This is a genomic window from Thalassococcus halodurans (assembly GCF_900108225.1).
GTDB classification, from domain to species: domain Bacteria; phylum Pseudomonadota; class Alphaproteobacteria; order Rhodobacterales; family Rhodobacteraceae; genus Thalassococcus; species Thalassococcus halodurans.
Window position 1 is genome coordinate 745,910 of sequence record NZ_FNUZ01000002.1, and the last position, 57,250, is coordinate 803,159.

The window sequence follows — 57,250 nt, forward strand, 5'->3', positions numbered from 1 at the left end:
TGACCAGGGAATGCTTCGAAACGATCATCTGGTCCGCTAGTTTCGTTTTCATCGCTCATACCACGTTGTGCAGGTTCGAAGTTCACGCGAATGAGGTGCTTGAGCGGGTCTTCTTTCAAAGGTCGCGAAGCTTCAGATAGCGTCTGTGGCTTTGCCAACGTTGAAGTGGGTGGTTCGATTTTTGCCGGATCAAGAGGATAAGCGACGACTTTGAATTTTCTCGATAACACTCGATCAAGGTAGTCTGGCAAATCACACGGCCAGACTGGAATTCTGGGTTCCGTATAGACTGTTCCGGCTTCTTCTGCCTTGGACTTCGCCCTTTCCGAAGCCGCCAATAGCAAAGCCTTTGCCTCATTTCGTGATTTTCGAAAGTCGTAAAACATTTCCTCAAGGTTTGCAGGCTCGAGCCGCAATCGAAGACCTATCAATCCACCTGCCCAATCCAGATTTGGCATGATTGAACTAACATAGTGAAACTCGCCTTCATCTACATTCAACCAAAGATCGAGAAATGGGAGTAATGAAACCCATTCCGACATGTGGATCGGTACAGGATCACCGGATTTAGGGTCATGTTGTTCCCATTTTTTGCCTATCTCTTCCAAAGCAGAAATGTGGCTCAATGTTAGATCTTGTAGTTTGAACGAACTCGCAGACTGGCTCAAAAACCTACGAAAAGCCAACATGGCAGATGTCTTACCGCTGTTATTCGCCCCAACGAAGATCGTCTTCTTAGGAGACAGATCAATTCGGGTTGCTAAAAGTTTGCGGAAATTGCCGAGCTCAACAAAATCTATATACACAGATGCCTCAATCGAAAATAATGGAAGCTTTTTGCCCCGCCCCCACACAATCAAAAGTACACACTGGTCACACACAGCACAACCCAATAGTAACGGTGGCTTTGCAGTTTGCAGTGGGTTTATTTTGGTTCGATCAGCATGAGCCAGTCTAAAGCGATAGGGTTGTTGAGGGGTCGCTGAGTATCAGAAAACCGTCCGCGTTTGGAAAGCTAATCCGCAGCATAGATGTCCCTTTTTAATGTCAGGACATTAAACCGCTCTTCCTCAATGAAATGCATCTTACCATTTCCGCCAACTTAGCCCCATTGTTGCAGCAATAGCTTCTGGGCAACCAGCTTGCACACGGCTGCGATATGCCCTTACGGACACCCCATTTTCCAGCGCAATGGCTTCCCATTCATCATCCGGATTAGGCACCATTTCCCGCACCCCTTCAGTTGCGGCTCTTTGACCCGACCAACCTCGATTGAGCCGTTGTTTGAATGTTTGGAATGCTATCCCATTTTCTTCAGCAATCGGCCATGCTGGAAGACCGTTTTCCAAACTAGCTAAGCCATCACGCCGCCGATTTTCAAAGGCAATGCGATCATATGGGTATTTGGTGTGCTCGCATGGAACCGTCCAAACCTTAGCTCCACTCTCAGTGTCCTCTAACCTGACCTCTGAAGCATCAGTCAAAGGATGCGGCTTAAGTCCATAGCGACTACAAAGCCACCAAGCATCTTCGCGACTTGTGGCTTTTCCGATTATCTCCCCATCCCGCGGCGCAACAAAGTCGATCATCTATTATTCCACTTCAAAGCTGGTGTGTGTCGCACCCTTCGGCTGCGTTACTCGCCCGAATATAAGCATTAAGGACCGCGGAAAAACAGAAGAAGCCGCCACCTTAATTCGAGATCACAATCAGCTTCAATATCCTCGGCCCGTGAGTTCTAACAAGTCAGTGCTTCACGTCTGCGGGGAATGTCCGGAAAGCGGGACGCAACCGCAGAATTTAGGCTGAATACCGGATGTCTCCGATGGGCCGTTTGGGCCTAAGCATTGTTCCAATGCCAGCTATGACTGCTCCCACCACTTCGCCTCTATCAACATATCCGCGTAGTTTTCTGCACCGCGGTCAGCACATAGCTGAGCTTGATGCGGTCAGAATGACCCGATCAATCAACACCCCAAGAGCTTTGGACATGCGCTCTGTATGCAGCCCGTAGCTCTCCTATTCATTAAAGATGCGTGGCCTTAACTCGCGCGGCTCTAGGCAGACATGCCTACTCTCCAAGCGATGCTTTTCAACAGGTGTCACAAACAAGGAAGAATACGAACTTTTGACAGCCGGAGCAAAGTTAACAGCCCCAACTTGAGCTCAGACACTTCTTCGACTACGGTGTTGTACGCAAAGGACAGCCTGAAAAACGGACAACACCAGAGACAATTTCTTTTTGAAATCAATGCCGTAGTGAAATTGGCGTAGCATCCCTGTCTCTCCGCCAAAAGCAATTGTTTTTAATGTATTTTATATATTGGGACACCCAAAAGGCGAAGTCTTAATGAGTGCCAATAGAGCAACATTCTGGGGCGCGGTGATCGCGGCCATTATCAGCGCTTTGGCGCTGATCTTCCAGCAGGAACTGCGCGCGGCCTTCGTCGAAACCGAAGAAGAAAGGCGCGCGGAAGCGCCGGGTGACGTCTCGCCAAATTCGCCAAGTCTAAGCATTTCAAAGGTTTGGGTTCCACCAAAGGCAACAACCTTGAATTCAGCGTTGTTCGCTGAATTTTCGAACGTCTCTGGCAGTGCCGCCGAAGACGTCCGCGTTACATTGGACTTCGGCCCTTCACGTTTGGTTGGTTGTGATTTTGGCGAAGAAGTCCCCGGTGACATCGAAGCGGTCGAAGGGTCGTCCAGCGCGTCGATAACAGTAGCGAAGCTGCGGAAGGGCGAACACTTTACGGCCTACTGCTTAATGGACACCCCACGATTTCGTATCATCACGATTACGGCTGCAAACAGTGAACCCCGTCGGCTCACATTCTCTGATATTGGAACTCCTGAAGCGATGACGTGGTCCCGGCTCCTGTCGAACATAGCCATGACAGCGGTTGTGGCAGCAGCGATCGGCCTAGGCTTCCTAATCGTATTTTTAGTCATCGTTTTTGTGAACCGCCGCTTAGACCCTTGATTGCGCGCCGCGCCACTGGGTTAGAAGGCCGCGCGCTGACGGGGTTTTCCGGCACTCACCGTCTTATCCGGGTCGCTTAGCGGCAAAGCTGGTAACCGCAGGCGCGACCGACCGAACCTATTCTGCCTAGTCAACCAGCTTAAGGGCCGTCGCCGGGTCCACAGACGCTTCCTGTCTCTCCGCCACTTGCCTTTATTTCAACGCTGAAAATGGCAAGCTGCCCAGACTACAAACCAATTTACTGCATTCTTCTGCCCGCAATTTCGCGCTTGGCTTTGAGAACCGCAGAATGGTTTCGTGATACTTCGACAATCGCCCAATCCCACCGAAGGAAATCAACCCTTGGTCTGCGACTGCCTAACTTGCCCAAATGGTATTGGGTAAGACCTTGCTCGTGCGTTTACGGACCCATCGGTTGACACGATTTAAAACGCAAACTTATCAAAATCACATGCGGTTATTGATTGTGGGCACCTGCTCGTTTGACAGGTGCAGGTAACGAATATGGCGAGGCGAAACGAAAGTAGCATGACTCAGAATAAACCTATCGCTGTCCTCGTCGGGGCAACCGGAGACTTTGGCAAAGCAATTTCTGTACGGCTCGCCGCAGAGGGACTCCGCATTGTTGCGGTTGGTCGCACCCAAGAAAGCCTTGAGGCCCTTAAAAAAGACGTGCCCGGTCTGGAAACGTGCGTTGCAGATATCTCGGATGACAGCAGTATCGATGCGATCAAAGCCGCGCTGGATGGCCCTGTTCAACTCGCCGTGCACGGGCCCGGTCTGGCGGCCCCCGGTCATGTGACAGAACTCGCGCCCGACGCACTGGCCGCATCCGTCAATATCAAAGCGGGCGGCATGCTCCGCCTTACCCGCGCTGTCGATAGCCACTTGATGGAGGGTGCACGGCTTGTCGGGATCGCTGGACACTATGGATTGGAACCGACCGATTACGCCTGTGCAGCCGGTGTCGCAAACGCATCGTTGATCGCGCTTATGCGCCAGCTTTCCATGGCCTACGGCCCGCGTGGTATCAGTGCGCACACCGTCGCCCCGGGCCCTGCCGATACGCCGCGCCTACACCGCATCGCCGAAGTGCGCGCCCGCGACAATGGAACCACACCCGAAGAGGTGTTGGAGCATATGAAGGCGGACTCGTCGCTCAAAACACTTGTCACGCCGGAACAAGTGGCTTGGGCCGTTGCCAGCCTTCTTGCGCCGGAAGCAATCGCAACGACTGGGACTGTCCTGTCGCTCGATGGCGGCCGACGCCGCGGCATGCCATAAGGAGCGCTCAAGATGCCTGTTGTCTTTTTCACCATTCCAGAGGGCGGGATTGATGGACCGGCGTCCGAGCGCCTTCTTCAGCGCGCCTCTGAAACTTTTGCCGACATCCTAGAAAGCCCCGTCGATCGCATCCGCGCTTACATAAAAACAGTCCCCGCGCATCATTGCGCGAGCGGTGGGGTCGTCCCGGGGGCCTCTCCTTTCTTTGAATTCATGGTGCTCGAAGGCCGCCCGCTTGCACAGCGCCAAGAACTCATGAAACAGTTTTCAGAGATACTCGCGGAAGAAACGGGTATTCCCCTTTCGCAGGTCCGGGGAATGTGCCGCCGTGTTCTGGCAGAGGAATGGTGCATCGCAGGAAAACCGGCATCAGAGGCCCGTGCGGCCCATGTGAGTGCACTGCAGAAATTATAACTGCCAAGACCTTTCGCGTCTTAACGCCTCGATCAGTCAGATGACCGGTCGGGGTTTTCTAAATGCTTTAGGCTTTCAGCAGAACGGTAGAGCGGCACGCACACAACGGCGGCAGCTGCGATCTGGATCCCGTCGTTTTCGATGAAGTTATCCGGAGACCTTTTTCACGAACTGAGACTTCAGCCCCATCGGACCAATTCCGGGTATTTTACAGTCGATATCGTGGTCCCCATCCACAAGGCGGATGCCGCGAACTTTGGTTCCCACTTTGACGACGGAAGACGACCCTTTGACCTTCAGGTCCTTGATCACCGTGACTGTATCGCCGTCGTTCAGCACGTTGCCGACGCTGTCGCGGATCTCTGCGCCCCCCTCGGATGACGCGCTTGCTGACCATTCGTGCCCGCATTCAGGACACATAAGCAAGGCGTCCAACTGATAGGTATAGGTAGACGAACAGTCGGGGCATGGGGGCAAATTATCGGTCATGAAACCGCTCTAACCCCTTCTTGGCGGGCATACCACATGAAAAAGGCCCAGATCGCGCGGCACTTTGGTAAAGCGCCGCATGACTTTTGGAATAGATGTGGATCAGTGCGCAGGCGGAGGTGGGTGCCCGTCGTGGGTTTCCATATAGCCTTCAATGTTGGCTTCCAGATCCGCCATGGATTCACCGCCCGCCATCAGGTCGGCGATTTCTTCGCGGCTCTTTTCGCCTTTGCGGAAGTCCGCCGCGATCGCGCCACGGATCAGAACCGCGAAGTGATCGCCCACGGCCATCGCGTGCATGACCTGATGGGTGATGAAAATCACCGCCAGACCACGACGTTTGGCTTCGTTCACGATCCGCAGAACGTGGGCCGCCTGCTTGACGCCAAGGGCCGCTGTCGGTTCGTCCAAAATCAGAACGCGGGCACCGAAATACACCGCGCGGGCAATCGCCAGCGACTGACGCTCACCGCCCGACAGACCACCGACCAGACGGTCACCATCGGTGATGCGGGTGATGCCCATCTTCTGGACTTCCTCGACCGCGATCTGGTTCGCCTTCTGGCGATCAAACACCTTGAACGGGCCAAAGCCTTTGGTCGGTTCCGCACCGGCAAAGAAGTTCCGGCCCACCGACATCAGCGGATAGGTCCCGCCGAACTGGTGCACAGTCGCGATCCCCATTTCCTGCGCATCGCGCGGACGCGGGAAGCGGACCTCCTGGCCATCCATCATCATCTGGCCACGGGTCGGCTGATGCACACCCGACAGCGTTTTGATCAGCGTGGACTTACCGGCACCGTTGTCGCCCAACAGACAAAGAACTTCGCCTTCATGCACCTTGAGCGAGATTTCGTGGAGAACGTCGATCGGGCCAAAGCTTTTGTCGACGTTGCGCATTTCCAATACAGGAGCTTTATCAGACATCGTTAAGACCTCACTTCTTCTTGGATACATGGCTGAGTGCGAGCTTCCGGAACTTTTCATTCATGCCAACAGCCAGAAGAAGCATGATACCGATAATCAGGTTCGACCAATTGCGGTCGATCGCGGTGAAGTCGATGCCTTTGTTCACGATGGCAAATGTCAGCGCGCCAACAAAAATGCCCGCCACCGATCCGAAACCACCGGTCAACAATACACCGCCCACTACAACGCTGACGATGATATTGAAGATGTCGTTCATCCCACCCGACACCTGGGCCGAGTTGAACAGGATCGAGTGGCACATCCCTACAAATGACGCGGCAGTAGCCGTCATGATGTAGAGCAAGATTGTCATGCCATTGACCGGAATACCGGCATTGCGCGCGCTCTCCTTGTCGCCGCCAATGGCATAGATCCAGTTGCCGTATTTCGTGTGGTGCATAAAGAACCAGAAGATCACAGCAAGGATCACCCACCACACAATGATCACCTGATGGCTGCCGCCGAACATCAGGTTGCCAAAGATTGTCTTGGCCCAGTCAGGCGCGTTCAACGGTACAGACGCACTGCCAGTCAAAAGCCGCGAGCCTGCCAGAACGACGCCCTGCATCGCCACGAGCGTGGCCAGCGTGATGATCAGGGGCGGCACAGATGTGCGCACCGCCAGAATGCCGTTGATCGATCCGACCAAGACGCCAATCGCCAGCGCCCCCAGAATGCCGAAGACTATAGGAAGGTCGTAATGGCCCGAGATAATGGCGGTCGTCATCGCACCCGCAGGGATCATCGCACCGATAGAAATGTCGATCTCGCCCGAGATCATCAAAAGGCCGACGGGCAAGGCAACGATGCCGATCCGCGCGGCGTAGTTCACCCAGCTTGCCGCGCCGAACAGCTTGTCCAGCTCGACACCGGCAAAAACGTAGAACACCAAAACACCGATCAGACTGACGATAGATGCGGCAGCGGGGCGGCGCAGTAGCACAGCGAAATTTTCCATGTTTGCGCCCCTATTTCTTTGCCGCCGCGCTTGTTGCCATCGCGCGGAAACGGTCGTTGGACAGAACGGCAGCAAGAAGAAGCGCGCCTGTGATGATGAACTGGATGTTCGGGTCTAGTCCGGCAAAGAAGATACCTTGGTTCACGACCGCGAATGTCATGGTGCCCAAAAGGATACCGATGATTGATCCCGCGCCCCCTGTCAGGAGGACGCCGCCAATCACCACACACATGATCGAGTTAAAGATAAACGCCTGACCGCCAGCGACTTGGGCCTGCTGGTACGTCATGACCTGCAAAACACCGACCAGCGCAGCGCAGAAGCCCGACGCCATGAAAAGCGCAATCGTCATCTGGCTTGTCGGGATCCCTGCATTGCGCGCGCTTTCTTTGTCACCGCCGATGGCAAAAATCCAGTTGCCCCACGGAGAGACGTGCAGAGCATAGAAGAACACCGCAACAAGACCGAGCCACCAGAAGATCGAAACGCTGAACCCTTTCACGAATTGGCCCATCAGGCTTTTCGTCAGGGGATCAGGAACATAGGAAACGGAAGTCGAGCCTTTGACCAGCACAGCAAACCCAAGGGTCAGGCCCATGACCGCGAACATTACGCCGATGGTGACTATCAACGAAGGAATGGTCGTCCGAGTGACCAATAGCCCGTTGACCAGACCAATCGTCAATCCAACGCCAAGGCCCGCCAGAATGGCGACAATCGCAGGGGCATCATAATGCCCCCCCAACATTGCCGTCATCATGGATGCGGCAGGCACGATCGAACCGACGGAAATGTCGAACTCGCCCGCGATCATCAACAGGCCAACAGGCAGTGCGATGATGCCGACCTCGGCTGCGATGTTCAGCCAACTCGACCAGCCCGGTAAGCCCAGAAAGACCGGACCGCCAAGCACGGCGAAGAAAATGTAGACGACGATGAATCCGATCAGAGAGCCGGTTTCCGGACGTCTTGCGAGAGCCCCAAGAGAAATCCCTTTGGAGCCGTTTCCGTTTTGAGACGACATATTTGCTTTCCTTGGCCCGACGAGCCCCGAAGGTTTTATAACATAAGTCGGAGCTATGGGGGTGAGACCGCCCGTTCTGTGCAGGCGGTCTCACGTTTCAGTCGAATTCACGGCTGCCCGTGAACGACTTTCTCGATTAGCGCGCGCCCGCCTCGACGCCCGCGATCACCAGATCAACGTTGCTGGCATCAATCACGCCCGGACCTGTGAGGATTTCACGTGTCGGGATCGTGGTGCCGTACATGACGTGGTTGTTCAGGATGGAAACCGCAAAGAAGCCCTGCTGGTATCCCTGCTGGTCGATCGCGCAGGCCTGTGTACCGGCCTTGATGTTGGCGAGGATCGAGTCGTTGAAGTTCATGCCGCAAACGTGGACAGAGCCTGTTTTACCAGCCTGCTGGATGCCGCTGATGGTTGCGTTCGAGTCCTGATCGCCAATCGCGAACATCGCGGTGATGTCAGGGTTCTGCAGAAGGTGCGCGCGCACGGCCTGCGCCACAGCAGTCGAGTCGCCGAACGCTGTCGCCGGAAGCTGAAGTACGGACCCTGTGCCGCCATTTTCGGCCAGACCGTCGTTAAAGCCACTGCAGAACGCTTCGATGTTGGCCGCACCCGGCAAGGTGTTTACGCATGCACCGTTGGTGTGGCCCGCTTTCGCCAGATACTCACCACCCGCATAGCCGGACTTGTAGTCAACCGCGCCGACGTAGTTCAGAGCGCCCAGACGATCAGCAGCTTCGATACCGCCTGCGTTGTAGATGACCAGCGGGATGCCAGCCGCAACAACAGCTTCAAAGGCCGAGTCCATCGCCTCGGGGACCCAGTTCGGGCCTACGATCGCGTCTGCACCCTGGTCAATCGCCTGACGGATCAGTTCCGCCGCGTCCGGACCAAGGTTGTCGTAGTTCTGCGGACCTAGCCATGTAACCGAGCCACCTTGGGCTTCGGCAACCTTACCCGCATCTTCCGCGCCCATTTTGACACGCGACCAGAACGGATCGTCCGGTTTACCACCGACCACGAAGATATCTGCCGCCATTGCGGACGTCGCCATAAGGGCCGTCGTCGTTGCGATCATTAGGGTTTTCATCATAGTCATTCAAGGTCTCCTCCCTGAGTGTTGCTGCCGCCTAAACGGCATCTTGGAATTGGGTTTAGTCCGTTATTCCGCGGGCGTTTGACGCGCCTTCTTTGCATTCAACCGCTCTTTTTTCTTACGGAAGCGCTCTTTCATTCGCGCGTCGGCCTCTTTCGATCCGTCGTGCCAATAGCCGAACCACTTATCGAGCGGGATGATCCCGTCGGCGCCGTAGTTCACCTCGAAGTACTTGTGGTGAAGGTAATGGGCGTAGGCGTGGCTATCGATCGCGGTCTCTTCCGTGACCTCAAGCTTTTCGAAACCGATGTGGCCGTTCAGCGCCCCGTAGCCGACGGCGTGCATGTTGAACATGAACGCGACAGGGTTTGAGGGCAGAACAAGGTGCCACAGCACTTCGCCAAAGTAGAGAACATGCTCGATCGGATGCATCGACAGCGACGACCACGGGCTCGGGTTGATCGAATTGTGGTGCACCGAATGGATGTGCTTATACAGGAACGGCGTGTGGATCAGCCAATGAATGCAGAAGAAGTGCACTTCATGGATCGCCGGCACGAGGAAGATCAGGATGGCAAGCCAAAGCCAGTTGTCCTGCCAATCGACCCAGCCAAAGACGTGATAGCCGTTGCCATAGCACCAGAGCATGAAAACTTCGACAGCGGTCCAGATCGGGATACCCGTCAGGAAAGACCGCAGGAAGTTGTCCAGATTCTGGCTTTTGAACCAGAAGACGTCCGACGGGTTATCTGCCGGAAACTTGTGATTGTAGCGCCAGCGGTCGCCCTGAATCCGTTTGACGTAATAGAAGAACTCGATCGCGCCATAGAGCACGAAAATGCCGGCCATGTTGACGAACAACAACCAAAGCGCCCAGTCCCAAGAGAACGTCGCCAGTGTCTCGCGGTCCGGAATGACGAACCACAAATAAAGAAATGCCGTTCCCATGTGAAAGGCGTTCCAAGGCCAGACAAGACCCACCAGAAACTGGCCCATCTTGCCCCACTGGCCCGTCCAATAAGGCGCCACTTGCAGCGTTTCGTTTGGCGTCCAGTTGCCGCGTTTGTCGCGTGTGCCGTACTGACTGTCGTCCACTAATCGATCCTCCCCAAAATCGCACCAAGCGTGAATCGGGCCGGTGCGAAGTCAGAAAATCTTGACAGAACGCCGCACTTTCCATCAAGAAATATGGATCATGTAGGCTCATTTTGGTTCATTTTGATCCACCAAAAATCGACAGGAATGACACGAAATGACACAAGATTTTTCGGCAAAACGCCCTACTATCAAGGACCTGTCGCAAGCCGCCGGTGTTTCAGTGACCACAGTCAACCGAGTGATCAACTCGCCCAATCTCGTGCGTCGGCAAACCCGCGAATTGGTGCTGAAAGCGGCAGAAAAAATCGGCTTCTACGGTGTCGGTTCGATCCAAGATTCGTTGCGGCGCAAGGAACAGGTGTTCAAACTGGGGGTGTTGCTTCAGCAAAAGAACCGCACCTTTTACCGAGATCTCGCAAAAGCGCTTAGCAAAGCAGCCGGTGAATTCGCAGGTGGTCGGGTCGAACTGAAAATCCAGTTTATGGATGACCTTTCACCGGACAATGTCGCAACCCAACTGGTTCAGCTGGGCCGCCATGTGGACGCTGTTGGCCTGGTCGCGGCAGAACATCCCATAGTGTCAGATGCCATCGACACCCTGCATCAATCAGGTGTGCCCGTATTCGGGCTGATCGCATCCCTGACTGCCAACGCGAGCGTGGGATATGTCGGATTGGATCACTTCAAAGTCGGACGCACCGCGGCGTGGGCATTTGACAAGATGTGCCGCGGGCCGGGAAAAATCGGCATCTTGGTGGGCAATCACCGCTACCGAAATCAGGAATCCAACGAAAGCGGGTTCCGGTCGTACTTCCGCGAACACAACACCGAATTCACGCTGCTCGAAGCGCAAACGACCTATGAAACGGCAGCTGTGGCCGAGGAAATCGTTGAGAAGATGTTCCAAGACCACGCCGACCTATGCGGCCTGTTCATTTCCGGCGGCGGGATACGCGGTGCGATTAACGCGTTGCGGGCACGAAAACTACCTAAAGGGTTTGTAAGCGTCGGTTACGAACTGATCGACGAAACACGCTCGGCGCTGATCGACGGAACGCTGAGCATGGTCATTTCGCACCCGATGGAAACATTCGCACGGGCAACAATCACAGCCATGACAGATGCCGTCCTGTCAGACCCCAACAGCAGCCTCAAAATCGCGAACTTGGGCTTTGACATCTACACGCCTGAAAACATCTGAGTGCAAGCATCATAGGACCACTCCTCAAAACGAGGCCCATCAGCCCCCCCATAGCGCGCATGAAAAACCTCGCCATCAATCGAAGATAGAGCCTGAATGGCGCATGAAACCAACATGCACTGGCTTAGCCCCGTTAGCGCCCAAAGACGGATAAGTTATCATTGATTGTTGAAGCCCTCTCAAAGTAGAAGCTTCGGGCGACAAAGGGGATGCACAATGGCTGAACAACAAGGCGATCCACGCCACCTTGAGACACTGGATCGCGATCTCGATCGCTTGTCTAAACTTGAAACTGCGACAAGCTACGTCGGACGGCCTCTTGTTGGCCCCGGCATTTCGTTAATTTTCGTCGTCTTGGCCGGCCTTGCCGCCATGCTGTTCTTTGGTGATGCCAACAACTCGGTTGTAGTCATTATCGCGGCCTGTTTCGGCGCCTACATGGCCTTGAACATCGGTGCCAACGACGTTGCAAACAACATGGGTCCGGCGGTTGGCGCGAATGCACTAAGCATGGGCGGTGCCATCGCAATCGCGGCCATCTTCGAAAGCGCCGGCGCGCTTGTTGCGGGTGGCGACGTGGTTTCGACCATCGCAAAAGGCATCATCGAACCCACCAGCATGGGCACCGCCGAAGTGTTCATCTGGGCAATGTTGGCCGCACTTCTGTCTGCCGCGCTTTGGGTCAACCTTGCCACATGGGTTGGCGCACCGGTTTCAACGACGCACTCTGTCGTGGGTGGCGTTATGGGCGCAGGTATCGCCGCAGCGGGCTTTGCCGCGGTGAACTGGCCTACAATGAGCGCGATTGCCGCCAGCTGGGTCATTTCCCCCGTGCTGGGTGGTTTGATCGCGGCGCTTTTCCTGGCCTTGATCAAATCCCGCATCATTTATCAGGACGACAAAATCGCCGCTGCACGCAAGTGGGTTCCGATCCTAGTCGGCATCATGGCAGGTGCTTTTGCGACCTATCTAGCGCTGAAAGGCCTTAAGAAAATCATCAAGATCGACCTGCCGACAGCACTCATCATCGGTGCGATTGTTGGCGCAGGCATCTGGGCAATCATGATCCCGGTCATTCGCAAACAGTCACAGGGTCTGGAAAACCGGAACAAATCGCTGAAGGTTCTGTTCGGCATTCCTCTGGTGGTCTCTGCCGCCCTTCTAAGCTTTGCACATGGCGCGAACGACGTTGCGAACGCGGTCGGCCCACTGGCTGCCATTGTTCAGGCGTCTCAGTCCGGCAACTTCACCGAAGCCGTCAGCATTCCGATCTGGGTCATGGTAATCGGCGCTTTCGGTATCTCTTTTGGCCTGTTCCTGTTCGGGCCCAAACTGATCCGGATGGTCGGCAGCCAGATCACGAAACTCAACCCGATGCGCGCCTACTGCGTGGCGCTGTCTGCGGCCATCACAGTGATCATCGCAAGCTGGCTCGGCCTGCCGGTCAGTTCGACCCACATTGCTGTGGGTGCCGTGTTCGGCGTCGGGTTCTTCCGCGAATGGGATGCCGAGCGTCGCATCAAGAAAGCCCGTATTGCGATGCCATCGCGCCCTGTTTACGCGCCCGAGGAGCGGCGCCGCAGAAAGCTCGTGCGCCGCTCTCACTTCATGACAATCGTTGCGGCTTGGGTCATCACAGTGCCCGCAGCCGCCGCCCTGTCAGCTGCGATCTTCTTCCTGATTTCGTCGCTTTCGGGGTCGATCTAAACGATCCTAAGGGGTCAGCGCTCGAAGGACATGGAGCCTTAAACACCATCAGAAACAGCCCGCTTTGCGGGCTGTTTTCTTTTGCAGCCAACCCATAGGCGCGGCATATTTTGGAGACTATCTCGACGCGCGCTGTTTGCCCGACAATGCAACACCTCGCGCCCATCTCTCGGTCACATCCCCGAAGCAATCGTGGATCGAGTCATCGGCGATTGTGCTGCCGTTTGTCAGGCGTCCAATGATCGACAGGCCTACAACCTGATGACCGTTTTGATCGATAACGGCCCCGTCCGGCATGCAGTGCGCCCCTGCCCCGTCATAGATTGGCACAAGCGTGCCATCCTCGACCAAACCTTGGATAACCGGTTCCGAAACCTTGTCGATCACAGGCGGCGGTAAGACGCTGTCAATCATGACCGAAGCCGTCACCGCGCCCCGATCAGCCTCTAGCATCCAGCCATCTTCAGACGGCTCTATGTTTGGGTCCTCGGCCGCAAAGGGCGTCACCAAACCGGCGTCGATCAGGATAAGAAGCTGGCGCAGGTTGTCGACGGGCGCGCCGTAGGAGTATCGCTTCAGCCCCTCATCGAATGCGATCAGCGACTTGGCGATATCTGCGTTGGTTTCTTGCCCATCGAAAATCGCACGAAGGCTGGCCTGCCATTTGCGCCAAACCTGTCCGACCGTAAATCCAACCGACGGTGGGCAAGCGCCCTCGGCCTCTTTCAAGTTGCCTTCGATTGCCTCGACAGTGCCGCGTGTTTCCTGTTGGCCCGCTTGCTGTACTTCCATAGTCAGCCAGCTATCGATTGCGGTGTCATCTTCGGCGGCGCCTGTTTCGCTCAGGATTCGCGACACGACGGGTTTCAGAGCGTCAAAAATACCGTTCAAGCCTTCGTCGCCCTGCCCGGACAAAACTGCCCTCAAGGCAGCCTCGAACAATTTCGTCTCATCCTCCGTCGGATCAAAAAGCGCGTCGATATCACGAGAGGCCGGCTTGGGGGCTGGTGCGTGCCCATCCAGAGAAAACGGCACAATCACCGAAGGTTCGCGCCCTGACGCAACATACCGACCATCAACAAACTGCCCGCCAAGGCCAAGCGTCAGCATGCGGATCACATCCAACGACGACAGGCCAAGCCCACGGATCGCGACCGCCCTGCCCGCCCAATCGGACGCGGACTGGATCAGGGATTTGCCCGGATAGGCTGCGGTAAAGTCCAGACCTTGCGATTTTGCGTGCTCACGCCAACGATCCGCCTGATCATCCAAGTCTGTCTTGGGCTGTCCCAGTGACAGCAAAACATGGTCGTAAGGTCCGAAATAACTGCCTTCAGCCGCCAATTGCCATCGATCACCGTGTCTTACGGAGCGTTCAACCCGAAGTGGGCGAAGGGTGACTGCAAGATCATCCGGCAGATTGGCCATCAGGGCCTGAAAGCGCTCTGTGAAATAGGTGCCAAGCACCGATCTGGGCACGAAAACCTCTTCGTCCGCTTCGATCTTCTGCACCCATTGCCCGAATGGCGGAACATCTTTGTTTGGCGATTGCGGAAGGTCCACATCACGGATGGGCAGGTTGAGCAAACACACATCAGGCTCGGTCGGGGAAAAGTTCGGCCCGGCAGAGGGCGTCGAATGCGGATCGAAGATGTCCACTTCTATTGGGCTGTCACCCTGAACGACTTGAACTGAAAGTCTTTCCAAAGCGGCAAGACCCCTTGGCCCGAACCCGACGATTGCAATTTTCATGGGATCTTTCGTCAAGCTAATCCGCCTTACTTTTTTAGAGCTATACCACAGAGGCCAACAACCTTGGCTTAGGTTGGTTCCAATTAATACGGCGATTAAAGAATTATCCCACCCAAAACGCAACGAACCGGCCCCGACGCTTTGACTTGCATCAAGGCACAAGCATCGCTGGCAATGTCATGGTGTCAAAGTAACCTTTGGAATGCGCCCCATTCAGGGCCGCGACAGATGGCAAGCGGGTGGGCGTTCGGTGGCTAATCAAGAAGGACTGGGATTTGTCACGCGGGGGCTGACCAAAAGCTATGGCGAAGGTCGGTCAAAGGTGCACGCGCTGCGTGGCATCGACCTCAGCATTCCTGAAGGTGAAATCGTCGTGATGCTGGGCGCGTCCGGCAGTGGAAAATCAACCCTTCTGAACATTCTGGGTGGGCTTGATCGCCCCACAAGCGGAACAGTCCATTTTCGCGATATTGAACTGGGCGCCTTGTCGGATCGGGAACTGACCAAGTTTCGACGCGATCACGTTGGTTTTGTGTTCCAGTTTTACAATCTGATGCCCAGCCTGACCGCGCTTGAGAATGTGGAACTGGTCACCGAAATCGCCGATAATCCCATGCCGCCGGAAAAGGCGCTGGATCTTGTCGGGCTGACAAAACGGCTGGATCACTTTCCGTCGCAATTGTCCGGCGGTGAACAGCAGCGCGTAGCGATTGCGCGGGCCATTGCCAAACAGCCCGACGTGTTGTTCTGCGACGAACCGACGGGCGCATTGGACAGCACCACGGGCCGGTCGGTGCTTGAGGTGTTGAACCACGTCAACGCCGAACTGGGTTCGACCGTTCTGATGGTCACCCATGCCGCGAACATCGCGGGCATGGCACATCGGGTGATCCGCTTGGTGGACGGGCAAATCGGCGAGGTGCAGGTCAACGACGTCAGACAAACCCCAGCGGAAATCGACTGGTGAGCGCGGTTGACCGGAAGATGTTGCGTGATCTGTGGCGGATCAAAGGGCAGGCAATCGCCATTGCATTGGTCATCGCGACGGGTGTCTTGCTTCAGGTGATGATGTCGGGCCTTGTGGCGTCGCTCAGCGAAACGCGGCGCACCTACTACGAACGCAATGACCTTGCCGAGGTCTTCGCACCAGTGGTTCGCGCCCCTCAGACAGTGCTTGGCCGATTGGCAAAGATATCGGGCGTCGACCGTGTCTCGGGCCGTGTGGTTGGCCGCGCATTGATCGACATCCCAAGCGATCCGGTCCCGATACAGTCGCAGGCGGTGGGCCTGCCGGACACGGGCGAGCAAATCCACAACACCGTGTACCTGACCACCGGTCGCTTTCCGGCTGAAAACCACCGTGACGAAGCATTGCTGCTATCAGGCTTTGCAAGCGCGCACGGCTATGGCATCGGCGACCGGATTGAAGTGACGATGAACGGGTCACGCCGTTCCATCCGGATTGTCGGCCTTGCACAATCGCCCGAATTCCTGTTCGTCGCCGCCCCCGGCGAGATGGTGCCAGACCCTGCCCGCTATGGCGTGATCTGGATGCGGCGATCGGCCCTTGCCAGCGCCTACGACATGTCAGGTGCCTTCAACCAAGCGCTGTTTTCCTTGTCTCGCGGCGCATCTTCCGAAGCGGTGATTGATGCAATCGACCAAATCCTGAAGCCATATGGCGGCACGGGGGCTTACGGGCGCAGCGATCTGGTGTCAGATCGGTTTGTTAGCGAAGAGATCGACGGGCTGGCGACCATGGCGCGGGCCGTGCCGCCGCTATTCCTCGCGGTGGCGGCCTTCCTTTTGTACATTGTGGTCAACCGGATCGTGCAGGCAGAACGCGAAGAAATCGGACTTCTGAAGGCCTTTGGATACACCAATCGCGAGGTCGGCATTCACTACACCAAACTGTTGCTGATTATTGCCTTGGCGGGTGCCATCTTGGGCTGCCTGCTTGGCATCCTGTCAGGCCGGGCCATGATCCCGGTCTACACGACCTTTTATAACTTTCCTTTTCTTGTCTTCCGACCGGACCCTACGTCGTTTGTCATAGGCGCGGTCGCCAGTATTGTATCGGCATCGGCTGGTAGCATCTTTGTTTTGAAACGTATTTTCGCACTCACCCCGTCCGAGGCAATGCGCCCACCGGCACCGGCCGATTATTCCAAAACCATGACATTCAAAGGCCGCGCCGCACTTTTGTTCGACCAACCGACACGGATCGTGATGCGGGGACTTGCGCGGTCACCGTGGCGGGCCTTGGCGCTATCTGCGGGCATCGCTGGGGGCATGGCGCTGGCATCCGGAATGACCACGATCTACGGCGCATTCGACCGTATGATGAACCTTAGTTTCACCGTCATCGACCGGTCAGACGCCACCGTCTATTTCCACAGCCCACTCGGCGAAAAGGCCGCCTATGAGCTTGCTCGGATCCCCGGTGTGATCGCAGTCGAGCCGTTACGTGATGTGGCCGCGACGCTCAGGCTGGGGCGTGAACTGCACCGCGGCAGCATTTCTGGCATGGTCGCAGGCCCCGAAATCACCCGCGCCATCGATCACACGCTGGCACCGATTGACCTTCCCGCGCGCGGTCTGGTGCTGAGCAAACCATTGGCCGAAATTTTGGGCGCCGCACCGGGTGATATTTTAACCGTGGATGTCCGCGAAGGACGCCAGCCGGTTCTGGAAATCCCTGTCACACGGGTCGCCAGCAGCCTGATCGGCGCACCTGCCTATATGCAGCTGGATGCGCTGAACAAAGCGATGTCGGAACCGGCGCGGATCACAGGTGCGCATTTGCGGGTCGACGATGCCAAAGCCGATCAAATCTACCGCAAACTCAAGGATATGCCCGCCGTTGCTGGCGTAAGCGTGTCTGAAAATGCACGCGCTTCGCTGCAAAAGTTGATGGATCAGGGCGCGGGATCTGCACGCTACATCATGGGCGCTGTGGCGTTTATCATCACGTTCGGCGTCGTCTACAACGCGGCGCGCATTGCCCAGAATGAACGTGCCCGCGACCTTGCTGCGCTGCGCGTGATGGGATTTTCCAAAAGCGAAACGACATTCGTGTTGCTGGGCGAACTGGCCGTCATCGTCTTGATCGCCCTGCCCGTCGGATCGCTGGCCGGATACGGGCTGTCGTTTTTGATCGCGAACGGATTTTCATCGGAACTCTACCAGATACCCGCCTCATACGACCCGTTCAGCCACGGGTTTTCTGCGGCGTTCATACTCGCAGCGGCGGCCATTTCCGGCCTGCTTGTTATGCGTGACCTGAACCGGATGGACCTTGTCGCCGTCCTGAAATCGAGGGATTAATCATGGCCCAAAAGAAACTGTCCCGCTCTGTCCTGATCGGCTTCGCCGCTCTCTTGCTGTTAGCAGGCCTATCCTTTGCCTTCTGGCCGCGCGCCACGATGGTCGATCTGGGCAAAGTCACGCGTGGTGACATGCGGCTGACTGTAAACGAACAGGGCAAGACGCGTGTTCGGGACGCCTATGTGATATCCATGCCGATTGATGGCCGCCTGTTGCGCGTTCAGGTCTCGCCCGGTGATCCGGTGACAAAGGACGAAACCATCGTTGCGCGTCTGCGATCGGTCAATCCTGCTGCGTTGGACATCCGGACACGGGGCCAAGCCGAAGCTGCTGTCGAGGCCGCAGAGGCATCCTTGAACGTCGCGCGCGCCAATCTTGAAGCCGCCCGTGCAGAAGCCGACCTTGCCCTTTCCGATCTTGAACGGACACAAAGCCTTGCTGATCGAGGTTTTGCCAGCCCCGCCGCCTTGGATCAGGCCGAAAGCCTGTCGCGCGCGGCGCAGGCCCGTCTTGCGACAGCAACGGCAGCGATCGAGCAGCAAGAGGCACAATTGCGCGCGGCCCGCGCCCAGTTGATCGGCTTTGACGACCCCGACTTTTTCGACGTGGAAACCAATGGATCAGGTGAAGACAGGATCATCCATGCACCAACTGACGGTGTGGTTTTGCAAGTGATCCACCAAGACGAAACCACGCTTGCCGTGGGTTCGCCGATCATGGTGGTCGGCGATATCGGCGAAGGGCTTGAGGTCGTGGTCGAGCTGATTTCCGTGGACGCGATAAACGTAGGGGTCGGGGCGCCAGTCGACATCGTGAACTGGGGCGGTGCAAGGGTTTTGTCCGGGATCGTGACGCGGGTGGAACCATACGGCGAAACCAAGGTATCGGCGCTTGGTGTCGAAGAGCAACGCGTGACCGCTGTGATCGAATTGTCCAGCCCGCCGGAAGAACGACAAGGCCTTGGCCACGGCTACGCGGTTGAGGCGCAGATCGTCACATGGTCGGGCGAAGATGTTCTGAAAGTCCCCTCAAGTGCATTGTTCCGCGAGGGGGCGGATTGGGCTGTTTTCCTTTCCAACAAAGGGGTCGCAGACCTGCGCAAGGTCGAGATCGGGCATGACAACGGTCAGGACGCCGAACTCCTGTCCGGCCTGTCAGAGGGCGATATTGTGGTGCTTTATCCCCCTGCAGATTTGCTACCCGGTCAATCGCTGGAGCAACGTTTTGTAGAATAACCCCTTTCCGCATTACGCCAATTCCGGAAAACCGAATTCTATCCTAGGCTGTGTAGGCGCATTATCCGCAAAATTGCCTTTTGCCGGACAAAACAAACCGACCGGTCAGAGCCAACCGATGTTTTGTGAACCGAAACAAAAACGTATCACATAACGGCTATATCAAAATCCTTGTGATTTCGCCTGCTCTGCATCATTCTGGACCTTAAAGCACTCGCGTGCCTAAAAAATTCACCGACAGATTCACCTTTAGGTGAAGCCGATGAAATGCGAGAAGCGGGGGAAACGGAACCGATGCCAGAGCCACATTTGCGGCAACGTCTGATTGTGGACTTGGCAACCTCTCATCAGAGGTTGGATGACCGCGTTTCCCAGTTTGATCTTGGTAAAAAATCGGGTGTGACCGCGTTTCTTTTGATGCACGAAGCCGGATTGTCCGTGTTGTCACGCAACCAGCTTTGTCCGGACACATCAACGATGATCACCGACCTGCATGCGCGCCTGAAATCGGATCTGGCTGCGCATCAGATTGCTTCGTTGTCGACCAATCAATCACTTGCCACGGACACACACCCAATGGCCGCGAAATACGTGCTGGCCGGATCGCGTCTTGGCGCCGAAGTCTTGAAACGGCGCTGGCTGGATGGCGCAGTTTCAAAAACGGGATTCGGAGAAGCCTATATGCGGGCCCCCCGCCATATCGAGGTTTGGAAGCAATTCCTTGCAGAGGCATCATTGATGCCCGCCCAGACCAAAGTCGCAGACAAAATCGTTGATGGAGCCTCGGCAATTTTTGATCTGTACTTTAACCTAGCTGAAGAAGCCCTGAACGGAGCCGTTTTCAATGCCTAAACTCGACTCTAAGGGCAAACAGGTTGATGTCGACCTGTCCAACTGTGATCGCGAACCGATCCACATTCTGGGGCACGTACAGTCGTTCGGCTGCCTTTTGGCCGTGTCATCGGATTGGATCGTCGTCCACGCGTCCACCAATTGCGCCGAGATGCTGGGCCTGGATCCCGAAGAGGCGATCGGCAAACCCTTCGCCGATTTTTTCAGCCCTGGTTCGATTCACGATCTGAGAACACGCATTCAGGCTCTGGCCTACCAGACCGGCTGCGCCAGAATGTTCGGCTATGAGGTCTTTGAAGACGGTCGGTACTACAACGTATCGATGCACCGTTCGGACCAATTCCTTGTGTTCGAATTCGAAAAGACCACACTTTCCAGCGCTGATCAGGATGACACCGGTCTGGTTCAGGCCCTGATCGGCCGTGTGCAACGCCACGACAGCGTAGAAATGGCATCAGAAGAAGCCGCACGCGCTATTCAGGCCCTGACAGGCATGGATCGCGTCATGGTCTACCGCTTTGACGAGGACGGAACCGGAACAGTCATTGCAGAAGTTCTGAAAGGTCGCGGTGAGCCGTATCTGGGCCTGCGCTATCCCGCCAGTGACGTGCCCAAGCAGGCGCGCGAACTCTATAAGAAGAACCTTCTGCGCATCATTTCCGATGTGAACAGTGAAACCTATCCGATCCTGCCTAAAATAGGACCATCCGGCGACCCGCTGGACTTGTCTCTTAGCGTGTCGCGGGCTGTGTCGCCTATCCATCTCGAATATCTGCGGAACATGGGCGTTCAGGCGTCCATGTCCGTATCGATCATGCGTCGCGACAAACTGTGGGGGCTGTTTGCCTGCCACCACCACATGCCGCGCAACCTTGATTACAAAACCCGCAGCACGATCGAGCTGTTCGCTCAGCTGTTCAACTACGAACTGGCCCAGATCGAAATGGCGCAAGAGTTCAATGACTTGGACACAGCGCAAATTCTGCATGACAAGCTTATGTCGCAAATTTCGGGGGGCGTGACGCTTCTTGATATCTTCAACAGTTTTTCCGACGAAATCCGCTCTGTCATCCCGTTTGACGGGGTTGTCGTTTATTCCGGCGGCAAGTTCAAAGCGAGCGGCATGACCCCGACGGAAGAAGAATTCATGGGACTTGCACGGTTCCTGAACACGACAAAGGGATCGCAGGTTTACGCCACGGACAATTTGGCATCACGCTATGAAGCTGCGGATTCTTTCGAAGATCGCGCTGTTGGCCTGTTGGCCCTTCCGATTTCGCGGAAACCCCGAGATTATCTGGTGTTTTTCAGGCGTGAACTCGCACAGACCGTAACGTGGGCGGGCAACCCCGAAAAACCTGTGGAACTAGGCCCGCATGGAGCGCGTCTGACCCCGCGCAAAAGCTTTGCTGCTTGGAAAGAAGTCGTTCACGGAAAATGCGCATCGTGGCGCGAAAGCGAACTGCGGGCCGCCGAAACGCTTCGGGTCACACTGATTGAGGTCGTGCTGAAGCTCTCTGACGAAGCAGAGGCTGATCGCAAAAAAGCCGAACAAGCCCAAGAACTGTTGATCGCCGAACTGAACCACCGCGTGCGGAACATCCTGACCCTGATTCAAGGGCTAATTTCCCAAGGTCAGGGCAAACAGTCTTCAATCGAAGAATACAGCAGCGTTCTTGACAAACGTATTCACGCACTCGCGCGGGCCCACGATCAGTTGACGCAAAAAGAATGGTCTTGGGTGCCATTGAAGTCGCTGATCCAGACCGAAATCAAAGCCTTCCAATCGGAAAAATCCGAACGCCTGCTGATTGAGGGCGAAGATATCGCGCTGTCTCCGACCGCTTTCACAACATTGGCCCTTGTCATGCACGAGCTGGTTACAAACTCTGCCAAATATGGCGCCCTCAGTGTCCCGGATGGATCGGTGCAACTGAAAATAGGCCGCTTGCCGGATGGATCATGTCATATCGCGTGGCGCGACTGCGATGGCCCGCCCGTCAGTGCGCCCAAGCGCAAAGGCTTTGGCACAACGATCATTGAACGCTCGATCCCATTTGAGCTTCGCGGCGAGGCAGATGTCCGTTATAAGGTCACCGGCTTTGAAGCTGACTTCGTTTTACCAGCGCCACATGTTCAAGAGTACGACGCCATGACTTTCACCGAAACAGCCGTGCAGGACGACATCGATCCGACTGACATCACGCTTTCTGGCGAAGTGTTGGTTCTTGAAGACAACATGATCATCGCGATGGACGCGTCCGATATGCTGTCCGAACTTGGCGCGAAAACCGTTCATACCGCCAACAGCACCAATGACGCGCTGCAAATTCTGGAACATCGTGACATCACATTCGCCTTGCTGGACGTGAAATTGGGAACAGAACTGTCACTGAAAGTCGCCAAGAAATGCGCCGCGCGAAACATCCCCACCATCCTTGCCACTGGCTATGAAGGCAACGCCACCATGACCGAGGCGTTCCCGCAGACACTTGTGATCCGGAAACCCTATACGGTTGAGCACATCAGAAAAGCTGCCGCCAAATGCTTTAAAGGCTAAGGCGAACTGGCCACCTGCGCCAAAGTTTTTCATATACATTTGGGACCGGTCCATATATGGACGCGCTTTCTGCTGCGTCTGTTGCTGCGCCGAGTCGCCCTGACGCCCCTACCCTTCGGAGCTTGTTTGACATGTTGAAATCCCTCTCTGAGGCGCTCGAAGCGCGTGGCTTCGATACCCTTACGCCTGTACAAGAGGCTGTTTCAGCAGAAGAGCTGATCAACGAGGATCTCTTGGTCTCGGCGCAAACCGGTTCGGGTAAGACCGTGGGCTTCGGCATTGCCATCGCGCCCACCCTATTGGGCGACAAAGACCGGATGCCACGCGCGGGTACGCCGATGGCGCTGGTCGTGGCTCCGACACGGGAACTGGCGTTTCAGGTCATGCAGGAACTGCGCTGGCTTTATGAACGCACAGGCGCTGTCGTCACATCCTGTGTAGGTGGCATGGACGTCCGTCAGGAACGCCGGTCGCTGGAACGCGGTGCACATATCGTTGTGGGCACACCGGGCCGTTTGTGCGATCACATCCGTCGCGGTGCGCTGGACCTGTCCGACATCCGCGCTGTGGTTCTGGATGAAGCGGACGAAATGCTTGATCTGGGCTTCCGCGAAGATCTGGAATTCATTCTGGACAGTGCGCCCAAAGAGCGCCGCACCCTGCTGTTCTCGGCGACGGTTTCGCCGGTCATCGCCAAGCTGGCCGAAACGTACCAGCGCGATGCAAAGCGCATCAACACGATGAGCAAATCCAAGCAGCACTCAGACATCACCTATTCCGCACTGCGCGTCGGCCATTCCGACAGCGACAACGCGATCTTCAACCTGCTGCGGTTCCACGACGGCGAAAGCGCGATCGTCTTTGCCAACACACGGTCTCAGGTGAACCACCTGACCGCCCGCTTGTCGAACCGCGGTCTGTCGGTTGTGTCCCTGTCTGGCGAACTGAGCCAATCCGAACGCACCCACGCGCTTCAGGCGATGCGTGACGGTCGTGCGCGTGTCTGTGTGGCCACTGATGTGGCTGCGCGCGGCATCGACCTGCCGAACCTGAACCTTGTGATCCATGCCGATCTGCCGACCAACACCGAAAGCCTGCTGCACCGCTCGGGCCGGACCGGTCGCGCGGGCCGTAAAGGTATCTCGGCGTTGATCATCCCGCCGAAAGTGGTGAAAAAGGCCGAACGCCTTCTGAAATGGGCCAAGATCACAGCCGAATGGGGCAATCCGCCGTCCGCCGACGAGATTATCAAGAACGACGAAGAGCGTTTGCTGAACGATCCGAACTGGACCAAGGGTGTGCCCGAAGCCAACGCCGAGTTCGCCCAGAAACTGCTGGACAAACACGGTGCCGAGGCCGTCGCCGCGATGTTGGTCGATATGTACCAGTCGCGTCACGGTGCACCGGAAGAGCTTCAGACAATCGAAGAAAAAGCGCCGCGCGATTTCAAGGAATTCGGTCCCAGCCGCTGGTTCTCGCTTTCTGTTGGCCGCAATGACCGGGCCGAGCCCCGTTGGCTGCTGCCCATGCTGCTGCGGGCAACAAACCTTGAGAAAGCCGCCATTGGCGCGATCCGTGTTCAGGACAAGGAAACTTTCCTTGAAGTGGCCGAAGCCAGCGCGAATGCGCTGCTGTCCGACATGGGCGAAGCGACCGAACTGGAAGACGGCATCCGCATGACCGCGCTGGACAGCGCCCCTGACCTGCCGCAAGGCCCGCGCAAAGGCCCCGGCGGTCCGCGTGGTGGCGGAGCAAAAGGCGGCTTTAACAAGCGCGAAGGCGGGTTCAAAAAACGCGAGGGCGGCTTCAAAGACCGCGGCCCGCGCCGTGAGGCTCGCGATGACTTTGACCGCCCTGCCCGCAAGGCCGAGGAAAAGCCTGCGCGCACTCCGGCCCCGCGTGAAGCACGGAGCGACGACCGTAATTTCGATGCGCCGAAACCGGCCAAACGTGACAAACCGAAAGAGCGCTACGACGCAAAACCGGCCAAGCCTGCGGATAAGCCGAAAACCGACGACAAGCCGAAGTTCAAAAAGAACGCTTCGGACCCGAGCAAGTCTTTCAAGAAAGACGGCAAGGGCAAACCGCGCGGCAAACCGGCCGCGGGTGGCAAACCTTCCGCTGGCGGTAAATTTGACAAGCCGAAAACCGGTGGTGCGAAGTTTTCCAAGGGCAAGCCACCGGCGCGTGGTTCCAAATCTGCCCCGCCGCGCGGTGGCAATGAACCCCCGCGCCGTCGCAAATCATAAGGGGCGTTTTAGCCCCCTATTCGGGCTTTAGCGCAAAGGTTTTCAGACGCTCGTAAAAAGGCAATGCGGCCTCGGCTATGGCCGCATAGTCGCCTTGCAGTTCGGGCAACGGCCCCTCTTGCCCTGCAAATCCGGTTGATTTCCAAACAGCCCCATACCAATGGCTGGCCCAGGTCCCATCATAGGGCTTGGGCCCCTCTGACCAGCTCAGCATCTTTTCGGATTTATCCAGCCCGAGCTTTCCGCACAGCGCCGCCATCATGCCCGACGGGTTCGCGCGGATGTCGTTTGAATCAATGACCAAAGGCGTATCGCCCGTCATTTCCGCGACCTGATCGAAAAGTTCTGCCTGCTGCTGAAACCCGATGTCCGTAAGACCGATGGCCTCGTGTTTGGCCGAGAAACTGGCCACAACGCGTGCGGGATGGCGGATCAGAAACACGTTGGTCACCTGCCCCATCCAGTCACGCGGCACGCCGTCGATCATGTGTTGGCACATGTGTTTCTGGTAAAAAACCGGCTGCGCATCGGGCACCGGACCCAAACATGCCTGCGCGACCTTAACGGCATCGGGCTCTCCGCCGTCGATCACTTCCTGCCGCATCGGATGATCCAGACCGGTTTTCGACAGATAGGCTGAATAAAACGGCTCATCCCAAACAGCGCAGTCACCCCGCGCGGCGAAGGCGTACATCATGGCGGTGGACAGGTTGCGCGGACCGGACCACATTGCAATGCGTTTTGGCTCCATCACGCGGCCCCCACCATTTTCTGATAGGCCTCTCGGATACGCGCCGTGACCGGCCCCAACTGACCGTCACCAATATCCCGCCCGTCGATTTCACTGACTGGCGTCTGCGCCCCGAACGAGCCTGTCAAAAACGCCTCATCCGCGCCGTAAGTGTCTACCAAGGAATAGTTTTTCTCGAATACAGGAACACCCAGATCACGGCAGATCTGGATCACCTTTCTGCGCGTAATCCCGTTCATGCAGTAGTCGCCGGTCGAGGTCCAAACCTCGCCTTTCCGAACGATGAAAAAGTTGCAGGCATTGGTCGTGTTCACAAAACCATGCACGTCCAGCATCAACGCCTCATCCGCGCCGGCCTTTTCGGCGGCGATACAGGCAAGGATGCAGTTCAGCTTGGAGTGTGAGTTCAGCTTGGGGTCCTGCGTCATGGGCAGACCACGGATATGCGGCACCGTCGCCAGCCGGATCGGACGTGGAATGGACGGGCGCGAATGCTCCATGATGATGGTGATCGTCGGCCCCTGCTGTGACAGGGCCGGATGCTGGAAAGGCCGGGTTTTCACACCACGCGTCACCATCAAGCGTGCGTGTGCATCGGTGGTCATCCCGTTCGCCGTCTGCGTGTCCTTCAACGCTTGGATCAGCGCGGCACGATCCATCCCGATGTCCAGATCAATCGCCTTTGCGGCCTCGAACAAGCGGTCCATGTGTTCGTCCAGAAACGCCCATGTCCCGTTATACAGCCGCATGCCTTCCCACACGCCATCGCCCAACATAAAGCCCGAGTCGTAGACCGACACCTTGGCATCGTCCTTGTGGACGATCTGACCGTTCAGCCAAATCTGTATGTCATTGTTTCTAAGGTCTTCTTCGGCCTGATGGGTAAATGTGCTGTCTGGCATAGCAGGCTCCGTCATGGGGTTTGTTGCCCCACCCTTTCGCCCTTTTCCATCGATGACAAGCTTTGTGAATTCCCTAGGCCAGCACGCGGCGTAGACCGGCCTGAACACGCAGCAATTGGGACAGGTACAGGTCTTTCAATTCGCCTGCATCCAGCTGCACAGCCGCGACGCCAAGGTTCAACGCCGCCACCGTCCGTCCATGGGCGTTCAACACCGGCACGGCGATAGAACGTAGGCCCATCTCGATCTCTTGATCGATAATCTCGTAACCCTGCGACCTGACCTGTGTCAGGCGCGCCATGATCTCGTCGGGATCGGTCAGGCTGTTTGGTGTGCGCGGCGACAGGTCGGATTGATCAATCACTGCACGCGCCTTTTCCTCTGGCAATGAGGCCAGCAAAACCCGCCCCATAGATGTGCAATGGGCTGGCAGGCGCGATCCGGGCATCAGGCCGATGGACATCACCCGTTTCTGGGCTGCCCGCGCAATGTAGACGATCTCGGTCTCGTCCAACAAAGCGACAGACACCGATTGCGCGACCTGTTCGGAAAGCTGGTCCAACCAAGGCTGCACGATCTGCGGCAAAGGTAACGCCGACAGCGCCCCCATGCCCAACCGCAACACCCGCGCCGTCAGTTGGAAATACTTCCCGTCGTAATCGGCATAGCCAAGTTCATGCAGCGTCAGCAAACACCGCCGCGACGTGGACCGGTCCAACCCTGTGCGCGCCGCTGCCTCAGATACGGAAAGACGGGGATGATCGGCGTTGAATGCCTCGATCACCCGCAATCCCTTAGCCAAAGAGCCAACAAAGTCTGTTCTGTTCACCATGTGAACACGCGATATCAGATTTCGAACAAAGTTCAATATGCGCACAGATTTCCTTAACCGCGTCCACGCCCTGCCCTAAACCTTGCGCAAAGCAAAAGGAGAACCGGCAATGGACAAATCATGTGCATCCGCCGCCGAGGCCGTCGCCTGCATCCCTGACGGGGCGACAGTGATGATCGGCGGGTTTGGCGGGTCTGGTGGCCCGATCGAACTTATTCACGCGTTGATCGATAAGGGCGCGAAGAACCTGACAGTGATCAACAACAACGCGGGCAACGGCGATGTGGGCCTTGCGGCGATGATCCGCGAAGACATGGTCGGAAAGCTGATCTGTTCCTTCCCCAAAAGCAAAGACCCGCGTGCGTTTACCGAACGCTATCTGGACGGCAAGATCGAGCTTGAGCTTGTTCCGCAAGGCACGCTGGCCGAGCGTATCCGTGCAGGCGGCGCAGGCATTCCCGCGTTCTACACACCGACCAGCTACGGCACCGATCTGGCCAAGGGCAAACCAGTAGGCGATTTTGATGGCCGTTCCTATGTGCAGGAACGCTGGCTGAAAGCCGACTTTGCCTTAGTAAAGGGCGAATTGGGCGATCCGATGGGCAACATGACTTACCGACTGGCGGCGCGGAACTTTAACCCGCTGATGTGTATGGCCGCGCGCCACACCATCGCGCAGGTGACCAAGCTTGTGCCTGCTGGCGGCATTGACCCCGAACAGGTCATCACCCCCGGCATCTTCGTCAATTCCATCGTCGAAATCGCCAACCCACAGCAGGAAGAAGTGCTGAACCGCGAAGGAGCCGTATACCCATGACCGATTTCGCAGAGATCAAGCTGAGCAACGCGCAAATCGCGTGGCGCGCGGCGCAAGACATTGAAGACGGCGCTTATGTGAACCTTGGCATCGGCTTTCCTGAAATGGTGGCCCAGTATCAGGTCGAAGGTCGGGAAGCGATCTATCATACCGAAAACGGCGTTCTGAACTTCGGTGCCGCCCCTGCCGAGGGCGAAGAAGACTGGGACCTGATCAACGCCGGTAAAAAGGCGATCACGCTGAAGGACGGTGCCGCGTTTTTCCACCATGCCGACAGCTTTGCCATGGTCCGTGGCGGCCATCTGGACGTTGCCATCCTTGGCGCATTCCAAGTGGCGCAAAACGGTGATCTGGCTAACTGGTCGACCGGCAAAGGCGTGCCCGCCGTGGGCGGCGCGATGGACCTTGTTCATGGTGCAAAGCGTGTGGCGGTTGTCACCGATCACGTCACCAAGAAAGGTGATCCGAAACTGGTGGCCGAATGCACCATGCCGCTGACGGGCGTTGGCTGCGTGACCCGCGTTTACACCAGCCTTGCTGTGATTGATATCGAGGACGGGCATTTCGTTCTGCGTGAAAAGCTGCCACAGATTTCGCTAGAGGAATTGCAGGCCGTTACAGGTGGCGAGTTGAAGGTGCAAGGCACCGTCGCCGATCTGATCGTGCCAGAACTGTAAGGGGGATAATCATGACCGACGTATATATTTGCGACTATATTCGCACGCCCATCGGCCGCTTTGGCGGTACACTTTCCAGCGTACGCGCAGACGATCTGGGTGCGATCCCGATCAAGGCATTGATGGCCAAGCACGACATCGACTGGTCCGCTGTTGATGAGGTGATCTATGGCTGTGCCAACCAAGCAGGTGAAGACAACCGCAACGTGGCGCGCATGTCTGCCCTGCTGGCGGGTCTGCCTGAATCCGTACCCGGCACAACGATGAACCGCCTTTGCGGCTCTGGCATGGACGCGCTGATCACAGCCGCGCGTGCGATCAAGGCCGGTGAGGCCGAAATGATGATCGCTGGCGGTGTGGAAAGCATGACACGCGCGCCGTTTGTGATGCCCAAGGCGACAAGCGCCTTCAGCCGCGCCAACGAAGTTTTCGACACCACCATTGGCTGGCGTTTCGTCAACAAGCTGATGAAGGCGCAGTATGGCGTCGACAGCATGCCTGAGACCGCTGAAAACGTGGCCGAAGATTTCAACATCTCGCGCGAAGATCAGGATGCTTTCGCTGCCCGTTCGCAGGCCAAAGCAGGTGCTGCGATCGAAAACGGTCGTCTGGCGCAGGAAATCACGCCTGTGACGATCCCGCAGCGCAAAGGCGACCCGATCATCTTTGACACCGATGAACACCCCCGCCCGGGCACGACGGCGGACAAGCTGGCCAAGCTGCCAGCGCCGTTCCGTGAAGGTGGCTCGGTCACAGCGGGCAACGCGTCTGGCGTCAACGATGGTGCAGCCGCGTTGATCGTGGCGTCCGAGGCGGCGGTCAAGGCGCATGGTCTGACACCCATCGCCCGCGTTATGGGCGGTGCCACAGCCGGTGTCGCGCCGCGCATCATGGGCTTTGGTCCTGCCCCTGCGTCCAAGAAACTGATGGCGCGTCTGGGCCTGACGCCCAAGGATTTTGACGTGATCGAACTGAACGAAGCCTTCGCGTCGCAAGGTCTGGCGACACTGCGTGATCTGGGCATCGACGATGACGACGCACGCGTTAACCCGAACGGTGGCGCGATTGCGCTTGGCCATCCGCTGGGCATGTCCGGCGCACGCATCAGCGGCACCGCCGCGCTTGAGCTGCAAAACACCGGCGGTCGCTACGCCCTTGCCACGATGTGCATCGGCGTCGGCCAAGGTATCGCCGTCGCGCTGGAACGCGCCTAAGCATATTGCTGCCCTGTTCACTGCAGGGCGGCGAAAACCCTTGATCCCCCGAATATACTCAATCATATTCGCATGTAAGAATTTTATGCGATTTGGGAGGATCACATGACAATTACACGCCGACGCCTTTTGAAAACCAGCGCTGGTCTTCTGGCCGCGACTGCTGCCCCGCGGTTTGCCATTGCCGAAACCGCCGCCGGAACCGGCACTGTGACGTCGCTCAGCGATGGCTCCCTGACGCTTCCTGCCAGCATGATTATCGGCGACACACCGATGAATCAGGTGCAACCCATTCTGGACAAATACAACGTCTCGTCCGAGGCCTTCACGCCACCCTGCAACCTGACGCTTTATCAGGATGGCGAACGCACGGTTCTGTTCGATGCCGGTTCCGGACTGGAGTTCATGGCCAGCGCGGGCCAGATCCACGACAGTCTGGATGCCGTTGGCCTGAGTGCGGATGACGTCACCGACATCGTGTTCACCCACGCCCACCCAGACCATCTGTGGGGCCTGCTGGATGATTTCGGCGATATCGCCTTTTCCGAGGCCACGTTCCATATCGGCCGCAAGGAATTCGAATACTGGAGTGATCCGGAAACCATCAACACAATCGGTGAGGCCCGCGTGCCTTTTGCCGTCGGCGCAAAACGTCGCTTGGATGAAATCGCTGACGTCGTCCAGTTGTTCGAGGATCAGGACCAGATCCTGCCGAACGTGACCGCCATGGCCAGCTACGGGCACACGCCTGGCCATATGTCGTTCATGATTGATGGCGAGGCAGGCAATGCCTTTGTCATCGGCGATGCCATCGGCAACCACCATATCGCCTTTGCCCGCCCTGACCTGCCCTCTGGCAGCGACCAGAACGCAGAGGAAGGCATCCAGACACGCGTCGCGATGATGGATATGTTGGCCGCAGACAATGTTCCGATCATCGGGTTCCACCTGCCTGACGGCGGTATGGGCCGCGTTGTGCGCGATGGCGATGGCTACGTCTTTAACGCCGAATAAACACTCGGCTTCAGGATGCCCGTCAGGCGGCCGGCCTACGGGCATTCCTTTGGAAGATATGGATTTCGTTGCAAATCAAGCGGTTCAAAGCGCATCTTCAGCTTTGACCAGTTGTAGTGCGACGGCTCATTGTCCGGCGCAACCAGAATGGCGTGATAGGCCCAGATATGCGACCTGCTTTTTGCAGTGCTCACGATGAAGGGCAAACGCATATCCGCGAGACGCGTCAACAGCTTTGTGTAGTCGGTGCCCACCGGTGCGATGATACAAGCCGCTTCTAGGTCCACTGCAACGCCCCGATGCGTGTACATGGCAAATGCATGTGCCCAAGACCACGCCGCCAGCAAAACCAGAACCAAACCGGCCTTTCCCGTGCCACCTAGAAATTCGGTTCTGCGCGCCACCACATTGGCGCACATCCGGACAAACGCCGCCAAACCAGCGGCTACGAACAAGACGATGGCAGCCTCTGCCCGTGTCCCAGCGCCCGAAACAAGAAATGCAGCGATTGCACCACCGATCAAAACGCCGAAAGCCAGAAAAAAGAGCAGCTTAAAGGCCCACGTCTTCCCTGCCTCTTTGGATTGGAAAACCAAAGCCGCCAACAACAACAGAACAGCCGAAACGGCCAAACCAATCGCCCAAGTGCTTGATCCGATTGAAAACCAACTGCTGATCCAAAATGCGGTAATGGCCGTTGGCGCGACTGCCCTGATCAAAATCCCACTCCAAAGAGCCTAGAAAACACGCGCGACCGTCGCAGACCGCGCATCTTCTTGTCTAGGTCGAAACCACCCCGCCTGACCGGATGCCAATAAAAACCGCGCCCGACGGAGACATCGGGCGCGGCATGTCGTTCAGCTCAGAGGGGAAATCTAGCCGAACATGTCTTCTGTAATCGCGGTGTACCAGACCTCGGATTCCTCATAGGTCGCTTGACGCAGTCCCGCGTCTTCGCCTGTTTGGGAAATGAAGCCGTTAACTTTGGCGATCTTTTCTTCGGTCGCTTCATAGGTCGCGCCGACTTTCACACCGTCATTGGTGTCGATCAGCGACCAGCACGTGTTCGAGAAGCGTGCCGGGAACACCTTGGACCCTGTCAGCGCACCACGCACCGCGTTAGCGCAGACCTTGGCCTGAGAGTTGGCCGAGAAGCCGGACTTAGGCATATCGCCCTGCTGGCTGGAATCACCCAGGACATAGATGTCAGGATCGGCTTTGGTCGACATGTCTGCGGCGTTGACCGGCGCCCAGTTGCCGTCTGTAACTGCAGCAGAATGGGCGATCTTGCCGGCCATCATTCCCGGAATGACGTTGACCACATCGGCCTTGATCACTTCGCCGTCGATATCAACGGTCATGTCCGCGACACTGACGCTGGTGTTTTCGCCACCGAAATCGGGACCGATCCGCGTGATCATGCCAGGGTAGTGCGAGTTCCAACCCTCTTCAAACAGACCCTGCTTCGAGAACTTTTCTTTCGGATCAGCGATGATGATCTTGGCGGTCGGGTTGTTGGCCTTCAGGTAATGCGCGACCATCGAAATCCGCTCATACGGTCCCGGCGGGCAGCGATAGGGGTTTGGCGGCGCAACCATGACATAGGTCCCGCCCTGCGGCATGGCCATGATCTGTGCTTTCAGAAGTTCGGTCTGCGAACCGCCCTTATAGGCATGGGGCATCGCGTTTTGTGCGGTGATATCCCAACCGGGAACCGATCCTTCGACGAAATCGATGCCAGGGCTGAGGATCAGCTTGTCATAGGGGACGCTTTCACCGCCGGCCAAAGCCACAGTTTTCGCATCACGATCCACGCCCACGGCATAGTCATGAACAACGTTGATCCCGTATTCACTGGCAAGCGTGCCATAGCTGTGACCGAGATCGTCATACGTCTTGATCCCGCCCAGATAGAGGTTCGAGAAGAAGCAGGTGTAGTAGCGACGTGTGGGTTCGATCAGGGTAACGTCCACTTCACCCTTGCTGTCCTTGGCAATATAGCGCGCGGCTGTCGCACCGCCTGCACCACCACCGACAACAACGACACGCGGCTTACCGTGCGACGCGCCCATCACCATCGGAGCAGACAGCGTCGCGCTTGCTGCCGCAGCTGTTCCAATAAAATGTCTTCTATTCAGTTTCATTTTAATCCTCCCTACGGATTTTGACCCCTGCTGATTATTCAGTCTGTTGGGCCGTAAAATATGCAGCTAGGGCTGCAATCTCTTGATCGCCCAAACGGGACGCGATCATCTGCATGGCAGGATTTTCACGAAGCTTGCTGCGATAATCAACCAACGCCAAGATAAAGGCCTCTGTCGGAAGATCTTTGATCGGCGGGATCGCATAATTGTCCGTCTCGCCGGTGTGACAGGTTAAACATTCCGAGGACAGGTATTCCCCATAATCCGGGTCACCTTCGATTGCGAAAATCGCATTTTCCTCGGCGGAAATGGGTGCCGCTAGGACACCCATTGCCATGATACTCGATAGTGAACGTTTAAAGTTCATCGATACGATCATTCCTTTCCTTCGGCATTGATGTAGGCAATCACCGCATCAATATCGTCTTGCTTCTTCAGACCGGCAAAGGACATTTTCGTGCCTTTCATGTAGGTCTTCGGGTTGGCAAGAAACGCGGACAGAGTTTCGTCGTTCCACACCATACCGTTGGCTTGTGCATCTGTGAATGTCCCCGAGTATTTGAACCCGTCAACACCACCTACGGTCCGGCCATCAAGACCGTTCAGATGCGGACCAACCTTGTTGCTGGCACCTTCGCCGACTGCGTGGCACGCCTTACACTTGCGGAAGACCTTTTCGCCTGCCGCAACCAGTTCGGCATCACCGCCTGCCGCGTCATCCGCAGCAGGTGCCGCAGGAGCAGCCGGAGCCGTTTCCGCAGCAGCAACTTCTGTCGGTGCCGCAGTGCCTTCGGCAGCGGCTGCTGCCTCTTCACGACGTTTGCGCGCCGCAGCATCATCCGGCGTCACATCGACAACTGCGGCACGGCCCGTGATGTCCACGGCATCCTTACAGTTTTCCATGCAAACGTCGCCGGTAAAGGCCGTCAGCTCGATCTCTGCACGATCATCGGGGTAGAAGTTTTCTTCGTTGGGCATGCGAACTTCGGTGAAGTTCTCGTTGCTCAGTTCAAAATCATCATCGACCAGATCGTTCAGATACAACAGGTAGGCCGTAATCGCGTAGACGTCGTCATCTGACAAAGACTGTGCGTTGCCAAACGGCATTGCACGATGCACGTAGTCAAACACGGTAGACAGGTACGGCCAATAGGACCCGATCGTTTTGACCGGACGATCGTTTGTCAGCGTTCCCTGACCACCAGCCAGAACCGGCCAGCGACCAACAGCTTCGCCAAAGTCACCGTGGCACATGGCGCAGTTGTCGACGTAAAGCTCTTCCCCCGTCATCACATCACCGCTGCCCGGCGGCAGGCCCTGCCCGTCCGGACGCACGTCGATGTCCCAGGCTGCAACTTCGTCAGTTGTGGCCTCGCGCCCCAGCGAAAACTTGGCAGCCATGACACGCGCTGTGGCGTCCTTGGGTTCTTCCGCGTTTGCCGGTGCGACGGCGACGGCTTCACGCAAAGGCGCGGGCATATCCACGATGAACTGGTCAGCCAGAGTATAGGCCATAGCCATGACCGCGCCAGCGCCCCCTATTGCGGGTGCTAAAATGTTAAGAAATTTCGACATTTTCCGCGATCCCTTTTTCATTCACGTACCAAGTCTGGATGGCGTTGTTGTGGTAGATGGAGTTCACACCACGAATTTCGCGCAGCTGTGCCTTTGTCGGCTGGACATAGCCAGTCGAGTCATGCGCACGGCTTTGCAGCAGCAGCGGCGAGCCATCCCAATCAAATTCGAAGTAGAAACGGTGCATCGACTTATCCAGCGACGGGCCATCCATGCGGGCCTGATGCCAGTTTTTGCCACCGTCCAGCGTAACGTCCACACGCGGGATCGTGCCGCGACCGGACCAAGCAACGCCTGTCAGAACCGTGTGACCCTTGGTGTGCAGGATCGGGGCCTGCGGGCTGGGGTTCGTGATGACGGACTTACAATCCATTTCCCATGTAAAACGACGTGCTTTGCCGTTTTCCATCAGGTCGGTGTACTTCGATGTTTCTTCGCGGTGATGCCACGGCTGATCGCCCACTTCGATGCGGCGCAGCCATTTGACCCACATGTTGCCTTCCCAGCCGGGCACAACCAGACGCAGCGGGTAACCCTGTTCAGGGCGCAGCGCCTCGCCGTTCATCTTGAACGCAACCAGACAGTCGTCCAGCGCCTTTTCGATCGGGATCGAGCGTGTCATGCCGGATGCGTCTGCACCTTCGGGCATGATCCACTTGCCGTTGGTTTTGACGCCCGCTTCCTCAAGAATGTAGCGCAGCGGAACGCCGGTATACATCACGTTGTGGATCATACCGTGCGTGAACTGACAGCCGTTCAGCTGCGCACCGCGCCATTCCATGCCCGAGTTCGCCGCGCACTCAAGGAAGTACACGCGGTTTTCACGGGGGAAACGCATGATGTCCTGCATGGTGAAGACAAGCGGCTTGTCCACCAGACCGTTGATCATCAGACGGTGCTTGGCCGGATCGACGTCCGCAATCCCACCGTGGTGACGTTCAAACGCCAGACCGTTGGGGGTGATGATGCCATCCAATTCGTGCAGCGGTGTGAAGTTCACCGAAGATACCGGATCAGCGGTCAACCATTCCACGCTACGGCGCTTTACGTGCGCCTCGTAATGGCTTGGTTTTCCATAAGGATTGGCATCCACACCATCCCCGAGCATCTGGTTCCACGGCTGCATTTCCGTGATGGCCGGATCGCCTGCTGCCTTGGCTGCTGTCGTACCAGCAAGCAAGCCGGCACCAGCCGCGATCCCACCCTTCAGCAGGCCGCGTCGTGTCGTTTTCGCGTCCATTGTGTCCTCCTGACTTTTCCATCCCCCTGAAAGGCAGAGGGCGTTAGGCCCCGGTTAGGGCCTCACATAGGCAAATCCCTGTTCCTGAAGTTCGATCAGACGCACCACGCCAGAGGGGACGACATTGGCCTCCTCCATCAGCGTAACCGCCTGACCGGTTTTCTTTTCCATACCCTTGATGGTGTTTCCGCACGCAGCAAAGGTGATGTTTCCCAATTCCAGTGACATTGCGGCGATACGGTCCCGTACCGGCGATTTATCCGCCACCAGCATATGCAGGCCCGGACCGTAGGCGACCATTTCGATCACCACGTCATCGCCCACACTTTTGTAATACGCATCGACGTTTTGCGCGTTGTTCAGCGCCATGTTCATCACTTGGGGATCGTTCTGATCCACGTGGATGGCCACGTGATGGGTCTGCCCTTCGGCAAACGCCATGCCGGCGGTCATCATCCCTGCAAGTACCAAAGTGCCGATGCGTGTCATGGTCTATCCTCCCGATTAGCCGTTGACGACTATCACACTGTTGTTTTCCGAAACGGAAACCGTGCCCAGTTTGCGGATGTGGTTTTCCACCACATCCCAGATCTGCGGACCTTCGGTACCTTCGTTCACGCTGGCCCAGCCAGCGACAACGTAGGATTTCGAGGGATCAATCAGTTCGCCGGTTTTCAGCAGCGTCAGGTTGCTGATGCGTTCGCCCTGCGGCTTGGTCACGTCGATCGTGTAGCCAAGCCCGCCAGTGCGCACCATGTCGCCACCCTGCTGATAATACGGGTCGGGGTTAAAGATATTGTCGGCCACGTCTTCCAGCACAACCTTCAGGAATTCACCTGTCATTTCAGTGCGGTACGCTTCGCCATAGGACATGGACGTGACGTTCCAGATGTCTTCGCGGGTGATATCACCGGGCACAAGGCTCGGCCCCCAGCGGACGCCGGGCGAAAGGGCGATCTCGGCCTCGCGCTCGGAAATCAGGGCGTCACAGATCAGATCGTCCCACGAGCCGTTGAAGTTACCACGACGGTACAACACGCTGTCAGTCTGGCCGATCACCTCGGACAGAGTATCAGCATGCGGCGCGCGTTCTGCTTGGATCAAGGCCGCCATATCCGGATCAGGCGTGATCACGTCCGAGAAGATCGGGATCAGCTTGTGACGGAAGCCCATCATGCGGCCGTTCTGGATATCCAGATCAACGCGGCTGACGAACTTACCGTTCGAGCCGGACGCCACGATGATCGTTTCGCCGATCAGCACAGGTTCGGGCAGCGCGTCGTGCGTATGGCCGGACAGGATAACGTCGATGCCCGTCACTACAGAGGCCATCTTCTTGTCCACGTCAAAGCCGTTGTGGCTAAGAACGACAACGCATTCAGCACCTTGGGCGCGCACTTCGTCGACCATGGCCTGCATGTTTTCGTCACGGATACCGAACGAATAGTCAGGGAACATCCAGCGCGGGTTCGCGATGGGCATATAGGGGAAGGCCTGACCGATAACGGCAACCTTCACCCCGCCCCGCTCGAAGAATTTGTAAGGCTTGAACAGCTCGGCAGGTTCGTCCCATTCGGCGTCAAAGATGTTCTGGCCAAGGGCTGCGAACGGCAAGCCTTCGACCAGTTCCTGAACCCGCTCGGAACCCAGTGTGAATTCCCAGTGAAAGGTCATCGCTTCCGGCTTCAGCGCGTTCATCGCGTTAACCATGTCCTGACCTTGGCTGTGATAGCAGGTGTACGACCCGTGCCATGTGTCCCCGCCATCGAGCAGAATGGCGTCAGGACGATCGGCACGGATCGAATTCACCACAGTGGCCACACGATCAAGGCCACCCATACGGCCGTAGGCGCCCGCAAGCGCTTGGAAATCGCCCGAAGACAAGGCGTAGTGGGAGGGACTACCATCGTCGATCCCATAGAGCTTGCGGAAGTCGCCGCCGGTCAGGTGTGGAACCGCACCGCGGTTGTCGCCCACCCCGATATTCACCGAAGGTTCACGGAAGTAGATCGGCACCAATTGCGCGTGGATGTCCGTGATGTGGATCAGGGACACGTTGCCAAAGGTGTCGAAGGACAGCAGATCATCCTGCGTCAACGCCTGCTGGGCTGCCAGTTTGGACCAGTTTCCAAAACCAGACGCTCCGTAAAGGGCTGTGGTGGCCATAGCCGCCTGCAAGAAGTCACGACGCGAGATCATACATTGCTCTCCAGTTGAACACACACATGCATATGTGTGAATTTATTTCTGCAAAAAATCCCGCGCAACGCCCAGTCGCGCGGGATCATTGATTAGTTACGTACGGACGGGCCTTCGACCGACAGGCCGTTGCCACGGGACATCACGTACAGCTCGAGCGCGACCAGATCGGCGCTGGAGGGGCTGAAGGTTTCAGCACGTGTATCGCGAATACAGCCTTTGAAACGGTCATGAACCGTGTTCAGCTTGGTGTTCTTCAGACGATACGCGGGGAAACCGTTGATCTGACCCTGGCTGAGGTGGTCAGCGCGGATCATGTTGCCGTAATTGTCTTCGTGGCAGTTCGCACAAGACAGCTCAAGCTGGCCATAGCGCGTGTAATACATCTCTTTGCCCTTCTCCCAAGTTGCTTGGGCGGGGCCGTCGATGGCTACGTTGACAGGCATACCACGGGAAACGGACGACAGCAGCGCAATCATGTTGGTCATGTCGCTACCTGTGTATTTCCATTCCTCGGCCTGCATCTGCTCGGTACGGCAGCCGTTGACCTGCATTTCAAGCGAACGCACTTCACCAGCCTTTTCGTTCCACTTGGGATACGTCGGCTTTGCACCTGCCATATCCTCGGGATCACCGTGGCACGACGCACAGGACTTGCCTGCTTCGCCTTCTACAGTGTTCCAAGAATCCATAGCGGTTTCGACGAAGATAAAGCCGGGGTTTTCAAAGTCGTCAGCCTGAGCCGATTGAGTTTCATCCTTACGGAAACGCCAACCGGAATAGACCGTATCTAGGTTCTCAAGATGCGCAGCTGCTGCAGCCTCTGTCACGATCTCGATCTCGCCGTTGATCACGAGCTGGTCGTCGTCTGCATCTGCCAGAACCGCTGTCACAGACAGCGCGGACAGAGCTACGGCACCAACACCACGAGCGATAGCTTTATTCATTGTTTTCCTCCCTAAGTCTTCCCCGCCAACATTGCCGGCGGGGCTGTTATTCATGGGATCGTTTAGCCGACCGAGATGGCCTTGGTTTCTGTGTAAACAGAACCGTCGTCATCGTACCAAGTGAAGGTGAACTCACCTGCTTCCGGAACCTGCGACTGGAACTCGAAGTACGGGTTCGTGGAAATCGCGGGCTCGAGCGTGACGTCGATCACGTTCTGGCCGTTGAAGTCGCATGTGAAGCGGTTGATGATCGAGCGCGGGATGATCTCGCCAGCTTTGTTTTTACGCTGACCGGATTCCATTGTGTGGCTGATCAGAGTTTTGAGTGTGATCACCTCGCCAGCGGATGCCGACTTGGGGACTTTAACGCGGGGTTTTACGTTATCTGCCATGGGTTTATTCCCTTCCTGACCTTAGCCGCCGCAGCCGCCGATTGTGACTTTTACTTCCTGTGCCGCACGGACAAAGCTGCCGTCAGCCATCTTGGCTACCGCGACCACTTCTTGCGTACGCGCAAGACGGATGCGTGTGGACGCTGCCTGCGCACCGGCCAGCGGGCCAAAGTTGAATGTGCAGACGTCGGGGTTCGGGTTGCCAGCCGCCAGAAGCAGGATGGAAACCGCGCCCGGTGCCGACACTTCGACAGGAACGGTGTTGCCGTTTTCAGCGATCTCGGGCGCTGTCAGTGTCAGACCGCCCTCGCCTACATCAGCGCCGCCCGTGAAGGCCGCGATTTTGTCGTCGACCATGGCCGCTGCCTGCAGGGGCAGAGCCAGAGCAGCAACGCCGCCCAGACCGATCGCCAACGTTTCACGTCGTGTGAATGTCATAAGTTTTCCTCCGGATAATCCGCGATCACTCTTTCAGAGTGAGCAAGTACGCCACGACATCTTCGACCTCTTGAGCCGTCAGAAGCGGGCTGAGTTCCCCTTCCGGCGCTTTGCCGGTGTAGGCATTCCCGGGACGGATATAGCCAGTGTTCTTGTAGAACGACGGCATCATCGTGTCAGGGAACATGATTTTCGCGTTGGCAACGATACCGCGCAGCTGGGATTCTTCCCAACGGTCGGCGGCACCATCAAGCGACGGGCCGATTTCGCCATGGAAGGGAAGATCCTGAAGATCTGTCACCTGATGGCACGCGATGCAGTTGCCTGCACCTTTGTTCATGATCTTGCGACCAGACTCTACGTCCCCTGCAACGCCGGTCAGGGATTGAGCAATTGCCCCATCCTCATAAACAACATCTGCTGGTGCCGGGGCGTCTGCTACTGCCATAGTCGCGCAAAGCGACGCGGCAATCGCCAGTTGGAATCCTCGTCCCATATCTCCTCCCATTTTCTCCCTGTTGTGTACCGTAGCGCACGGACACCGAAGAACGCAACAATAAATTCATTTGTTTGAATTTACGTATCTGTCGCCTGTCTTTCGATATCAGCGACGTCACTTAATTCTTTGATTCTTCGAACTTTCGTGCGTGATATTTCTGGAAAGGCTCTTCGCTGTCATAGCCCTTTTCCAGCACCCAGGTCAGTAGATTGCGCGTCGTGGCGGGGCCGAATGCACCCGGCATTGTCGCCACAGCAAGTTCATCTGCAGGCAATGTTCCATCAGATTCTTCGGGGAAAAACATCAGGAACGGCGTGAACAATGCGCCCCATTTCTTGACCGCGTCCTTCTCGGCCAGAACCTCGCCGTCAAAGTCGGTGATTTCGATGTCGCCGAACATATTTACCTGCACGACAAAGTAGTCGTCAGACAGCATCTGCGCGATGTCTTCCTTGATGAAGACCTCTTCGTGCATCCTGGTGCAATAGATGCAGCCGCGCTGCTCAACCAGGATCAAAAGCCGCTGACCATTCGCGGTCGCTTCGGACAAGTCCTCGCTCAGATCCTTGAACGTGTCACGCATCCAGTCGGCTTTGTGCAGACCGTCATCGCCCAACTCGGCGGCCTGAGCGGTGACCGCCATAGCCATACCCGCGAACGCAAATAACAGACGTTTCATGTCATTCTCCTAAAGCTCAGCCAATGCTTGGCCAGAACGCCAACATCGCATTGGCAATCCAGTTCATCATGTTTGTGGCAATCAAAATACCGAAGACGATCAACAGAATACCCATGGCCTTCTCGATCTTGCCCAGATGGCGACGAAAGCCCCTCATCCAACGCAAGAAGGGTTTGATAAACATCGCCGCCAGAACAAACGGCGCGGTCATACCAAGCGCATAGACAAACAACAGGCGCATCCCCTCGCTCACGCTGTCCTGAGCACCGGCCATAAACAGGATGGCAGCCAGCACCGGCCCGACGCAAGGTGTCCAGCCAAAAGCAAAGGCAAGACCGATCACATAGGCGCCCAAATAGCTGGTGGGTTTCGTATCCCCCATCGAGTTTCCGAACTGGCGATAGAGAATCCCGATGCGGATCACGCCCAGAAAATGCAGGCCCATCGCAATGATAATCGCCGCTGCAATCCAACGCAGCACATCGAACCATTCGCGGACCACCTGCCCGAACACCGTTGCTGTGGCACCAAGTCCGATGAAGATCGTCATGATCCCCGCGGCAAAGAATAGCGATGCTATCACCGCGCGCCGCTGGACAGCCGGATCAAGCGGCGCGTCCTCTTGCAACGTCTGCATCCCCGCCCCTGCCAGATACGACAGGTAGAACGGCACAATTGGCAAAATACAGGGCGACAGAAAGGACAATAGTCCTGCAAACAGCGCCCCCATCAAAGTCACATCGAACATGTGGCTTTGCCCTCCCCGACAAACACATATTCATATTGTTATCTAGGAATTTATTTATGTAAACTGCAATTCGTGAAATACGTACCCTTTGGAATAGGCATGCAACCGAAGCTTGACCGAAGCGGTATACGCACGAATACTTGAAACTCCAGAAGCAATCGGAGTGCGCTGACGCCGACTGGTTCAGCGCGATGGGAGGAGATCGCGATGCTGGAAGCGCTGGGTGAACCGCGCGCAATGGCCCTTGTCGGGCTGTTGGGTGGCGTACTTTTGGGACTGGCCGCCAGACTGGGGCGGTTTTGTTCCATGGGCGCTGTCGAGGATGCATTATACGGCAATGACACCAAACGTTTGCGCATGTGGGGCGTGGCGATCGGCGTCGCGATTATCGGCAGCTTCATGGCAGAAGCTATGGGCGCTGCAGCCATCACGGATTCGATTTATTTGACAACGGCGTGGTCGCCCTTGACCAGCATTCTGGGCGGCCTGGCCTTCGGATACGGCATGGCACTTGCTGGCAACTGCGGCTTTGGCGCTTTGGCCCGTGTGGGTGGCGGCGATTTCCGGTCCTTCGTTATCGTTCTGATCATGGGGCTATCCGCCTACGCCGTGCTGTCAGGCCCGTTGGCTGGTCTGCGCCTTACGCTTTTTCCAGTTCATTCGGTTGAAAATATCCCTGCAGGCATCGCACATAGCCTTGGGGGCGCACTTGGGATCTCAGTCACAGCCATCGGCGTTCTTATTGGCGCTGCAATCCTGATCAGTGCCTTGGCGAACCGCAGCTTCTTGCAAAAACCACAGATGATCTTTTGGGCCGCAGTGGCGGGTCTAGCGGTATTAAGTGGCTGGCTCGGGACAACATGGATTTCCGAAAACGGATTCGCGGCGCGCGAAGTTGTGTCCCACACATTCGCAGCCCCGCTTGGGGAAACGATGGTCTACCTGATGACGGCCTCTGGCCGAAATATGAGCTTTGCCGTGGGGTCCGTCGCGGGCGTTCTTCTGGGGGCCTTTGCGGGAAGCCTAATCAAGGGTCAGTTCCGCTGGGAAGCCTGCGATGACCCGCGCGAATTGCGCCGTCAGGTGTTTGGTGCGGCACTGATGGGTGCGGGCGCGGCCATCGCGTTGGGATGCACAGTGGGCCAAGGCCTGTCGGCGTTCTCAACCCTCGCCTTTAGCGCGCCTGTAACGGCGGCCTCCATCTTTGCAGGTGCGGCTATCGGGTTGCGTCAGCTGATCGCGGGCTTCGAACGGATCGCCTGACGCCTAAAGGCCCAGCGCCGTCAGGCCCGGATGATCGTCAGGTCGCGGGCCCTGCGGCCAGTGAAACAGACGGTCTTCCTCAGAAATGGGAACATCGTTGATCGAGGCATGGCGCACAGCCATGTAGCCGTCGCTGTCGAATTCCCAGTTCTCATTCCCATGGGCGCGAAACCACTGGCCTTGCTCATCGTGGTATTCATAGCAGAACCGGACGGCGATGCGGTTTTCACCATGCGCCCAGATTTCCTTGATCAGGCGATAGCCACTCTCGGTCGCCCATTTGCGCGTCAGAAATTCCTGAACTTCGTCACGACCATTCAAAAATTCGGATCGGTTCCGCCAACGGGTGTCCGGCGTATAGGCCATCGCTACCTTTTCAGGATCGCGGGTGTTCCATGCATTCTCGGCCATGCGGACTTTGGTCACCGCCTCATCGTAAGTGAAGGGCGGTACGGGTGCTCGGGTCATTTGGGTCTTGCCTTACAGTCAAAGCGGCCGCGCAAGGGAAATGCCCAGCGCGGCCAGAACATTTTTACCAGCTGTTGTAGCCAAGGTATTTGCCGGACATCTCGATCTTGACGCGATCGCCCTTGGGGTTTTCCACCCGAGTGATCTGCATATCAAAGTCGATAGCCGACATAATGCCGTCGCCGAATTTTTCGTGAATCAACGCTTTGATCGTAGGACCATAGACGCCGACGATTTCATAGAGACGGTAGATACAGGGATCGGTGGGCACGGTCTGCTCCCACACCTTGGTGGGGCTTTCTTCCAGAACCGATGCCGCCTCTTGCGGCAAGCCCAGCGCCGTGACCAGCGCAGCCGCCTTATCGGCAGGCATCGCGTTCATCCCCATACAGGCGGAATGCGTCCACACAGGAGACATATCAATTTTCTCGGCGATCCCCTCCCAAGTCAGCCCTGCGGTTTTCTTGGCCGACAGGATCATCATTGTGACATCGTCTTTTGTCATAATTTCCATGGATAGATTGTCCTTCATCGTCTTCTTCCTTTGATCGGCTTAGGTATTCACGGCCCGAAGTGGGGCCGATGGCACGGGGTCCTCCTCAGACCCTGTTTTGTCGATACGGATGGTTGCGGGTGCCTTTGGCGTTTCGCCTTCGCGCTTACCTGCCAGCTCCTTGGACCGCTGCCCGAGAAACTGCACCAGATGGTTCCGGATCGCATAGTAGTTGGGGTGTTCCACAATCTCGGTTCTGGACCGTGGTCGCGGGATGGTGATTTCAACGGACTCAGCGACCTGCGCATAGGGGCCGTTGGTCATCAGCAAGATACGGTCTGCCAGCAGAATGGCTTCGTCGATATCGTGGGTGATCATGAACACGGTCTGTTCCGTGCCCCCCCAGATTTTCAGAAGCTCGTCCTGAATGGTTCCCCGTGTCAGCGCATCAAGCGCGCCAAAGGGTTCATCCAGCAACAAAAGTTTTGGTTCATTCGCAAAGGCACGGGCAATAGACACCCTCTGGCGCATCCCCCCTGACAGCTGGCTGGGTTTGCGATGGATCACATCCCCTTCCAGCCCCACCATGGCGAGGAACTTCTTCGAATGTTCAAGAACCTTCTGCTTGCTCCAGTCCTTGTAACGGGCCGCTACCCCAAAGCTGACGTTCTTCAGGCTCGATAGCCAAGGCAGTAGCGAATAGTTCTGAAACACCACACCGCGATCAAGGCTGGGACCCGACACTTCGAACCCGTCCATCTTGACCACACCCGAGGTGGGCTCTGCCAATCCGGCCAGAATGTTCATGATGGTCGACTTACCACAGCCAGAGTGGCCAAGGATCACAACGAACTCACCCTTTTCGATGCCGAAGTTGGCGTTTTCGAAAACTGTCAGGTCACCCCCCTGCCCGTCAGGATAAATCTGGGTCAGGTTTTCGATGGATAGAAATGGTTTGGACATTGTGATCCCCTTATTCCACGTAGGCCACAGCGCGCTGAAGGGCGCCAAAGGCAAGGTCCAGGATCATGCCAACCACACCGATCATCAGGATCGAGAAGATCACAGAAGTCAGATCAAGGTTGTTCCATTCATTCCAGACGTAATAGCCGATGCCCGTACCACCGACCAACATCTCGGCCGCGACGATCACCAACCACGCGATCCCGATCGAGATACGCATACCCGTCACAATGGTCGGCGCAGCGGCTGGCAGGATCACGGTGAAGGCGGTCTTCAGGTATCCCAGCTCATGGGTACGGGCGACGTTCACCCAGTCTTGGCGCACGTTGGCGACACCAAAGGCAGTATTCAGCAACATGGGCCAGATCGAACAGATGAAGATCACGAAGATCGCGCTGGCCTCAGAGTCCTGAATGATAAACAGCGCAAGCGGCATCCATGCCAACGGTGATATCGGGCGCAGCACCTGAATGAACGGGTTGAACGCCTTATAGGCCACTTGGCTCATTCCGATCAGGAAGCCCAAGGGAATAGCGATCAGCGCGGCCATGATGTAGCCGGTCAGAACCCGATAGATCGAATAGCCGATCTGGATACCGATACCCTTGTCATTGGGGCCTGCGTCATAAAACGGGTTGCTTAGTTGCTCCCACGCCTTGGCGATCACCTGACTGGGTGGCGGCACACCGGCCTTGGGCGCTCCGCCGCCAGTCAGACGTTCGTATTCGGTCAGTTCGGCGGCGGCCTTTTGTGCGGGGATGGCGGCCTCCCAGATCAGGAGGCCAACCACCAGCATCACCACCGACAAAACCGCTGCCCGTTGATTGACAGAGAGATTGTCGAACATGGTTTAGCCCTTCCCGATGGCAAAGCTGGAAACGTAGCCAGCCGGATCAGCAGGATCGAAGGTTTTGCCCATGATGGTGTGAGATTTGTAGGTAACGTCCGGTGCTTCATAGCCCAGATCGTTCATCACCTTCTTACAGTCAGCCGCCAGATAGACCTGTTCAGCCACTGCTTTGTAATCCACATCCCCTTCGATATAGCCCCAACGCTTCATCTGGGTCAGGATCCACACACCCATCGAATGCCACGGGAACGGATCGAAATCGATGCGGTCGGGCACCTTCTGCACTTCGCCCAGTCCATCGGCATACGTCCCTGTCAGAACCTGTTCGATCACGGGCACCGGCTGGTTCAGATAGTTGGTCGGGGCAATCGCCTCGGAAATCTCTTTCCGGTTAGCGGGATTTGACGCGTACTGGGTTGCGTCAATGATCGACTTTAGAAGCGCGCCGTATGTGTTCGGCAGTTCCGTTGCAAAGGACATCGGTGCGGCAAAGGCACAGCACGGGTGACCTTCCCAGATGTCTTTGGTCAGCGTGTGGATAAAGCCGATGCCTTCCCAAACAGCGCGCTGGTTGAACGGATCCGGCGACAGATAGCCATCAAGGTTACCCGCGCGCAGGTTTGCTACCATCTCGGGCGGCGGAACAACGCGGATCTGGATATCGACATCGGGGTCCAGTCCGAATTCAGCCACGTAGTAACGCAGCAGGAAGTTGTGCATCGAATATTCGAACGGCACACCAAAGGTGAAGCCCTTCCACTGTGTCGGGTCACGCTTGTCCAGATGTTCGTTGGACAGAACAATCGCCTGACCGTTGATGTTTTCGACCGCGGGCATGATGTACGGTTCGGCCACAGACCCCGCACCCAGCGTCATCGCAAGCGGCATCGGCGTCAGCATGTGGCTGGCGTCGTACTCACCCGACAGCGATTTATCACGCGCCACCGCCCAACCGGCTGTTTTGATAACCTGCGCGTTCAGACCGTAGCGTTCGTAAAAGCCCATTGGCTGCGCCATGATGATCGGCGTCGCACAGGTGATCGGAACAAAGCCGATGTTCAGGTCGGTTTTCTCGGGCGGGCCGAGTTCATCAAGGATGGCGGCCTTCGCCTCTTCCAGCGGAAAGACCGAGGCCAGCGCAGCCGCCATCGTGGTTCCGCCGAACATCCCCATGAAAGACCGGCGCGACAGATCGTTGTGACCGAACACGGAACGGACAACAGCGCTTTCTACCGCGCGCTCCAGCATTTGGTCCGAAGACATCGCATCAGGTTCGGGCGTCTTGATGCTGGTTGAACAATGATCGCATCCACAGTCCGCGCCGTGCCGCAGATCAGATTTGTCCGAGAACGGATTTCCTAAGCTCTTCGTCGTCATAACTTCCCCTTTGCTGTTGATTGCAGCCATCATGGAAGCTGCTCAGAGGAAGAAAAATGGAGCTGCACAAAATTTAACCAAGTGCATTTATACAAATATTTTCAGCCACTTAACCCAAATTCATCGCCTCGAATAATTACGATATTTAGTAATTTACGAAATCTCGTATTGATGCGTGTACTGCAGCGCAGAACTATGACGTCATGCTTGATGCTTTAACTAATCCCGATTCTGTGCTGCAGGCTTTGCCCGAGGCCGCAGTTCTGCTTGATCCCCATCAGGATCGCATCGTTGCCGCCAACAAACGCGCCATCGCGCTGCTTGAGATTTCGGACAGCAAGGGCCTTTCATTTTCGTCGCTTATTGGGGGCGATCTTCCGAACTTTCTGGTTTTCGTCGATGAAATCGCACACCGCAAGGAAGCGTGGACCAGAAGCGTTCGCATTACGTCCTTCTCCGGTAAGGCTTTGCGCTGTGAGATGCGCGGAACCCTATCGTCTGATGGAAAGACGCTTTTGCTGACCCTGATCGATCTGGATGAACTGGATCGGCACGAACAGGTTACCGAAACTGCGAAACTTCAACGGGCCGGTTTATCCGCCTGGAAACGCGCCGAGGGATTTTTCACCGAACTTGAACGTCAGAACCAGTTGATCCTGAACGCGGCGGGCGAAGGGATTTACGGGGTCAACGCCGAAGGTAAATGTACCTTTGTGAACCGTGCAGCCCAAGAAATGCTGGGCTGGACAACCGAGGATCTGTACGGGCGCGAAATTCATTCGGTGATGCACCACCACCATTTGAACGGTGACGTCTATCACGCCCACGACTGCCCGATCTACCGGTCCTTCAGGTTCGAACAGGTCAACAGGATCGAGGATGAAGTATTCTGGCGCAAGGATGGCCGCCCCATTCGCGTGGAATACGTTTCCACTCCGATTTATGACCAACAGGTGCTTGCAGGTGCGGTGGTCATCTTCCGCGACATCACCGAGCGGAAGGAAAACGAACAGAAACTGCGCGACGCGCTGGACCAGATCGCGGAACTGCGAGACAGGCTGGAACAGGAAAACGCCTACCTTCAAGAAGCAATCATTTCCGAACGCGCCCACCACGATATCATTGGCACCTCGCCTGCGGTTCAGCAACTGCTGGCGAAGATAGAACTGGTGTCCAAAACCAACGCCAACGTGATGATCACCGGAGAGGCAGGAACGGGAAAGGCGCTTGTCGCCTCTGCCCTGCACAAAGACAGCGAACGGCGCAGACGCCCCTTGATCCACTTTAAATGCGGTTCTGTTGCCGCAGATGCCACTGATGCGGAATTGTTCGGACAGATGCGCGGCGCGTTTCCCGGGGCTTTGCGCGACAAACCCGGCAAGTTGGAACTGGCGCACGGCGGGACGCTTTTTCTGGATGACATCACCGAACTGCCATTGGACACCCAAGGGCAGCTTCTGGACGCCCTGCAACGCGGTAAAGTCCGGCGTCTTGGCGCGCTAGAGCCGCGTGACATCGACATCCGCCTGATATCGGCGTCTTCCGCCGATCTGGAACGCGAAGTGGCCGCTGGTCGTTTTCGCGAGGACCTGTATTTCCACCTGAACGTCTTCCCGATCCACTGCACGCCGCTGCGTGACAGACCCGACGACATTCCCGCACTTGCCAACCACTTGCTGGACATCGCGTGCAAACGGCTGTCGCGTCGCAAACCGCGTGTTACCGAGGCCGTCATGAGCAGATTGATGTCGTATCAATGGCCCGGAAACGTGCGCGAATTGCGCAACGTGATCGAGCGTGCGGCAATCGTTTCGACCGGTGATAAATTGATCTTGGAACTGTCCAGTGGTGCCACTCTGGGCAGCAAATCGGTGGGACAAATCCTGACCGACGCCGAAATGCAGGGCGCGATGCGCAGCAATATTGTCGCAGCCTTGCGCGCAACAAAGGGCAAAGTATCCGGCCGGAATGGCGCTGCTGAACTGTTAGCTTTGCAGCCTACCACATTGTATTCACGAATAAAAAAGCTAAACATTACCCCGTCCGATTGGACCTAGGAGAAACCCGCTCTAGCTGATTACGCGAAATGTCGCAGCACCCCGTCGCGGCGCAATTGTCGCAGAGACGTTCAAATATCCCCAAGACTATCTAGCTCACCAACCAAACAGGATTGGAGCAGTTTTATGCTTGAAGGATTGACCGCAGAAACATTGGCACGGGCGCAGTTTGCGTTCACCGTGTCGTTTCACATCATCTTTCCGGCCTTCTCGATTGGCCTTGCCAGCTATCTGGCGGTTTTGAACGGTTTGTGGCTCAGGACACGCGACACGACCTATCTTAACCTGTTCAACTACTGGAAAAAAATCTTTGCCGTCGCGTTTGGCATGGGCGTCGTTTCGGGCATCGTGATGTCCTACCAGTTTGGCACGAACTGGTCGGTCTTCTCGGATAAAACCGGCCCCGTTCTAGGACCGCTTATGGCCTATGAGGTGCTGTCGGCGTTCTTCCTTGAGGCAGGCTTTCTGGGCATCATGCTGTTTGGCCGAGAAAAGGTTGGCGAAAAGCTTCATATGTTTGCCACCGCGATGGTTGCCTTCGGCACGCTGATGTCGGCCACTTGGATTCTGAGTGTGAACAGCTGGATGCAAACCCCTGTGGGATATAGCATTTCTGAAAACGGCCAGTTCTATCCCGAAGACTGGTTCCAGATTATCTTCAACCCGTCCTTTCCCTATCGCCTTGTCCACATGGTGCTGGCTGCCTACCTGACGACGGCCTTTGTTGTCGGCGCGACTGGCGCGCTTCACCTGCTGCGTGACCGCACCAAGCCTGAATCGCGTCGTATGTTTTCTATGGCGATGTGGATGGCTGTGATTGTCACGCCGATCCAGATTTTCGCAGGTGACATGCACGGTCTGAACACGCTGGAACATCAGCCCGTAAAGGTCATGGCGATGGAAGGTCACTATGACAGCCACCCCGACGGCGCGCCGCTGATCCTGTTCGGCATCCCGAACGAGGAAGAAAAGCGCATCGATTATGCCATCGAAATCCCGAAGGCGAGCTCGCTGATCCTGAAGCACGACCTGAACGCACCTTTGGACGGTTTGGACACCATTCCCGATGATGAAGAGCCACCTGTGGCCATCGTGTTCTATTCGTTCCGTGTGATGGTCGGCTTGGGCTTTGCCATGCTTCTGATCGGTGGCTGGAGCCTTCTGGCCCGCATCAAGGGCAAGCTTTATGACGCGCCGCTGCTGCACCGTGCTGTACTGGTCATGGGACCGTCGGGCTTTATCGCCGTTCTTGCAGGCTGGATCACAACCGAGGTCGGTCGCCAGCCATATACCGTCTATGGCCTGCTGCGCACTTCGGACAGTCTGGCGCCGATTGATGCGCCTGCTGTGGCGACGTCGCTTCTGGCATTCATCGTGGTTTACTTCTTCGTCTTTGGCGCGGGCACCTACTACCTGCTGCGCCTCATGAACGCCTTTGTCCCACAAAAGGACGCTGACTTTACCGATGGCCCCACGCGTGCCGCGGGCATCACGCCTTCGACGCAACTGGCCACTAACCCCGCCGAATAAGGAGCCGCTGTTATGATTTTTGATCTTGCCAATATCTGGGCGGCCCTGATTGCCTTTGCCGTTCTGACTTACGTTGTTCTGGACGGCTTCGACCTCGGGATCGGCATTCTGTTTCCCTTCGCCAAAAGCGAACACGAACGGGATGTGATGATGAACACAGTCGCCCCTGTCTGGGACGGCAACGAAACGTGGTTGGTGCTGGGTGGCGGCGGTTTGTTTGCCGTGTTCCCGCTGGCCTATGCAGTCGTGATGCCCGCGCTTTATATGCCGATCATCATTATGCTTCTGGCACTGGTATTCCGCGGCGTGGCATTTGAATACCGTTGGAAAACAAAACGCTGGAAACACGTCTGGTCCATCGCCTTCTTTGCCGGCTCGCTGGTCGCGACCTTTACGCAAGGCATCGCTCTGGGCGCGCTGGTACAAGGTATCGAGGTCGAGAACCGCGCATATGCAGGCGGTTGGTTTGACTGGCTGACACCGTTTTCGATCCTGACAGGCGTCGCGCTTGTGGTGGGTTACACGCTGTTGGGCGCAACATGGCTGCACATGAAAACCAGAGGTGAACTGCAATCCCGCCACACGGCCATGTCTTGGCCCTTGGCAATCGGAACGCTGGCGCTTATCGGCGTCGTCTCGATCATGACCCCGTTCCAAGATGCGGTTTACTTCGAACGCTGGTTCACACTGCCGACGGCGGCGTGGTCGTCACTGGTGCCTTTCGTTCTGTTCATGCTGTCTTGGATCATGTTCTGGGGCCTGAAGAAGAATAACGATGTGCAGCCCTTCCTGGCTGCCAACGGTATCTTTGTCGCCTGCTTTGTCGGTATCGGCATCAGCTTTTATCCCAACATCGTGCCTCCGTCGCTTAGCATCCAAGAGGCCGCTGCACCCGACAAAAGCCTGATGTTCGCGCTTGTGGGCGCAGCGATCCTGATCCCCATCATCCTGATCTACACCGCCTATTCCTATTGGGTGTTCCGCGGCAAGATTGATGAAACAGCAGGATACCACTGAGGTCCCCCATGGCTGAGAACGCGCTTTGGAAAAAATGGATATGGTTTGTCGCCCTCTGGGCGGCATCCGTTTTGGGCCTTGGCATTGTTGCATATTTGATCAAGCTCGTGGCCGTGTAGGGCTTGCGCAAAAACGCGACTGCTGTCTAAGTGCCGCCCAAGAAAACTGGGAGGTACCTAAATTATGTCGGACAACACCGCAGCAATAGAAGAAATCCGCGAACTGCTTGGCGATCGCCTGTCCACAGGCTCCTCTATCCGCGAAATCCACAGCCGGGACGAGGCCTATTCCACGCCCTCCCTGCCCGACGCCGTGGCCTTTCCCGAAACAACCGAAGAAGTGTCGCAGATCATGCGCATTTGTACGAAACACAAATGCCCTGTGGTCCCCTATGGCGTCGGCACTTCGCTGGAAGGTCATATTGTGCCGATCCACGGCGGGATCAGCATTGATACCAGCCGCATGAACCAGATCCTTGAGGTACACGCAGAGGACCTTGATGCCGTTGTCCAACCTGGCGTGACCCGCGAACAGCTGAACGAAGACCTGCGCGCCACCGGCCTGATGTTCACCGTTGATCCCGGTGCGAACGCGACGCTGGGCGGCATGGCCGCCACCCGCGCCTCGGGCACCAACGCGGTGCGCTATGGCACAATGCGCGAAAACGTTCTGGCGCTTGAGGTTGTTCTGGCCGACGGCACCGTGATTGAGACCGGCACCCGCGCGCGCAAATCTTCGGCCGGTTACGACCTGACGCATCTGTTCGTGGGTTCTGAAGGTACGCTTGGCATCATCACCAAACTGACCGTGCGCCTCTATGGCCAGCCCGAACACATCGCCGCCGCCACCTGCGCGTTCCCGACCATTGATGATGCGGTGAACACCGTCATTCTGGCGATCCAGACCGGCCTTCCCATGGCGCGGATCGAGCTGTTGGATGAACTACAGATGAAGGGGATGAACACTTATAACCCCGACATGAATATGGCCGAAAAGCCATATCTGTTCCTGGAATTCCACGGGTCGCCCGCCGGCGTCGAAGAACAGGTCGCCAGCTTCCGCGATATCGCCGAGGAATTCGGCGTTCAGGATTTCGAATGGGCCAGCAAGACCGAAGACCGCAACCGCCTTTGGGCCGCCCGCCACAGCGCCTATTACGCGGGCAAATCCCTACGCCCCGGTGCCGAAGGCGTGGTGACAGATGTCTGCGTGCCGATCTCGGAACTGGCCGAGTGCATCAGAGGCACGCAGGAAGACATTGCTGCAAGTGGCCTGATTGCCCCACTGGTAGGACACGTTGGCGATGGGAACTTCCACCTGCTGATCCTTGTCGACCCAGAGTCGGATGACGAACTGAAGCGCGCCAAGGAATTGGCCCACAACGTATGCCGCCGCGCGTTGGCATCGGGTGGCACAGTGACCGGCGAACATGGCGTTGGCACCGGCAAAATGCGCTATATGGAAGAAGAGCATGGTCCGGCCTATGCCGTTATGGCACAGCTGAAAAAATCGCTTGATCCCAACAACCTGATGAACCCGGGCAAAATGGTTCAAGTCAACTAAGGCCTAGCCCAGACTATCCCACAACTCGAACTCTGCGGCGTGCTTGCGCCGCAGCTTTGCCTTGACCTCGGGCGACAGCTCCAGATCACGCTTGGGTGACACGTTTTCGCGTGGCAGATCCAGCTTCACGTTCAAACGATCTTCCAGAAAATCGATGATCTTCCCCTGATCTTCGTAGCGGAACAGATGCGACACCTGCGTGCCATTGGGACGAGGTTCTACGAACTTCGATTGCGCACCGACATTGGCAAAGGGCGGTTTGTCGCCCTGACAATAGGCCAGCACAAAGTCATCAAAGCTGATGTCCTTGGTCGAGGTTCTTTTCCCGTCCAGAAACGGACGCTGACGGTACCGGTACCAACTTCCCAGCCACGACACCGGTTCACGGATCACCGCCATCACGTCCATATGATCGGCCCCCACCTTTTCAAACATCGGCCGGAAGAAGCGATTGTAGCGGTAAAACGGCGCGTGTTTCAGCTCGGGTGGGTCGGAAACAACCATGGAAGCATGGGGAGTAAGCGCAGTTTCATAGGCTGATGTTCCCGTTTTCGGCACGGCCAAAAACACCAATTTCTGCTTCCAAAACACCAACATAAGGCAGCACGCCCCCATTCATCCGATCACGTAAACCACTCTTTAACCAAGTGCGGCAAATGTAAAGAAAGTGAAAATCCCCTTGCAATGTTCTCGTTTTGGTCCGATATGTTTTGGAACAAGAGGTGAACAAAGCAGCGATTGCCGCTTGATAGCGGGTATGGAATAAGGACACGGAAACAATGGCAACGGCAGATCTTCTCTCCATGGACAGCAAGCGCAACGCAGACAAGCAAAAGGCGCTGGATTCAGCGCTGGCCCAGATCGAACGTCAGTTCGGCAAGGGTTCGATCATGAAACTCGGTGGCGAAAACGCAATGCGCGACATCGAAGCCACCTCGACCGGTTCTCTGGGCCTTGATATCGCCCTCGGCATCGGCGGCCTGCCGAAGGGCCGGATCATCGAAATTTACGGGCCGGAAAGCTCGGGCAAGACCACTCTGACACTGCATGCGATTGCAGAAGAACAGAAAAAAGGCGGCGTTTGCGCCTTTGTGGACGCGGAACACGCACTTGACCCGCAGTATGCGAAAAAGCTGGGCGTCGATCTGGACGAACTGCTGATCTCGCAGCCCGACACAGGTGAACAGGCGCTTGAGATCACCGATACACTGGTACGTTCCGGCGCGGTTAGCCTTGTCGTCGTCGACTCGGTCGCGGCGCTGACGCCGAAATCCGAACTGGAAGGCGACATGGGTGATTCCAGCGTGGGCGTTCACGCCCGCCTGATGAGCCAGGCGATGCGCAAACTGACCGGTTCGATCAACCGTTCGAACTGTATGGTTATCTTCATCAACCAGATCCGGATGAAAATCGGCGTCATGTTCGGTTCGCCCGAAACAACAACCGGCGGTAACGCGCTAAAGTTCTACTCCTCCGTCCGTCTGGATATCCGCCGCATCGGCGCGATCAAAGACCGTGACGAAGTGGTGGGCAACGCCACCCGCGTGAAAGTCGTCAAAAACAAGGTCGCCCCGCCCTTCAAGCAGGTTGAATTCGACATCATGTATGGCGAAGGCATCTCGAAAACCGGCGAATTGCTGGATCTGGGTGTGAAAGCTGGCGTCGTTGAAAAATCTGGCGCGTGGTATTCCTACGGGGATGAACGCATCGGTCAGGGTCGTGAAAACGCCAAGACCTACCTGAAGGAAAACACTGCGATCGCGCTTGAGATCGAAGACAAGATTCGTGCCGCGCATGGCCTTGAATTTGATATGGCCAAGGACGATCCGGATTTGGTCGAAGACTAAAACCATCGGAAGACTTAGGAAAAGCGCCCCGATTTCGGGGCGTTTTTTTGTTGCCGCCCCAATTTACCTGACTAAAGTCAGAAAAAATTCAAGCGAGTCGACCTATGCTAGACAACATATCCCGCTTCCGCCGTCTGTCCCGTGCTGTCACCACGCAAAGCGGCGCCCTTGATACGTCATTCCTTGGGCTGGGACGCCCGTTGGGATCGGCCCGCGTTCTTAATGCGATTGGCCACGGCAAAACCGATGTCAGCGACTTGCGCGAATATCTTGAGCTGGACTCAGGCTTGATGTCCCGTCTACTGCGCGGACTAGAGGCAGAGGGGCTGATAACAGTCGAAAGCGACGGCAACGATGCCCGTCGCAGGGTCGCGCAACTGACGCCTGAGGGTCGCGATGCCTTTCACCAATATGAAAGCCTGTCGAACTCTGCCGCTGAAAAGGTTCTGTCCCGCTACAAGGATCAGGACAGCCTATTGGCGGCTATGGACCTGATCGCAACCGTTCTGGGGCGGGATCACATAAAAATCGCCCCCGTCGATCCCGAAGACCCGCGCGTCGCATACTGTGTAAACCAGTTCTACGATGAGATCACCAGCATCCTTGGCATCACATTCGATCCCCATGCCTCAGGCAACCCAGAGGCCGATTACCTGCGCCCGCCCAAGGGCGTTTTTCTGCTGGCAACCTCGGACGGCCTGCCCATCGGATGTTGCGGGCTGAAAGGCCAAGGCACGCATCTGGGCGAGGTCAAACGACTGTGGCTATCCTCTGCCGCCCGCGGTCTTGGCCTTGGCAAACGGCTGATGGACGAGATCGAGGATCATGCGCGCAAACTGGGCATGACAACGCTGCAGCTGGACACGAACGGACGGCTGCATGCAGCCCTTGGATTGTACCGAAACAGCGGTTGGATCGAAATCGATCGCTATAACGACAATCCCTATGCCGAACATTTTTTTGAAAAGCAGTTGACCTAAGCCCTGCCCCTGTGGACAGCACCCAACGCTAGGGGTACATCTGACAAAATTTTTGCGACACGAGGCAAAGCATGGCAACGCTAAACGATATCCGCTCGACCTTTCTGAGCTATTTCGAAAAACAGGGGCACAAGATTGTACCCTCGTCCCCGCTTGTGCCGCGTAACGACCCGACGTTGCTTTTTGCGAACTCGGGCATGGTGCAGTTCAAGAACCTGTTCACAGGCGTTGAAACCCGCGATTACACCCGTGCGACCACATCGCAGAAATGCGTACGCGCTGGCGGCAAGCACAACGACCTTGATAACGTCGGCTACACCGCACGCCACCATACGTTCTTTGAGATGCTCGGAAACTTTTCGTTCGGCGATTACTTCAAAACCGAAGCGATCCCCTTTGCCTATGAGCTGATCACCAAAGACTTCGCCATCGATAAGACGCGCCTTTTGGCTACCGTCTATCACACCGATGACGAAGCCTTTGAAATCTGGAAGAAAGTCGGCATTCCGGAAGACCGGATTATCCGCATCGCGACATCCGACAACTTCTGGCAGATGGGCCCGACTGGCCCCTGCGGTC

General features: G+C 56.7%; 55 protein-coding genes (2 of these 55 cut by a window edge). 24 read left to right on the plus strand and 31 right to left on the minus strand.

Annotated elements, in window-relative coordinates; translation table 11 throughout:
• Together C4S59_RS08620 and C4S59_RS19490 are read right to left on the minus strand one after the other, a co-directional pair.
• Positions 1–806, minus strand: partial view of an AAA family ATPase gene (locus C4S59_RS08620; protein ID WP_103910047.1) — the start only. Its footprint begins 1,525 nt before the window's first position; 806 of the gene's 2,331 nt are visible here — the first part of the coding sequence; its start codon is at positions 804–806; the stop codon falls past the left edge of the window.
• A 279-nt stretch (positions 807–1,085) separates the two neighbouring features.
• The gene (locus C4S59_RS19490; RefSeq protein WP_146064521.1) at positions 1,086–1,589 is read right to left on the minus strand and encodes a hypothetical protein; all 504 of its coding nucleotides are present in this window, start codon (positions 1,587–1,589) and stop codon (positions 1,086–1,088) included.
• Between the two features lie 761 nt (positions 1,590–2,350).
• On the opposite strand from C4S59_RS19490, the gene C4S59_RS08625 reads away from it, so the two are divergent.
• From C4S59_RS08625 to C4S59_RS08635, 3 genes are all read left to right on the plus strand, one after another.
• Positions 2,351–2,980 carry a hypothetical protein gene (locus C4S59_RS08625; protein WP_103910048.1) on the plus strand — a complete coding sequence of 210 codons (630 nt, stop codon included), beginning with the start codon at positions 2,351–2,353 and terminating at the stop codon, positions 2,978–2,980.
• A 528-nt stretch (positions 2,981–3,508) separates the two neighbouring features.
• Positions 3,509–4,264, plus strand: a complete 756-nt coding sequence (locus tag C4S59_RS08630; RefSeq protein ID WP_103910049.1) for an SDR family NAD(P)-dependent oxidoreductase — start codon at positions 3,509–3,511, stop codon at positions 4,262–4,264.
• 12 nt (positions 4,265–4,276) lie between these two features.
• On the plus strand, positions 4,277–4,678 hold the full coding sequence (locus C4S59_RS08635) for a tautomerase family protein (protein WP_103910050.1): 402 nt from the start codon (positions 4,277–4,279) through the stop codon (positions 4,676–4,678).
• Between the two features lie 147 nt (positions 4,679–4,825).
• On the opposite strand, the gene C4S59_RS08640 is transcribed toward C4S59_RS08635, so the two are convergent.
• The 6 genes from C4S59_RS08640 to C4S59_RS08665 form a co-directional block, all read right to left on the minus strand.
• Complete coding sequence (locus C4S59_RS08640) at positions 4,826–5,167, minus strand: zinc ribbon domain-containing protein YjdM (protein WP_103910051.1); 342 nt, start codon at positions 5,165–5,167, stop codon at positions 4,826–4,828.
• Positions 5,168–5,269: 102 nt separating this feature from the next.
• Complete coding sequence (locus C4S59_RS08645) at positions 5,270–6,094, minus strand: ATP-binding cassette domain-containing protein (protein WP_103910052.1); 825 nt, start codon at positions 6,092–6,094, stop codon at positions 5,270–5,272.
• A 10-nt stretch (positions 6,095–6,104) separates the two neighbouring features.
• Complete coding sequence (locus C4S59_RS08650; RefSeq protein WP_103910053.1) at positions 6,105–7,094, minus strand: ABC transporter permease; 990 nt, start codon at positions 7,092–7,094, stop codon at positions 6,105–6,107.
• Between the two features lie 10 nt (positions 7,095–7,104).
• Entirely contained in the window at positions 7,105–8,118 is a 1,014-nt protein-coding gene (locus C4S59_RS08655; RefSeq protein ID WP_103910054.1) for an ABC transporter permease, read from the minus strand.
• A gap of 136 nt (positions 8,119–8,254) precedes the next feature.
• Entirely contained in the window at positions 8,255–9,217 is a 963-nt protein-coding gene (locus C4S59_RS08660) for a substrate-binding domain-containing protein (protein WP_103910055.1), read from the minus strand.
• A gap of 63 nt (positions 9,218–9,280) precedes the next feature.
• Positions 9,281–10,309, minus strand: coding sequence for a sterol desaturase family protein (locus C4S59_RS08665; protein WP_103910056.1), 1,029 nt, complete (start codon positions 10,307–10,309; stop codon positions 9,281–9,283).
• Between the two features lie 157 nt (positions 10,310–10,466).
• Between C4S59_RS08665 and C4S59_RS08670 the strand changes: the two genes are divergently transcribed.
• Both C4S59_RS08670 and C4S59_RS08675 read left to right on the plus strand, forming a co-directional pair.
• Positions 10,467–11,513, plus strand: a complete 1,047-nt coding sequence (locus C4S59_RS08670) for a LacI family DNA-binding transcriptional regulator (protein WP_103910057.1) — start codon at positions 10,467–10,469, stop codon at positions 11,511–11,513.
• Positions 11,514–11,729: 216 nt separating this feature from the next.
• The gene (locus C4S59_RS08675; protein ID WP_103910058.1) at positions 11,730–13,220 is read left to right on the plus strand and encodes an inorganic phosphate transporter; all 1,491 of its coding nucleotides are present in this window, start codon (positions 11,730–11,732) and stop codon (positions 13,218–13,220) included.
• A gap of 117 nt (positions 13,221–13,337) precedes the next feature.
• Here C4S59_RS08675 and C4S59_RS08680 read toward each other — a convergent pair whose 3' ends face one another.
• Positions 13,338–14,972 (minus strand): FAD/NAD(P)-binding protein, encoded by a 1,635-nt coding sequence (locus tag C4S59_RS08680; protein ID WP_103910059.1) that lies wholly within the window; start codon positions 14,970–14,972, stop codon positions 13,338–13,340.
• A gap of 250 nt (positions 14,973–15,222) precedes the next feature.
• On the opposite strand from C4S59_RS08680, the gene C4S59_RS08685 reads away from it, so the two are divergent.
• The 6 genes from C4S59_RS08685 (at position 15,223) to C4S59_RS08710 (ending at position 25,195) form a co-directional block, all read left to right on the plus strand.
• Entirely contained in the window at positions 15,223–15,939 is a 717-nt protein-coding gene (locus tag C4S59_RS08685; protein ID WP_234994715.1) for an ABC transporter ATP-binding protein, read from the plus strand.
• Positions 15,936–18,299, plus strand: coding sequence for an ABC transporter permease (locus C4S59_RS08690; RefSeq protein ID WP_234994716.1), 2,364 nt, complete (start codon positions 15,936–15,938; stop codon positions 18,297–18,299). Before C4S59_RS08685 ends, C4S59_RS08690 begins: the two co-directional genes overlap by 4 nt.
• Positions 18,300–18,301: 2 nt before the next feature.
• Entirely contained in the window at positions 18,302–19,534 is a 1,233-nt protein-coding gene (locus C4S59_RS08695) for an efflux RND transporter periplasmic adaptor subunit (protein WP_103910062.1), read from the plus strand.
• Between the two features lie 294 nt (positions 19,535–19,828).
• On the plus strand, positions 19,829–20,386 hold the full coding sequence (locus tag C4S59_RS08700) for a heme oxygenase-like domain-containing protein (RefSeq protein WP_146064522.1): 558 nt from the start codon (positions 19,829–19,831) through the stop codon (positions 20,384–20,386).
• Positions 20,379–22,946, plus strand: coding sequence for an HWE histidine kinase domain-containing protein (locus C4S59_RS08705; RefSeq protein ID WP_103910064.1), 2,568 nt, complete (start codon positions 20,379–20,381; stop codon positions 22,944–22,946). The genes C4S59_RS08700 and C4S59_RS08705 overlap by 8 nt, the downstream gene beginning before the upstream one ends.
• 131 nt (positions 22,947–23,077) lie before the next feature.
• The gene (locus C4S59_RS08710; RefSeq protein WP_103910065.1) at positions 23,078–25,195 is read left to right on the plus strand and encodes a DEAD/DEAH box helicase; all 2,118 of its coding nucleotides are present in this window, start codon (positions 23,078–23,080) and stop codon (positions 25,193–25,195) included.
• Positions 25,196–25,211: 16 nt separating this feature from the next.
• On the opposite strand, the gene C4S59_RS08715 is transcribed toward C4S59_RS08710, so the two are convergent.
• The 3 genes from C4S59_RS08715 to C4S59_RS08725 form a co-directional block, all read right to left on the minus strand.
• Positions 25,212–25,946 (minus strand): sulfotransferase-like domain-containing protein, encoded by a 735-nt coding sequence (locus C4S59_RS08715; RefSeq protein WP_234994717.1) that lies wholly within the window; start codon positions 25,944–25,946, stop codon positions 25,212–25,214.
• Positions 25,946–26,848, minus strand: coding sequence for a D-amino acid aminotransferase (locus tag C4S59_RS08720; protein WP_103910066.1), 903 nt, complete (start codon positions 26,846–26,848; stop codon positions 25,946–25,948). The genes C4S59_RS08715 and C4S59_RS08720 overlap by 1 nt, the downstream gene beginning before the upstream one ends.
• 73 nt (positions 26,849–26,921) lie before the next feature.
• The gene (locus C4S59_RS08725) at positions 26,922–27,680 is read right to left on the minus strand and encodes an IclR family transcriptional regulator domain-containing protein (RefSeq protein ID WP_103910339.1); all 759 of its coding nucleotides are present in this window, start codon (positions 27,678–27,680) and stop codon (positions 26,922–26,924) included.
• 109 nt (positions 27,681–27,789) lie between these two features.
• Between C4S59_RS08725 and C4S59_RS08730 the strand changes: the two genes are divergently transcribed.
• The 4 genes from C4S59_RS08730 (at position 27,790) to C4S59_RS08745 (ending at position 31,402) form a co-directional block, all read left to right on the plus strand.
• Entirely contained in the window at positions 27,790–28,497 is a 708-nt protein-coding gene (locus C4S59_RS08730; RefSeq protein ID WP_103910067.1) for a 3-oxoacid CoA-transferase subunit A, read from the plus strand.
• Positions 28,494–29,174 carry a 3-oxoacid CoA-transferase subunit B gene (locus tag C4S59_RS08735; RefSeq protein ID WP_103910068.1) on the plus strand — a complete coding sequence of 227 codons (681 nt, stop codon included), beginning with the start codon at positions 28,494–28,496 and terminating at the stop codon, positions 29,172–29,174. The genes C4S59_RS08730 and C4S59_RS08735 overlap by 4 nt, the downstream gene beginning before the upstream one ends.
• A gap of 11 nt (positions 29,175–29,185) precedes the next feature.
• Positions 29,186–30,388: a 3-oxoadipyl-CoA thiolase gene (gene pcaF / locus C4S59_RS08740; protein ID WP_103910069.1), complete on the plus strand. Its 1,203-nt coding sequence runs from the start codon at positions 29,186–29,188 to the stop codon at positions 30,386–30,388.
• Positions 30,389–30,493: 105 nt separating this feature from the next.
• Entirely contained in the window at positions 30,494–31,402 is a 909-nt protein-coding gene (locus C4S59_RS08745) for an MBL fold metallo-hydrolase (protein ID WP_103910070.1), read from the plus strand.
• Positions 31,403–31,437: 35 nt separating this feature from the next.
• Here the strand turns inward: C4S59_RS08745 and C4S59_RS08750 are convergent, their stop codons facing one another.
• The 13 genes from C4S59_RS08750 to C4S59_RS08810 all read right to left on the minus strand — a co-directional run bounded on the left by C4S59_RS08750 (position 31,438) and on the right by C4S59_RS08810 (position 42,263).
• Positions 31,438–32,034, minus strand: coding sequence for a hypothetical protein (locus tag C4S59_RS08750; RefSeq protein ID WP_103910071.1), 597 nt, complete (start codon positions 32,032–32,034; stop codon positions 31,438–31,440).
• Positions 32,035–32,277: 243 nt separating this feature from the next.
• The gene (locus C4S59_RS08755) at positions 32,278–33,546 is read right to left on the minus strand and encodes an NAD(P)/FAD-dependent oxidoreductase (RefSeq protein ID WP_103910072.1); all 1,269 of its coding nucleotides are present in this window, start codon (positions 33,544–33,546) and stop codon (positions 32,278–32,280) included.
• A 34-nt stretch (positions 33,547–33,580) separates the two neighbouring features.
• Positions 33,581–33,925: a c-type cytochrome gene (locus tag C4S59_RS08760; RefSeq protein ID WP_103910073.1), complete on the minus strand. Its 345-nt coding sequence runs from the start codon at positions 33,923–33,925 to the stop codon at positions 33,581–33,583.
• Positions 33,922–35,121: a c-type cytochrome gene (locus C4S59_RS08765; protein WP_103910074.1), complete on the minus strand. Its 1,200-nt coding sequence runs from the start codon at positions 35,119–35,121 to the stop codon at positions 33,922–33,924. Before C4S59_RS08765 ends, C4S59_RS08760 begins: the two co-directional genes overlap by 4 nt.
• On the minus strand, positions 35,105–36,361 hold the full coding sequence (soxC, locus tag C4S59_RS08770; protein WP_103910075.1) for a sulfite dehydrogenase: 1,257 nt from the start codon (positions 36,359–36,361) through the stop codon (positions 35,105–35,107). The genes C4S59_RS08765 and soxC overlap by 17 nt, the downstream gene beginning before the upstream one ends.
• Before the next feature lie 54 nt (positions 36,362–36,415).
• Positions 36,416–36,850: a DsrE family protein gene (locus tag C4S59_RS08775; RefSeq protein WP_234994718.1), complete on the minus strand. Its 435-nt coding sequence runs from the start codon at positions 36,848–36,850 to the stop codon at positions 36,416–36,418.
• 15 nt (positions 36,851–36,865) lie between these two features.
• Entirely contained in the window at positions 36,866–38,560 is a 1,695-nt protein-coding gene (soxB, locus tag C4S59_RS08780; RefSeq protein ID WP_103910076.1) for a thiosulfohydrolase SoxB, read from the minus strand.
• 92 nt (positions 38,561–38,652) lie between these two features.
• Entirely contained in the window at positions 38,653–39,507 is an 855-nt protein-coding gene (gene soxA, locus C4S59_RS08785; RefSeq protein WP_103910077.1) for a sulfur oxidation c-type cytochrome SoxA, read from the minus strand.
• Between the two features lie 62 nt (positions 39,508–39,569).
• Positions 39,570–39,899, minus strand: coding sequence for a thiosulfate oxidation carrier complex protein SoxZ (gene soxZ / locus C4S59_RS08790; RefSeq protein ID WP_103910078.1), 330 nt, complete (start codon positions 39,897–39,899; stop codon positions 39,570–39,572).
• A gap of 21 nt (positions 39,900–39,920) precedes the next feature.
• The gene (gene soxY, locus C4S59_RS08795; RefSeq protein ID WP_103910079.1) at positions 39,921–40,337 is read right to left on the minus strand and encodes a thiosulfate oxidation carrier protein SoxY; all 417 of its coding nucleotides are present in this window, start codon (positions 40,335–40,337) and stop codon (positions 39,921–39,923) included.
• A 25-nt stretch (positions 40,338–40,362) separates the two neighbouring features.
• On the minus strand, positions 40,363–40,833 hold the full coding sequence (gene soxX / locus C4S59_RS08800) for a sulfur oxidation c-type cytochrome SoxX (protein WP_234994719.1): 471 nt from the start codon (positions 40,831–40,833) through the stop codon (positions 40,363–40,365).
• A 121-nt stretch (positions 40,834–40,954) separates the two neighbouring features.
• The gene (locus C4S59_RS08805) at positions 40,955–41,515 is read right to left on the minus strand and encodes a thioredoxin family protein (RefSeq protein WP_103910081.1); all 561 of its coding nucleotides are present in this window, start codon (positions 41,513–41,515) and stop codon (positions 40,955–40,957) included.
• A 16-nt stretch (positions 41,516–41,531) separates the two neighbouring features.
• Entirely contained in the window at positions 41,532–42,263 is a 732-nt protein-coding gene (locus C4S59_RS08810; protein WP_103910082.1) for a cytochrome c biogenesis CcdA family protein, read from the minus strand.
• Positions 42,264–42,470: 207 nt separating this feature from the next.
• On the opposite strand from C4S59_RS08810, the gene C4S59_RS08815 reads away from it, so the two are divergent.
• A complete protein-coding gene (locus C4S59_RS08815; protein WP_103910083.1) occupies positions 42,471–43,526 on the plus strand; it encodes a YeeE/YedE family protein in 1,056 nt (351 codons plus the stop codon).
• A gap of 3 nt (positions 43,527–43,529) precedes the next feature.
• On the opposite strand, the gene C4S59_RS08820 is transcribed toward C4S59_RS08815, so the two are convergent.
• From C4S59_RS08820 to C4S59_RS08840, 5 genes are all read right to left on the minus strand, one after another.
• Positions 43,530–43,994, minus strand: coding sequence for a nuclear transport factor 2 family protein (locus tag C4S59_RS08820; protein ID WP_103910084.1), 465 nt, complete (start codon positions 43,992–43,994; stop codon positions 43,530–43,532).
• Positions 43,995–44,058: 64 nt separating this feature from the next.
• Complete coding sequence (gene cynS, locus C4S59_RS08825; RefSeq protein WP_234994720.1) at positions 44,059–44,526, minus strand: cyanase; 468 nt, start codon at positions 44,524–44,526, stop codon at positions 44,059–44,061.
• 21 nt (positions 44,527–44,547) lie between these two features.
• On the minus strand, positions 44,548–45,450 hold the full coding sequence (locus C4S59_RS08830; RefSeq protein ID WP_103910085.1) for an ABC transporter ATP-binding protein: 903 nt from the start codon (positions 45,448–45,450) through the stop codon (positions 44,548–44,550).
• Positions 45,451–45,460: 10 nt separating this feature from the next.
• Complete coding sequence (ntrB, locus tag C4S59_RS08835) at positions 45,461–46,297, minus strand: nitrate ABC transporter permease (protein WP_103910086.1); 837 nt, start codon at positions 46,295–46,297, stop codon at positions 45,461–45,463.
• A gap of 3 nt (positions 46,298–46,300) precedes the next feature.
• Positions 46,301–47,677, minus strand: a complete 1,377-nt coding sequence (locus C4S59_RS08840) for a CmpA/NrtA family ABC transporter substrate-binding protein (protein WP_103910342.1) — start codon at positions 47,675–47,677, stop codon at positions 46,301–46,303.
• 203 nt (positions 47,678–47,880) lie between these two features.
• Here C4S59_RS08840 and C4S59_RS08845 point away from each other — a divergent pair, with 203 nt between their 5' ends.
• The 5 genes from C4S59_RS08845 to C4S59_RS08865 all read left to right on the plus strand — a co-directional run bounded on the left by C4S59_RS08845 (position 47,881) and on the right by C4S59_RS08865 (position 53,844).
• Positions 47,881–49,734, plus strand: coding sequence for a sigma 54-interacting transcriptional regulator (locus C4S59_RS08845; protein ID WP_103910087.1), 1,854 nt, complete (start codon positions 47,881–47,883; stop codon positions 49,732–49,734).
• A 126-nt stretch (positions 49,735–49,860) separates the two neighbouring features.
• Positions 49,861–51,264, plus strand: coding sequence for a cytochrome ubiquinol oxidase subunit I (locus C4S59_RS08850; protein ID WP_103910088.1), 1,404 nt, complete (start codon positions 49,861–49,863; stop codon positions 51,262–51,264).
• A 12-nt stretch (positions 51,265–51,276) separates the two neighbouring features.
• Positions 51,277–52,281, plus strand: a complete 1,005-nt coding sequence (cydB, locus tag C4S59_RS08855) for a cytochrome d ubiquinol oxidase subunit II (protein WP_103910089.1) — start codon at positions 51,277–51,279, stop codon at positions 52,279–52,281.
• Between the two features lie 8 nt (positions 52,282–52,289).
• A complete protein-coding gene (locus C4S59_RS08860) occupies positions 52,290–52,400 on the plus strand; it encodes a DUF2474 family protein (protein ID WP_103910090.1) in 111 nt (36 codons plus the stop codon).
• Positions 52,401–52,464: 64 nt separating this feature from the next.
• Positions 52,465–53,844, plus strand: coding sequence for an FAD-binding oxidoreductase (locus tag C4S59_RS08865; protein WP_103910091.1), 1,380 nt, complete (start codon positions 52,465–52,467; stop codon positions 53,842–53,844).
• A gap of 3 nt (positions 53,845–53,847) precedes the next feature.
• Here the strand turns inward: C4S59_RS08865 and C4S59_RS08870 are convergent, their stop codons facing one another.
• Positions 53,848–54,441, minus strand: coding sequence for a gamma-glutamyl kinase (locus tag C4S59_RS08870; protein WP_103910343.1), 594 nt, complete (start codon positions 54,439–54,441; stop codon positions 53,848–53,850).
• Positions 54,442–54,623: 182 nt separating this feature from the next.
• Between C4S59_RS08870 and recA the strand changes: the two genes are divergently transcribed.
• From recA to alaS, 3 genes are all read left to right on the plus strand, one after another.
• Positions 54,624–55,691 (plus strand): recombinase RecA, encoded by a 1,068-nt coding sequence (recA, locus tag C4S59_RS08875; protein ID WP_103910092.1) that lies wholly within the window; start codon positions 54,624–54,626, stop codon positions 55,689–55,691.
• Positions 55,692–55,795: 104 nt separating this feature from the next.
• Positions 55,796–56,671 carry a bifunctional helix-turn-helix transcriptional regulator/GNAT family N-acetyltransferase gene (locus C4S59_RS08880; protein WP_103910093.1) on the plus strand — a complete coding sequence of 292 codons (876 nt, stop codon included), beginning with the start codon at positions 55,796–55,798 and terminating at the stop codon, positions 56,669–56,671.
• A 71-nt stretch (positions 56,672–56,742) separates the two neighbouring features.
• Positions 56,743–57,250, plus strand: the 5' end (the start) of a protein-coding gene (alaS, locus tag C4S59_RS08885) for an alanine--tRNA ligase (RefSeq protein WP_103910094.1). Its footprint extends 2,150 nt past the window's final position; 508 of the gene's 2,658 nt are visible here — the first part of the coding sequence; its start codon is at positions 56,743–56,745; the stop codon falls past the right edge of the window.

Bases quoted from the DNA above. Each gene is read 5' to 3' on its own strand.
- pcaF (WP_103910069.1), top strand. From the start codon at position 29,186: ATGACCGACGTATATATTTGCGACTATATTCGCACGCCCATCGGCCGC.
- C4S59_RS08745 (WP_103910070.1), top strand. From the start codon at position 30,494: ATGACAATTACACGCCGACGCCTTTTGAAAACCAGCGCTGGTCTTCTG.
- C4S59_RS08655 (WP_103910054.1), bottom strand. From the start codon at position 8,118: ATGTCGTCTCAAAACGGAAACGGCTCCAAAGGGATTTCTCTTGGGGCT.
- C4S59_RS08760 (WP_103910073.1), bottom strand. From the start codon at position 33,925: ATGATCGTATCGATGAACTTTAAACGTTCACTATCGAGTATCATGGCA.
- C4S59_RS08705 (WP_103910064.1), top strand. From the start codon at position 20,379: ATGCCTAAACTCGACTCTAAGGGCAAACAGGTTGATGTCGACCTGTCC.
- C4S59_RS08830 (WP_103910085.1), bottom strand. From the start codon at position 45,450: ATGTCCAAACCATTTCTATCCATCGAAAACCTGACCCAGATTTATCCT.
- C4S59_RS08660 (WP_103910055.1), bottom strand. From the start codon at position 9,217: ATGACTATGATGAAAACCCTAATGATCGCAACGACGACGGCCCTTATG.
- C4S59_RS08815 (WP_103910083.1), top strand. From the start codon at position 42,471: ATGCTGGAAGCGCTGGGTGAACCGCGCGCAATGGCCCTTGTCGGGCTG.
- soxZ (WP_103910078.1), bottom strand. From the start codon at position 39,899: ATGGCAGATAACGTAAAACCCCGCGTTAAAGTCCCCAAGTCGGCATCC.
- C4S59_RS08635 (WP_103910050.1), top strand. From the start codon at position 4,277: ATGCCTGTTGTCTTTTTCACCATTCCAGAGGGCGGGATTGATGGACCG.
- soxB (WP_103910076.1), bottom strand. From the start codon at position 38,560: ATGATCTCGCGTCGTGACTTCTTGCAGGCGGCTATGGCCACCACAGCC.
- C4S59_RS08735 (WP_103910068.1), top strand. From the start codon at position 28,494: ATGACCGATTTCGCAGAGATCAAGCTGAGCAACGCGCAAATCGCGTGG.
- C4S59_RS08695 (WP_103910062.1), top strand. From the start codon at position 18,302: ATGGCCCAAAAGAAACTGTCCCGCTCTGTCCTGATCGGCTTCGCCGCT.
- C4S59_RS08870 (WP_103910343.1), bottom strand. From the start codon at position 54,441: ATGTTGGTGTTTTGGAAGCAGAAATTGGTGTTTTTGGCCGTGCCGAAA.
- C4S59_RS08850 (WP_103910088.1), top strand. From the start codon at position 49,861: ATGCTTGAAGGATTGACCGCAGAAACATTGGCACGGGCGCAGTTTGCG.
- C4S59_RS08725 (WP_103910339.1), bottom strand. From the start codon at position 27,680: ATGGTGAACAGAACAGACTTTGTTGGCTCTTTGGCTAAGGGATTGCGG.
- recA (WP_103910092.1), top strand. From the start codon at position 54,624: ATGGCAACGGCAGATCTTCTCTCCATGGACAGCAAGCGCAACGCAGAC.
- cydB (WP_103910089.1), top strand. From the start codon at position 51,277: ATGATTTTTGATCTTGCCAATATCTGGGCGGCCCTGATTGCCTTTGCC.
- C4S59_RS08630 (WP_103910049.1), top strand. From the start codon at position 3,509: ATGACTCAGAATAAACCTATCGCTGTCCTCGTCGGGGCAACCGGAGAC.
- C4S59_RS08670 (WP_103910057.1), top strand. From the start codon at position 10,467: ATGACACAAGATTTTTCGGCAAAACGCCCTACTATCAAGGACCTGTCG.
- C4S59_RS08700 (WP_146064522.1), top strand. From the start codon at position 19,829: ATGCCAGAGCCACATTTGCGGCAACGTCTGATTGTGGACTTGGCAACC.
- C4S59_RS08650 (WP_103910053.1), bottom strand. From the start codon at position 7,094: ATGGAAAATTTCGCTGTGCTACTGCGCCGCCCCGCTGCCGCATCTATC.
- C4S59_RS08805 (WP_103910081.1), bottom strand. From the start codon at position 41,515: ATGAAACGTCTGTTATTTGCGTTCGCGGGTATGGCTATGGCGGTCACC.
- C4S59_RS08715 (WP_234994717.1), bottom strand. From the start codon at position 25,946: ATGGAGCCAAAACGCATTGCAATGTGGTCCGGTCCGCGCAACCTGTCC.
- C4S59_RS08775 (WP_234994718.1), bottom strand. From the start codon at position 36,850: ATGACACGCATCGGCACTTTGGTACTTGCAGGGATGATGACCGCCGGC.
- C4S59_RS08730 (WP_103910067.1), top strand. From the start codon at position 27,790: ATGGACAAATCATGTGCATCCGCCGCCGAGGCCGTCGCCTGCATCCCT.
- C4S59_RS08680 (WP_103910059.1), bottom strand. From the start codon at position 14,972: ATGAAAATTGCAATCGTCGGGTTCGGGCCAAGGGGTCTTGCCGCTTTG.
- C4S59_RS08625 (WP_103910048.1), top strand. From the start codon at position 2,351: ATGAGTGCCAATAGAGCAACATTCTGGGGCGCGGTGATCGCGGCCATT.
- ntrB (WP_103910086.1), bottom strand. From the start codon at position 46,297: ATGTTCGACAATCTCTCTGTCAATCAACGGGCAGCGGTTTTGTCGGTG.
- soxA (WP_103910077.1), bottom strand. From the start codon at position 39,507: ATGAATAAAGCTATCGCTCGTGGTGTTGGTGCCGTAGCTCTGTCCGCG.
- C4S59_RS08880 (WP_103910093.1), top strand. From the start codon at position 55,796: ATGCTAGACAACATATCCCGCTTCCGCCGTCTGTCCCGTGCTGTCACC.
- cynS (WP_234994720.1), bottom strand. From the start codon at position 44,526: ATGAAGGACAATCTATCCATGGAAATTATGACAAAAGACGATGTCACA.
- C4S59_RS08860 (WP_103910090.1), top strand. From the start codon at position 52,290: ATGGCTGAGAACGCGCTTTGGAAAAAATGGATATGGTTTGTCGCCCTC.
- C4S59_RS08840 (WP_103910342.1), bottom strand. From the start codon at position 47,677: ATGACGACGAAGAGCTTAGGAAATCCGTTCTCGGACAAATCTGATCTG.
- C4S59_RS19490 (WP_146064521.1), bottom strand. From the start codon at position 1,589: ATGATCGACTTTGTTGCGCCGCGGGATGGGGAGATAATCGGAAAAGCC.
- soxC (WP_103910075.1), bottom strand. From the start codon at position 36,361: ATGGACGCGAAAACGACACGACGCGGCCTGCTGAAGGGTGGGATCGCG.
- C4S59_RS08820 (WP_103910084.1), bottom strand. From the start codon at position 43,994: ATGACCCGAGCACCCGTACCGCCCTTCACTTACGATGAGGCGGTGACC.
- soxX (WP_234994719.1), bottom strand. From the start codon at position 40,833: ATGGGACGAGGATTCCAACTGGCGATTGCCGCGTCGCTTTGCGCGACT.
- C4S59_RS08720 (WP_103910066.1), bottom strand. From the start codon at position 26,848: ATGCCAGACAGCACATTTACCCATCAGGCCGAAGAAGACCTTAGAAAC.
- soxY (WP_103910079.1), bottom strand. From the start codon at position 40,337: ATGACATTCACACGACGTGAAACGTTGGCGATCGGTCTGGGCGGCGTT.
- C4S59_RS08810 (WP_103910082.1), bottom strand. From the start codon at position 42,263: ATGTTCGATGTGACTTTGATGGGGGCGCTGTTTGCAGGACTATTGTCC.
- C4S59_RS08865 (WP_103910091.1), top strand. From the start codon at position 52,465: ATGTCGGACAACACCGCAGCAATAGAAGAAATCCGCGAACTGCTTGGC.
- C4S59_RS08755 (WP_103910072.1), bottom strand. From the start codon at position 33,546: ATGAAACTGAATAGAAGACATTTTATTGGAACAGCTGCGGCAGCAAGC.
- C4S59_RS08845 (WP_103910087.1), top strand. From the start codon at position 47,881: ATGCTTGATGCTTTAACTAATCCCGATTCTGTGCTGCAGGCTTTGCCC.
- C4S59_RS08710 (WP_103910065.1), top strand. From the start codon at position 23,078: ATGTTGAAATCCCTCTCTGAGGCGCTCGAAGCGCGTGGCTTCGATACC.
- C4S59_RS08765 (WP_103910074.1), bottom strand. From the start codon at position 35,121: ATGTCGAAATTTCTTAACATTTTAGCACCCGCAATAGGGGGCGCTGGC.
- C4S59_RS08640 (WP_103910051.1), bottom strand. From the start codon at position 5,167: ATGACCGATAATTTGCCCCCATGCCCCGACTGTTCGTCTACCTATACC.
- C4S59_RS08645 (WP_103910052.1), bottom strand. From the start codon at position 6,094: ATGTCTGATAAAGCTCCTGTATTGGAAATGCGCAACGTCGACAAAAGC.
- C4S59_RS08675 (WP_103910058.1), top strand. From the start codon at position 11,730: ATGGCTGAACAACAAGGCGATCCACGCCACCTTGAGACACTGGATCGC.